This window comes from Vibrio sp. 1-2 (7-a), from assembly GCF_013048515.1.
Taxonomy (GTDB): Bacteria; Pseudomonadota; Gammaproteobacteria; order Enterobacterales; family Vibrionaceae; genus Vibrio; species Vibrio diabolicus.
Window position 1 is genome coordinate 461,373 of record NZ_VHSQ01000002.1, and the last position, 57,671, is coordinate 519,043.

Genomic DNA, 57,671 nt, shown 5'->3' on the forward strand with positions numbered 1-57,671 from the left:
TCGAGCCATCAGCTTTCGCAATCATAAAGCGACGATCGAAGCTCAATCCTTGCTTCTCAACCCATACGGACGACAGCGATAATCCGCCAACTGACTTAACCGGAAAAACATTAATTTGGGATAAAACGGGTTGCGACATGGCCTTCTTCCTACAGGGTGTTTTTTATTTGTTGCAGTATTGTATACCCAAATCACATTAAGTTGCAGAGTCTACTGCCGCTTCATCCAACTCAACTTTTCTGAATGTTATTCTTATAAATTTGGTTTGAACGACAAGTATTTACTACACTCAACATTCGCGTTTTTTAACACCGTTCTGACCAAATACCGTTTGATAAAGTGTGATACGGCACACATAATTCATCTGAGTTATCACTGCCCCCATTTATTGATTTGGAGCTTAATTATGGATACAAGAAAACTGGTTCTGATTTTGTTATGTATCTTTCTTCCACCCGTCGCGGTGTTTATGGAGAAAGGTTTGAACAAAGACTTTTTGATCAACCTAATCTTGACGTGTTTCTTCTTTCTACCAGGTACGATCCACGCGCTTTGGTTAACAATGAAGTAACCACTTACACTCTCACTCTGTAGAAAAGTGAAAAATGGGATGAAATGTGAGGGCAATTCCTCTATCATCCTGTCGCCTAAGCGCAAGCGTTTGCTCAAAAGCAAATACGGCGCTTAGGCTCCAATCAGACAACTTTTCAATGGTGGGAGCAATTAATGACAACACTGACAATCACTCGTCCTGACGACTGGCACGTTCACTTACGCGATGGGGAAGTTCTTAAAGACACCGTTCGCGACATCAGCCGCTACAATGGCCGTGCGCTGATCATGCCAAATACCGTCCCACCAGTTACTACAACTGAGCTCGCCCTAGCCTACCGTGACCGAATTCTAAAAGAGCAACATGGCGAACAGTTTGAACCTTTGATGGCGCTTTACCTCACAGACAACACCACACCAGATGAAATACGTAAGGCTAAAGCCACCGGAAACATTGTTGCGGCCAAGCTTTATCCTGCAGGCGCTACCACAAACTCAGATTCCGGTGTGACCAATGCGAAGAACATTTACCACGTTCTCGAAGCGATGGAAGAAGTCGGAATGTTACTTCTGGTTCATGGCGAAGTAACACATCACGATGTTGATATCTTCGACCGAGAGAAAGAATTCCTTGATACTGTCCTCGCTCCTATCGTCAATGACTTCCCTAATCTTAAAATCGTTCTAGAACACATCACCACTGCCGACGCAGCAAACTTCGTTAATAACGCCTCAGATAACGTAGCGGCTACCATCACTGCTCACCATCTTCTTTTCAACCGTAACCATATGCTTGTGGGTGGTATTAAGCCTCATTTCTACTGTTTGCCAATTCTTAAGCGCAGCACCCACCAGCAAGCGCTGATCGAAGCTGCAACCAGTGGTAGCAAGAAGTTCTTCCTAGGTACCGACTCTGCGCCACATGCGAAAGGGGCAAAAGAGTCAGCTTGCGGTTGTGCTGGTTCTTACACCGCACACGCAGCACTAGAGCTTTATGCAGAAGTATTCGAGAATGAAGGTAAGCTGGAAAACTTGGAAGCGTTTGCAAGCTTCAATGGTCCTGATTTTTACGGCATTGCGCGCAACACAGATACGGTAACGTTAGAAAAATCCGCTTGGGATGTGCCGGAAACGATGCCATTTGGCAATGATATCGTTGTGCCTATTCGAGCAAATGAACAAGTTGAGTGGAAAGTGAAGTAAGTACTTTACTGACGTTCCATCCATAAAAGAGGGTCATGCCTTTCTGTGAAAAGAAGTCATGACCCTTGTTGTTCTTTTCTTGTTTTGAGCTGTGATTATTAGTGGCCGCGAATTTTTTCTACAGCTGTCCACACAGCAACCACAATCAAACCCGCCACAAAACCGATAATACCGTTAAGCAAAATAGGCAGAATCGCTGTAGCAACCGAATGACCACTAAAGTTCATAATAATCGGCTCTACAAAGTGATGAATGGCAGGCACGTTGTGCACTACAATCCCCCCGCCGACTAAAAACATCGCGGCAGTTCCCACAATCGTTAACAACTTCATCAGCTTTGGTGCAAAAGCAACTAAAGCACTGCCGACTTTCGCCATCCAGCCCTTACCTTTTGAGCGAATTTCAAGGTAGAAGCCCAAGTCATCCAATTTCACGATGCCTGCTACTAAGCCATAAACACCAATGGTCATGATGACTGCAATTAAGCTCACCACTAAGATTTGCGTCACAAGGCTCGCCCCAGTCACGGTACCCAACGCAATCACAATGATTTCCGCTGAAAGAATAAAGTCCGTTCGAATCGCACCAGCAACTTTGCGTTTTTCATACTCTTCTATCGACTCGCCAGTATTAACTAACTCTTCTTTTTCTTCGTGCGGATGGGAGTGAGGGAACACTTTCTCAAGCACCTTTTCTGCCCCTTCAAAGCAGAGAAACAAGCCGCCAATTAGCAATAGTGGCATGATAAGCCATGGAATAATCGCGCTAATTAGCAATGCTGAAGGAACTAAAATCAATTTGTTTTTGAACGAGCCTTTCGCAACCGCCCAAACCACTGGAATTTCTCGCTCAGATGCAACACCAGACACTTGTTGAGCGTTTAACGCTAGGTCATCACCCAACACACCTGCGGTTTTCTTTGCCGCCATTTTCGACATTAAGGCGACATCGTCGAGTACCGTGGCAATATCATCCAACAGTGTGAGTAAACTTGCTCCAGCCATTTTTTGTCTCTTATATGAAATTGAGTAAGCAACAAAATGTAACACTAATAAATCACTCATCAAAGTGATGATTTTGCAAAGAATACTATCCCAAATGGTGTTTTATATTGCCGTTAAGATAAGACAGGTCTAGTCTTGTGGTACCTTTCAGCAGTCAAAAGAAAAAGTATAGATGAAAAGTGGATACATTTACCCAATCGGTACCCCTGGCCAACCTTGGAGCGAAGAAGAACGTAAAGCTTGGTTAGCAACGCAAGAAGTAAAACGTAGCTACCAAGATGAAGTTGTCAGTAAAATCGATGCTCTACGCGAGCGTTTTGATATTGAACAATACGGTGCACTCTCATACAACGAGGCACGTTTCCCTCTGTTTTGTATCAAAACTCGCAACTGGGATTCAACGAAGCCTGTTGTTTTGGTCACAGGTGGCGTGCACGGTTACGAGACGAGTGGTGTACATGGCGCTTTAAAGTTTGTAGAAACAGAAGCAGAGCGCTACGCAGAGCATTTCAATATTGTCGTTGCACCTTGCGTGAGCCCTTGGGGTTACGAGGTGATCAACCGCTGGAACCCAAACGCGATTGATCCAAACCGCTCTTTCTATAAGGATAGCCCTGCCGAAGAATCTGCCAACCTCATGAAGCTCGTTGCGACATTAGGCGATGTATTAATGCACATTGATTTGCACGAGACGACAGACTCCGATGAAACAGAGTTCCGTCCTGCGCTTGCCGCTCGTGATGGCATTGAGTACATCGAGGGCATGATCCCAGACGGTTTTTACACAGTTGGAGATAGTGAAAACCCTCAACCCGAGTTTCAAAAAGCGGTGATTGAATCGGTTGCGAAAGTGACTCACATTGCACCTGCAGATGAAAATGGCGAAATCATTGGTTCACCAGTCGTACAGTTTGGCGTTATCAACTACCCAATGGTGAAGCTGGGTCTGTGTGGCGGCGTAACAAATTGCGTTTACGGCACGACAACGGAAGTGTACCCAGACAGCCCAACGGTGACCGACGAAGAGTGCAACGATGCGCAAGTTGCAGCCGTGGTCGGTGGTCTGAATTACGTTCTGGCTCAGTTATAATAAGCGGTTCTTATATTGCTCCGGTGTCATGCCGGAGTATTTCTTGAACATCGCGATAAAAGGGCTGGCTTGGTTATAACCTAACGTTAGCGCGACTTCTTTCACGGTCTGCCCTTTACGCAGCAACTCCATAGAATGCAAATAGCGTACACGTAAACGCCACTCAGTGAAGCTCATGCCCAACTCACTCTGACAGTGTCTCGCCAACGTGCGTTCTGTGGTATGCACTTTTTCCGCCCACTCCGCCAAACTGATCTCATCCGTCGGCGATTCTTCTACTGCTTTTAAGATCGGTTCAAGATACTTGTTATCGGTCGTTGGTAAAAAGTGGTGTTCCACTTCTTGCTTTGCGAGCTGGTCCAATAACACCTGTACCAAGCGCTTGTCTTCATCACTTTGCGCCACGTTAACATCTCGTTGACGAAAGTCCTCAATAATGGACGACACGATTGGAGTCACTTTGATCAGACTCGTTTTGGTAGGAAAGTGCGCCGTCAATTCAGGGGCAATGTTCAAAGAACAATATTCGATAGGTTTACGGTTGTAACTAGTATGACGGATACCAGCGGGAACCCAAATTGCAAGATGCGGAGGCGCTAGAAATCTTGTATCTTCTGCATCCATCTCTAGGATCCCACCGCTGATCAGCTGCACTTGCCCCCAAGGATGGCTATGAATTCGTGTTTCTGTATTAGAGAGAAAGGCTTCAAAATTCATAAATACATCCGATGGTGCGCGGTCGATTGATAATGAGGGATGAAGATTTCTGGCGCTCTTTTTCAAAATTGTCTTCCTATCGCTTACGATGTCTTTTAAGAGATACTTTTTATTATAAAGACCTGCCAGACTAGCGCCATCAATAATTGTGCTATAGGGTTCTCATGATTTATTTACTTCCGTTTTTCACCGTTATGATTTGGGGTGGTAACTCAATTGTGAATAAGATGGCAGCAAGCGCCATTGAACCAAGTGCGATGAGTTTCTATCGTTGGTTTGTCGCAATGGTACTTCTAACTCCATTTTGTCTGCCTGCGATCATCAAACAACGACACATTATTCGACCTTACTTAACTAAGCTGGCATTTCTTGCGTTACTTGGCATGGTGCTCAACCAATCACTTGGCTACTACGCTGGTTTAACGACAACGGCTTCCAACATGGCACTGATTACCTCTTTGGTTCCTTTGATCAGTGTATTTTTAAGTGTTCCTCTGTTAGGCAAGTCTGTATCAATGTTAAGTATCGTCGGTGGTGTGATTTCGCTCGGCGGCTTGGCGTTTATGCTTGGTCATGGTGATATCACCTACTTTTTACATCAAGACATGACCCAAGGTGATAGCCTTATGCTGATTGCAGCCATGGTATACGCGGCTTATTGCGTGCTGCTAAAACGCTGGAAGATGCCTTTCAGTAGTTTGACTCTGGTTTACATGCAAGGCTTCTTCTCGGTTGTGATGCTTACACCACTTTGGCTCTCTAGTGAGCAACTGTTACCAAGCCAAGGCGCGCTACCATTAATCGCCTATGCTGGCATTGCGGCTTCCATTTTTGCGCCGTTAATGTGGGTGAAAGCGATTGATTCAATTGGCGCTGATTCAAGTGCCATGTTCATGAACTTAATGCCCGTGGTTTCTGTCGTACTTGCTTCAACGTTGATTGGTGAGAAAATTTACGCTTACCACATTATTGGTGGGCTGTTAGTCATCTCTGGCGTTATCCTGTCGCAAATAAAAATACGACACAGAAAGCCATTGCCCAATTCTGAGATTGCCTCCACCGCCAATTAATCCCAGTTCCCCAAGCCACAGAACTACGCTGTGGCTTTTTGTTTTCAGCGTTCGAATAAAAGTTAATATTTTGTTTCATTCGCTATTCCCGAAAATTCATCTTGCTGCTAAATTGGGAAAACAATAACCCATCAAGGAAAGATAGATGAGCAGTGGTCAAAGAGACATTACCCTTCGCTTTTTAGCAGAACCCAGTGACGTCAATTTCGGCGGAAAAGTGCACGGCGGCGCCGTAATGAAATGGATCGACTTAGCAGCCTACGCCTGCTCTGCAGCGTGGAGTGGCAAATATTGCATTACTGCATACGCAGGTGGTATTCGTTTTGTTGCGCCGATTCATGTCGGCAACTTAGTCGAAGTTAGCGCGAAAGTCATTTATACCGGACGAAGCTCAATGCACATCGCGATTGATGTGCAAGCCAGTGACCCAAAGCAAATGAAAAACAGACTCACCACCCACTGTATCGTTATTATGGTTGCTGTAGATGAGAACGGGAAACCAACCGACGTGCCGAAATGGGTTCCAGAATCTGATGAAGATAAAGCCTTGGAGCAATCCGCGATCCGCCTTATGAACATGCGCAAAGAAATCGGGGAAGAGATGGAAGCGCACGTAAAGTATCTCAAGTAACCTACATCCGTTAAGAACGCTATTGACTACCTCAACGTTACTTATAACCAGAGTGTGGAGCAACATCATGGTTTTGCCATTTGCTTCACACTCGACCTCCTCTGTCATAAATCCTTCACCTAGCTTTGCTTAAATCCTTCCACTATTTTGGAGTTGGATAGAGTTTGGATCTTGAGACTAAAAGAAACGACCTTAAGTGAAGAGACGTTGACCAATTTAAAAGCGGTCGAGTACCAGTGGGTAAGAACCATGTACGTCGAGGGGTATAACGAAACAGAAATTAACCATTACATTCAAACCTGCTTTGGCGGTGATGTCACCTTTGCAAATTTATTTCGTCGCGTCGCACTACAGCAAGAAAGCTTATACACGCTGCTTCAATACGTTGGATGTGCCCCCTCCAGTCGAGAGTTTTAATCCTTACCTACATCAATTTTACTGATACCTGAACTCAGGTTATTTATGTGAAGTGCTACGCAGGGCATTATTCAAGCCCTGTGTAATCCATGGCAAAGCCGCTAATCTTTATCCGCTTATTGAACAACTGTATTTAACAGGTATAAAAAAACCTGAGTCTAAACTCAGGTTATGGTTACAAAAACTGTTAGTGATTGAATCGTAAGGAACTAAGCTAACAGCCAGCTATGCGTAACGCCAATAAAAGCCAAGATATTACTGATCGGCGGCCAAACCAAAATTGTAATATCCGTGCTACGTATAAGGGCGACCATGTGGTCGCCCTTTTCTAGTTATTCTTATCAATCTCAGACCACAAGAGATTATCCTTTCACACCACCAGCGGTTAGACCACCAACCAACCAGCGTTGAGCAAGTAAGAATACGGCAGTGATTGGCACTGCTGAAAGTACAGCAGCTGCAGCAAAGTCACCCCACAAATAGTTTTGTGGATATAGGTATTGCTGCATACCCACTGCAAGTGTGTACGAGTCTACATCAGAAAGTAGTAGTGATGCTACAGGAACTTCACCAATTACCATGATGAACGACAAGATGAATACTACCGCTAGGATTGGCACAGACAATGGAAGCAATACCAAACGGAATGCTTGCCATGGTGTCGCACCATCCAGTGCCGCCGCTTCTTCTAACGAAGAGTCAATACTTTCGAAGTAGCCTTTAATCGTCCAAACGTGCAGTGCGATACCCCCTAAGTAAGCGAATATCAGACCGCCGTGCGTGTTCAAACCAAGGAAAGGAATGTACTGACCCAATTTGTCGAACAACGCGTATAGAGCAACCAATGCCAATACCGCAGGGAACATTTGGAAGATCATCATCGCTTTTAGGATGGTGTTCTTACCTTTGAACTTCATACGAGCAAACGCATAAGCTGATGTGGTTGATAGCGCCACGATTAGGATTGCAGAAATACCACCCACTTTTACTGAGTTCCACAGCCATGTCATGACTGGGAATGGTGGCGGTGTAACTGTACCGTCTGGGTTAGTCACCGAGAAACCTAATGCCAATTTCCAGTGATCAAGCGTTGGGTTGTCTGGGATCAGGCTACCCGTTGCAAAGTTACCTTCACGGAATGAAATCGCGATGATCATCAGTAAAGGGAAAATAATCAGTGCCAAGAATGCCCACATCGCAATATGAGTAGCCCAAACACGATACTTTAATGACTTACCTTGTACCATTGCCATTGTAATCTCTCCTTAGTCCTGAGCTACTTTAGTTACGCGTAGGTTGATAAGTGCCAATGCGCCAACCAATAGGAAGATAAGTGTTGCTACTGCACTTGCTAGACCGAAGTCTTGACCGCCCGCACCTTCGAATGCGATTCGGTAGGTGTAACTTACCAATAGGTCTGTATAACCCGCAGGTTCTGACGTACCAATCATGTTTGGACCACCGCCTGTCAACAACTGGATAAGCACGAAGTTGTTGAAGTTAAAGGCAAAGCTCGCAATCAACAATGGTGTTAACGGCTTCAACATCATTGGTAGCGTGATACGAGTAAAGTTAGTAATAAAGTTCGCACCATCAATTGCTGACGCTTCATATAAATCATCAGGAATCGCTTTTAGTAGACCCATACATAGAATCATCATGTAAGGGAAACCAAGCCACGTGTTCACAATCAGGATCATGGTTTTCGCCATGAACGGGTCTGAGAACCAAGCTGGGCTAATACCGAACAAACCTTCCAGAAGCATGTTGATCTCACCAAAGCTTTGGTTAAACAAACCTTTAAAGATCAAGATAGAGATAAACGCCGGTACCGCATAAGGCAGAATCAGTAAGAGTCGGTAAACCGAACGGCCTTTTAATGCATCCCACTGAACAACACTTGCTAGAACAAGACCAATTACAAGCGTAAATAGTACGGTGAGTGCCGAGAACACAATCGTCCAGATAAAGATACTGATAAACGGCTCTTTGATGCCATCATCTTTCCACACACGCTCAAAGTTGTGGGTACCAATGTTCACAACAAAGCCAGGAGACACTGTGCTACCAACAAACTGACCGTTTTCATCGACAGGTTGGTAGTAACCTACTTCCATATTTGGACGTAACGTCTCTTCAGTACGATTATTGTAAAGCGTTTCGCCGTCTTCTTGCAGCGTGTACAAAGGCACAACTGCCGCAAACTTACGTAACCCGCTCATGCGGATGTCTTCACCGCTCGGCAGATGCAAATCAACACTGCTCAACGTATTACGGCTCTTAACAATCGTCTTGATTGATTCTTTCTCGCCCGTAGCTTCTTCAATTGGCGACAGGTCAAGATCCGATGCTGAAAGGCTATCTAGTTGAAAAGTGGGCGTAGCAAGTAGCTCACCATCTTTTTCAACCACAAGCTGATGTCCTTGATCCGTTTTATATAAAGTGAACGGGTAGCTATCACCACTTTGATAAGTTCTGTCCAAAAGTACGCTCTGCGCACGATCAAAAGAGAGTTGGTTTTTCGCGCTGTAGTTGGTAAACGCCAAACCTATGGTGTACGCCAGAGGGAAAAGAATGAAAAGGATCATCCCTGCGATACCAGGGTAGATGTAACGGTGTGCGTACGTCTTTTTACTACCAAAGATGAACAACGCTAAAGCGGTAAGAATGATCGTAAGTAGTGCAAACGCAATCTCACCGCGTGAATACATAAGGATTGTTGCGTAGCCATTGATAATGCCGACTGTGCCTAAAAGTGACCATTTAATGAACACTTTTTTGCTGCTCGGAAGGCTGGCTTCTGGTGCTGTCATAGCATTTGTACCTTGAACTGACTGCATAGGGAACCTGCTAGCGAATATAGAATAAATATAGAAAAGTAAGGAGGAGTTGCCCCCTCCTTAAAAAGGTCTTACTTAATTATTTAGTCATTTGTTTTTCTGCGTCTGCCAATGCTGCATCGACAGTTTGACGACCATCAACTACGTTGATGATTGCGTTCTTAGCCGCGCCCCAGAATGCGTTCATTTGAGGAATGTTTGGCATAATTTCGCCGTTCATCGCGTTGTCCATTGTCGCAGCGATACGAGTATCTGAATCTAGTTCACGTTGGAACGAGTTAAGCGCTACCGCACCTAGAGGCTTATCGTTGTTAACCATACGTAGGCCGTCGTTTGTTAGTAGGTAGTTCTCAATGAACTCAACCGCTAGGTCTTTGTTTGGAGACGCAGTGCTGATACCAGCCGTTAGAACACCAACGAATGGTTTAGAAGATTGACCTTGGAACTTAGGTAGCGTAGTCACGCCGTAGTTAACGCCAGACTTCTCGATGTTGCCCCAAGACCATGGACCGTTGATCGTCATCGCTGTCTTGCCTTGGTTGAATGCAGACTCAGATACGGAGTAGTCCATATCTGCAGAGATTACGCCTTTGTCTACCAAGCCTTTTACGAAGCTCATTGCGTCTTTAACGCCTTCTTTCGCGATACCAGCGTCTTTAACATCGTAACCTTCAGAAGTGTATTTGAACGCATAGCCGCCATCAGCAGCCATTAGTGGCCAAGTGAAGTACGGTTCTTTTAGGTTCCACATGATTGCAGACTTGCCATCTTTTTTAAGTTTTGCATCTAGCGCTGCAACTTCTTCCCAAGACTTCGGTGGGTTTGGAACTAGGTCTTTGTTGTAGATTAGAGATAAAGACTCAACCGCAACTGGGTAGCCGATCAATTTGCCGTCGTAACGTACAGCATCCCAAGCGAAATCAACAATACCTTCTTGAATGTTCTTAGAAGGTTTAATTTCTGCTAGCAGGCCAGCTTCTGCGTAACCACCGAAACGGTCGTGAGCCCAGAATACGATGTCAGGACCGTCACCAGTCGCTGCAGTTTGAGGGAATTTGTCTTGAAGGCCATCGGGGTGAGCCACTGTCACTTTAATGCCAGTGTCTTCTTCGAATTTTTTACCAACTTCAGCAAGGCCGTTGTAACCTTTGTCGCCGTTGATCCAGATAGTAAGTTGTCCTTCTTCGATGGCAGCATTAGCACCAAAAGAACCCAAAGCAACAAGAGTACCTAGTGCTACAGCGCTTAACTTTTTCATGTTCGTATCCTTTTTATATTTTTGATGTAGGGCTAGTCCATTGAGGTTCAGCCGTATTTCGACATATATCATCTGAAATAATCCAATATGTCTCATCCTCCTAATCCCTACGCCCTTACAATTATGACGTATTTTCGTGATCTAAATCGCCAAGGGTAAGAGACTCAAATCACAAAACGGATACTTCCTGTGATCGGTTTCAACTTTAGGTGGTGCAATAATGTGATTTCCGACCAACTGCTTTATTCCTCCTCCTTTTTTACTCCTCCCTACCTACTCCCCCTACAATTATTTCTATTAGGAGGATGTCGCACCTCGCACAATCTTACAAACTTCAGTCATCCAAGAGTGGATGGTAAGAACCCTTTCCCAGCAGTGCCTACGTATTAGGAAAAAGATTTGCTGGTTTTGCATTGCCAGACGAGTGGAATGTCATTATTGGTGTTGTTTGTGGTAATTATTTCACGGGGGAGACAACACGAATAATGTGGGGGAGAGAAACTCGTACTTGGCTATGATGGGTAGCACTTCTATTCAGGACATTTTATTGAAGTGCTACCCTACTTTTCTTACCAACCGCAATAACTTACCGATTCCTACTGTTACTGCTCGCTAGATAATTCATATAATGATGAGCGGTGAATAATAAAAAATTGATCGAGGACGAGCTACATGGCGAGTGTCACGTTAAAAAATGTTTGTAAAGCGTATGGCGACGTACTGATTTCTAAGAACGTAGACCTAACAATCAACGAAGGTGAATTTGTTGTTTTCGTAGGTCCATCAGGTTGTGGTAAATCTACCCTTTTACGTTGTATTGCCGGTCTTGAAGACATTACTTCAGGTGATTTGTATATTGGTGACCAGCGCATGAATGACGTCGAACCATCCAAACGTGGTGTTGGTATGGTATTCCAATCTTACGCTCTTTACCCACACCTTAACTTATATGACAACATGTCATTTGGCTTAAAATTAGCAAAAGCAGACAAAGCAGAAATCGACAAACGTGTTGAACAGGCTGCAGAAATCCTACAACTAGGCCACTTGCTTGAGCGCCAACCAAAAGCACTTTCTGGTGGACAGCGTCAACGTGTGGCGATTGGCCGAACACTGGTATCGCAGCCAAATGTATTCCTTCTAGATGAGCCTCTATCAAACTTGGATGCGGCACTGCGTGTAAACATGCGTGCGCAAATCACTAAGCTACAACGTCAACTTGGTTGTACCATGATCTACGTAACGCACGATCAGGTAGAAGCAATGACAATGGCAGATAAAATCGTTGTACTAGACGGCGGTTATGTATCGCAAGTTGGTAAGCCGCTTGAGCTTTACCATTACCCACAAAACCGCTTTGTAGCAGGCTTTATCGGTTCTCCGAAAATGAACTTCATGAGCGTATTCATTGATGAAGTAGAAGCAGAGCGCGTCAAAGTTCAACTATCTAATGGCGTATCTTTCTGGATTCCAGTGGATGGCACGACGGTTAACCGTGGCGACCGCATGTCTTTAGGCATTCGCCCTGAGCACCTATTATCCGCTTCTGAAGCTGATGCAAGCATTCACGGTGAAGTGATGATTGTTGAGAAGCTAGGTAACGAAACTCAAGTATACCTAAACCTAGAAGGTGCGGACGCGGACGTTATTTTCCGTCAGCCTGACACGCTCGCAGTCGATACCGGCGATAAAATCGAGATTGGTATTCCAGCACACCGTTGTCACCTGTTCCACAGTGATGGTCGTGCATGCCGCCGCCTATACAAAGAAAACGGCGTAGAAGTCGAATAATTCATTCGTCCTGATTCACAATAAATCCCTCTCACTTGAGAGGGATTTTTTTATCCTAATAAATATAAGTAATTCGATACTAAATCATTAATCGTTAACGAATAAGATCACCCGTTTCTTCTACCTTTACATAAACCATTGTCTTTGTACTGATACTTCATTTTTAATACTTTTCCTCATCCCTCATGAGTAAGTACCAGCTTTTTCCTAACCCGCCAAACTTAGCCAAAGGTCTAAATTTCATTCTTATTTCCACTTACCTCAACAACGCAAATTTTTACACTTATCAACGAAATTACACGTGACAAAAAACTTAGAAGCATTCAACAGAATGCTCTGTTCACCAACTACTAATAACGCTCACGACACGGCAATTGGGGGAGACACCCAAGGGCGGTAGCGTGTAAGAAGGGAAACTGAGTCATGAAACAAAAAGGACTTATCCGCTCTCACGAGATGGAGTTCGCTTTTTTATATCGCATCTCAGATCTTGCTGTCATCGTCTCTTTTATGCTGCTTTTAGTGTTCAAAGACATGAATACTGCGATGGGGAAAGATTACGTCATACTGGCTTTTGTTGGAGGCATCTCCTTTCTATTTATGGCAGAAAGCGGCAATCTGTACCGCTCTTGGCGAACCAGTTCGTTTAAAGAGCAGATGATTATTGTCTGTGTGGCCTGGGCAGTAACTTCCGCGCTTATCTTTATTGTTCTGTATTTTTCGGAAGTCTATGACTTATTTGATAACACTATTCTGGCATTGTGGTTTGCGATTACGCCCGCTCTGCTTTTGGCATGGCGAGTGACATTCCGTACCGGATTAGCCTATTTAAGAAAAAAAGGATTCAACACTCGTACTGCAATAATCATCGGCCAAACTCCTCACGGCATTACCCTTGCTAACGAAATTCAAAACCACACTGAACACGGTGTACTTTTTGATGGCTTTTACGATGAGCGTTCTTCCGACAGATTGCCAAATTCTGCTTACCCTATTAAAGGGGCAGTTGACCACGCTCTTGAGCGAGCCAAGAAAGGAGAAGTGGATTACGTCTATATCGCAATGCCAATGCACGCAAAAGAACGTATTGCATCGCTTCTTAACCAATTCTCAGACACCACCGCAAATACGTATCTGATTCCTGACTTCTTTACCTATAACCTTTTGCATTCTCGTTGGGCGCAAATCGGCCAAGTTCAAACGCTCAGCGTATTTGATACGCCATTTGCTGGAATTTCTTCCTGGGTAAAACGGTTTGAAGACATCTTGTTTTCGAGCATTATTTTAGCCTTGATCTCTCCAGTCCTGCTCACCATTGCGATTGGCATTAAGCTGACCTCTAAAGGTCCGGTCATTTTTAAACAGCATCGTTACGGCCTCGATGGACGCAAGATTGAAGTATGGAAATTCCGTTCAATGACCACTATGGATCAAGGCCCTCACGTGAAACAGGCGACAAAGAACGACCCACGCATTACGCCTTTTGGTGGTTTTCTGCGTCGCACCTCTTTGGACGAACTGCCTCAATTTATCAATGTACTGCAAGGGACCATGTCTATTGTTGGTCCACGTCCTCATGCCGTGGCACACAATGAAGAGTATCGCCAGATTGTTGACCGCTACATGCTACGTCACAAAGTAAAACCGGGCATTACTGGCTGGGCGCAAATTAATGGCTATCGCGGCGAAACAGACACCTTAGAAAAAATGGAAAAGAGAGTCGAGTTTGATTTGGATTACATCCACCACTGGTCGGTTTGGATGGACATCAAAATCATCTTCATGACCGTTTTCAAAGGGTTCACTGGTGCTAACGCTTACTAAGGTTGAGATTATGAAGAAACTGACAATGGCAATAGCATTGAGTCTGTTTTCAACTGGCTTACTCGCAGAACCGATGGCTTACCAAACCGAGTCTGGCATTGAGTTTATTCCCCTCGTAAGAACTTTCTACGAGGGCGATGACAACATCAACAAAGCGGAAGAATCCGGCAATGTAGAATCGGTCAATATTTGGGGTATAGAGCCAAGCTTATTAGCACGTATAGAAAGGAATCGCTATCGCGCAGATATTTTATACAAGTTGAAAGCAGGTTTTTCATCCGATGACCGCAACGACTTCGACGATCATACCTTTCAGTTTTCCAACTTTTTTGAGTTCAATCATCGTCATCGTTTAGTGGTTGATTATCGTTTTCGCGCCCAGCATGAAATTAGAGGGGAAGACATTACCGAAGGTAATGGTAGCGCAATAGACTCACCAATTGAGTTCAACCGTAACGATATCAAAACCAATTATGTCTTTGGCTCTAACGGTGCAAAAGGCAGACTCGAATTCGGTTTAGGCTACAGTGATAAAACCTATCAAAATTACCGTGACGGCTTGCCTGGGCACACAAACGCTAAAACAAAATACAACGATTTTCGAGCCCCCAATGCGCACTTGGAATTCTATTTAAGGGCGACGCCAAGAACCTATTGGTTGGTTGGGACAAAACAAATAGTAACCGACTATCAGCACCGAAATTCTGCGCAACCATCCAAAGATAACAACACCAGTTTCTATTACACCGGTGCCGAATGGGAAGTCACAGGAAAAACCAAAGGCATCGCTCGACTCGGTTATCAAATCAAAGATTTTGACAGCGCTCAACGAGAGACATTTAAAGGCTTCAGTTGGGATATCGGCTTTGAATGGCTGCCTCAAGAACAAACTCTAGTCAGCGTGAAAACCACTCAAGCGGCAGTTAACCCAGATCAAGATGGCGATTACAACCTACAAACTCGTTATCGACTGAACCTCAAGCACGATTGGAATAGTTACCTTGCAACTCGCTTAGGTGCTATTTATCAACAAGATGACTATACGGGGATCACCAGAAACGACGATCGCTACACCCTATCTTTTGGTATCGATTATCAAATTAAACGCTGGATACAGCTGCAAGCCGACTGGCAATACCAAGATAAAACCTCTAACCGACCAGGTTATAGCTTCGAACAGAACATTTGGACTTTAAGCGCACAGTTTTCTCTGTAACAAGGATTATTAATGAAGTCATTCATCACATTCATGAGCGTCGCGTTATTGCTATTTAGCACCTTGGTCAACGCTGACTCAAACGAGGAAGATTACTTACTCGATACTGGCGATACCATTTCCGTGCAGGTCTATGGTGAAGAAGATCTTACGATTAAAAATATTCTAATAACGTCAGATGGCTATTTTGATTACCCCTACCTTGGCCGAATCAAAGCAATAAAAAAAACACCGAAACAACTCAAGTACGAAATAGAAACGGGCTTAAAAGGCGATTATCTCATCAACCCAAAAGTGATGGTCACTATCAATAACTTTCGTCTGTTTTACGTTAATGGCGAAGTCAGGAAACCAGGTGGATTTGAGTACCGTCCAGGGTTAACCATAGAGAAGGCCATCGCTTTAGCGGGTGGCTTGACCGACCGAGCCTCACGCAAAGGCATTAACCTCACCAAACATAAAACGGGTCAAACGATAGAGGGTGTCAGTATGCACCGCAACGTTGAACCTGGTGACATTGTATTTATTGACCAGAGCTTCTTTTAAGTGACAGGGAATCAAATGAACGGGACTCATCCAAATAATCTCCAGATGAACAAAGTAGAACTGATTCGTTTTGGTCATCACTTTAAAGCGATTAAAAAGAATTGGCTAAGCATCGCAGCTTTCACGCTTCTGTTTTCATTAACTTGTACTTGGTATATCTACTCCAAAGCATCGATATACCAAGCTACAGCAACGCTACTCATCCAAGAAGAGCAAAAAAGTGCCCTTTCAATCGAGGAAGTATATGGTGTCGACACAACAAAAAAAGAGTACTTTCAAACGCAAATCGCTATTTTAAAATCGAATCATATCGCAGATAAGGTCATTAGAGAGCTGAACCTAACTCAACTACCGGAGTTCACACGCTCAGGTGGATTAAATCAAAAGATCGACCAAATAAAGTCGATCCCTTTTGTTCAAGACCTACTGAATGTGGCACCAAGCCCAAAAGAAACTGCCCAGTTTTCAGAGTCCTATTATCAAGCGCTTCAAGCTTTCAGAAGTAAACTCGATATTGAGCCAGTACGTAACACCCAATTAGTCAGAATTCGCTTTCGTTCTACCGATCCTAAGCTTGCAACGACAATCGCTAACGCGGTCGGCCAAGCCTACATTGACGCAAATTTTGAAGCCAAATTGGTCGTTACACAAAATGCGGCCACTTGGTTGACAAATAACTCACAAAAATTGGAGGAGCGATTACGTAACTCTGAGCAAGCGCTGCAAGAGTTCTTGTTAAAAGAAGGGTTGATCGATATAAACGGTATTGATGAAATTTACGCCAATGAGCTAGAAGAACTCACTCGCAAGCTAAATATCGCTGTTAATAAGCGCATTGAAGCGCAGACGTTAATCCAACTGTTAAGACGTAAATCTTCACAAAGTTTAGACAGCTTGCTGTCAATTGATGAATTCGCTAATCAAGCGCAGATCCGCGACCTAAAATTATCGGAAGCCCAAGCAGCCAAAAATCTCTCTGAGCTGGCACAGCGCTACGGCCCCAAGCATGACCGAATGATTCAGGCGAAAGCGCAGCTTGCTGAAATTCAAGCAAGAACCCAGCAACTCATTCGTGACATTTCCTTTAGCAAACAACAAGACCTTCTTGCTGCAAAAGCGCAAGAGGACATGCTTAGAGCAGAACTCGATAACAAAAAGGCCGATTTCCAATCGTTAGGGTCACAAAAAGCGCGTTACGAACAGTTAAAACGCGAGGTTGAATCCAATAAGGCACTCTATGAAGCGTTCTTAAATCGTGAGAAAGAGACCAACGCCACCAGCGACTACAAAAATGTCACTGCACGTTTTACTGACAAAGCCATCATCCCTCTATTTCCGGTAGCACCGCAACGAATCAAACTGGTACTGATTGCCACCTTTTTTGGCTTTGCCATTGCTTGCGCTCTGGTCATCATCTTAGAAACGATGCGAGAAGTTATCCGAAGCACAGCCGATGTGCAGGAAAAACTTGGTGTTACGTGTTTAGGTGTGATTCCTATGGTCAAAAAACGCAATTTGCGTAAAAACGGCGTCAGTTATACCGCGTATTTAGATGATGAAGAAAAGCTATTTAGTGAAGCTTGCCGCTCGGTCAGAACCTCGCTTCTGCTCAGATTAACCAACACGAAGCAAAAGATATTGCCCTTTACTTCTGCCATTCCAGAAGAAGGAAAAACATCGACCAGTATCAATATGGCGGTGTCGTTTTCAAAAATGGAAAAGGTATTGATCATCGACTGCGATTTGCGCCGACCTTCCATCGCAAAACGGTTTGGCATTGCTGAATCAAGCCCAGGCTTAACGCATATCCTGACTATGGATACGCCAATCAAAGATTGTGTTACACATATAAAAGAAGCCAACTTAGATGTATTACCGGCAGGCCTAATTCCGCCAAACCCACAGGAACTGCTAGCTTCTGATCGCTTTAAAAAGTTGCTCGAACATTTTCAAAATAAGTATGACCGGATCATTATCGATACACCGCCCCTACTGTCAGTGAGTGATGCACTGATTCTTGGTCAGTATGCCAATGGTCTGATTACCGTCATTCGCTCAGAGTCGACAAAATCATCACTGGTTAACCTTGCGTTATCTAAACAAATACAACACTCAGTTCCATCTCTTGGCGTCTTAATCACACAAGCCAAGACTAAGGAAGGAGAAACGCTTTATGTCCAGAAATACGCCTACTAACTCAAACGCATCTTGGTACCAAACGTTGAAAAGTCAAGAACAACCAGTATTGATCTATCAAATGGGCAAAGTAGGTTCGAGTGCATTAGAACATTCCATTCCTAACTCGATTCACTTGCACGATCTTATGACTGTCGATGCGCAAAAACAGATATCCCCTGTAAGAGCGCAATTGCATAAACCTCAGATCAATGCGTTAAAGCGACGACTCAAGCGCATAGCGATGAGCCGTATGTTAAAGCGCAAGAAAAAAGTTCGAATTATCTCGCTGGTACGTGAACCGATCGGACGAAATGTCTCAATGTTCTTTCAAGCACTTCCGTTTTGGATGGCGGATAAATATCTAAAAGATGACAGCGCAATACGTACCGAACGACCGCAATTACTCCAAGAGGCATTTGATAAGCACATGAATCATCAATATGCGCTGCAGTGGTTTGACAACGAAATCAAACAACTAACAGGGATTGATGTGTTTAACGAACCTTTTAATCACGAAGTAGGCTATCAAACATACCACAACAACAACTTCTCACTGTTGGTCATTCGAAGTGACAAGCTAAAGCAGGCTAACTCCGCAGTTGAAGACTTTTTAGGTTACCCCGTGGATGTTGTTTATGAAAATCAATCAGACAACAAATGGTACTCGCCACTAATGAAAGAATTCAAAACGCAATTTCAACCTGCACCCGAGTACGTTGAAGAAATGCTGAATTCTAAATTGACGAAGCACTTTTTCTCAAATGCAGAAATCACCGACCTTAAACAGCAATACCTGACCAATTAAGCATGAAAACCAAGATTCTACATATTATTAATGATCTTTCTCAGAACGGCGGTGCTCAGAAGTTCTTAGTCGACCTTGTTTTGGAACATAAGCCTGAATACGAAATCAAAATTTTGGTCTTGTGTGATGAAAATGATTACTTACCAATGCTATCCGCCCAAGGGATAGAGTGTTTTAACTGGCGCACTTTGTCATTGAGTGAGAAATACTGTTTACTGCGTTGGCCACATGTCGTTCACGGACACCTCTACCCTTCCATTTACCTAGCGCTATTGGCGGTAGGTAAAAAACGAATCCAGACTGAGCACTGTCCTTACAACCGTCGACGTGACTATCCGCTGTTTAAGTTCATGGAGTACGTCTTATATTGGGGCCACGACTTGACGGTCAGTATTAGTGAAAAAGTACAAGATGAACTGGTGAAGTTCATGCCTCGCTACCAGCATAAATATCACGTGGTGCACAATGGCGTTGATTTAAAAAGGTTTCCTATGATGCCGAAGTGCGCCAGCCACCTAATCGACAAACCAGTCATCAAGATTGGCATGGTAGGCCGACTTCACCAACATAAAGATCATGAAACGCTTATCCAAGCACTTGTCCATTTACCGAGACGATACGAGCTCCATCTTGCTGGAGATGGCGAAAAAAAATCGTCACTGCAAGCGTTGGCAACAAAGCTCAACGTCACGCAACGTGTTCACTTTCATGGGGTAGTTTCTGATGTTCCAGCGTTTTTGAACGACATGGACATTTACGTGCAATCATCGCATGTCGAAGGCTTTGGCTTGGCGGCGGTTGAGGCCATGGCAGCAGGCTTACCCGTATTATCATCGGACGTACCCGGTTTGGATGACGTCACCGGACGTGCCGAATATTTATTTCAGGTTGGTAACTCAAATGAGCTGAGCCAGAAAGTGCTCCAGCTGTGTGAAAGTGTTGAGCGGTATGACGCTGCAAGTCAATACTCAGTCAATAGGGCCTCTCTCTACACCATCGATAAATTTCGTGAAGGTTACTATGGAATCTACCAGCAGCTTTGCACCAACAAATAGCTCCGCGCCATCGAGCCATCGAGCCTCATGGTTTGCAGCATGCCTATTAGCATTGTTCTTTATTCCTATGAAGTTTCGTGCTGGAGGAATAGCACTAGCACCATCAGACATCGTAAGTCTTTTGTCCATTGGTTTTACAGCGTTAGTGGTATTGGAAGGAAAAGCTGAAAAACTCATGCATCCCTGCATGGGGTTCCTCGTATTGTTCACTGGGTATGTGTTCTTAAATGGCCTGCTAAATCGCGTCCCCCTAATGCCGCTAGTTATAGAAACCGTGCAATGGCTGGCGATTCTCTGCTTGCTTAGCCTAATGTACGCCTATGGCGTGTTTGATGATGAATGGGTAATGGTTTATTTCACTTATCTGCTGTTTTTCATCTGTACGCTCGTTGCCTTATGGCACTTTGCTCAAGGCTATCAAAGCGGGTTTAAGTTACTCGGGGTAAGTAAATACGGGTTCGGTGTACTTTGCTCACTACTGTACCTTTATCGGGATAAAATTCGCGCTTTCCACCTTTTGATGCTCGTTGCTTTGGTATTACTGGTGTTGTCGCAAGAAAGAAAAGCACTACTTGGTTTTTGTCTGCTTTTCTTCTTTGACCAGCTGCTCGTAAAAAACCTGATGAGAAAATCGCTTAATGAAACGTATACGTGGACCATTTTATTGGCCTTAAGCTTTATGGTGTTCACTGCCGTCGCAACTACACTCTATGTTGGGTTTGAAACGTTAGCAGACACATTGGAAATAACCCAAGAAGACGTCTTATTTGCCAACCAAAGTGAAGCTCGCTGGGTGTCGAACCTTCATAGAAAACTCTTACTTGCCAATGGGCTAGATATTTTACTTCAACACCCGGTGTTAGGTGTCGGCGCGAAAATGTTACCCAACTTTATGATCAGTTACTTTAACTATGATGAGCTGGCGATCTACACCCACAACTTTGTGTTAGATACCGCAATTGAATACGGGTTGCTCGGTATCGCCCTATTATTTGGTGGTTATTTTCTTTTTATTCGCTTTTGCTTCCGTAGTCTCAATGACAACAGGAAAAGCCTCTTACTCGCGATATACGCCCTCATCATGGTGTTCTTCGTTGCGGTAAATACCACCATCATTTTAATACTCTTATTACCCGTCATGATAAGCATGAGCCGCGAGTCAAAGGTCAACACCATTGCTCATACTTTTCCGGTAAACCATCACCACGAATTTGAATAATCAAGGATAGGATAGATGAAGTATTCAATCTCTCGACAATTTGAAAAGAACCGAGAACTCCAAGCTGACAATTTTGTTTTAGTTTACCAAATGGGCAAAGTTGGCTCATCGTCAATTGAGCACACGCTGGGAGAAAGAAATATCCCAAGCTATCACATCCACACCTTTGATGATCACGAAGAATTTCACATGTATCACAATAAAAAAGACGTGAGTAAATTTTTCGATTTCAAAAACCGTGCGCTCTACCGCTTAGTGCTCAAGCAACGAAAACGTATCTTACAAAAACGCGAACAAATCAAAATCGTCACACTGGTCCGCGATCCAATCGCAACAGTCTTTTCTCGTTTCTTTCAAGACCTCCATTTGCAATTTATCGAAGGCAAAAAGAATGACGCAATTCACCGAGATATGGCAGTCACGTATCAGCACCTCGAACATTGTTTCGATAACTATATCAATCTCAACTATTTTGCGGACTGGTTCGACAACGAGTTAAAACGTAACTTCAATATCGATGTGATGCGTCAAGAACTGGACAACACTCAACCTTTCTTCACATTCAAGAACGAGCAAGCCAACGTCATGCTAATCAAATGCGAAAAGCTCAGTTCTCTCGATAAAGAAATTGGTGAGTTTCTCGGGCTGCAAGACTTCGTGCTGAAAAACAGCAATGAAGCGAAAAACAAGTGGTACTCCAATATCCACCAGCACTTTAAGCATCACTACGACTTTTCAAAACTGTTCTATATGTACGATCTTCCCTTATATCGCCACGTTTATTCAGAACAAGAACGTGATGCTTTCAAGCATAAATGGATACAGACACCAGGAACAAAATCATCATGAAAAAAGTGCTCCATATTACAGAAGCCTTCGGAGGTGGCGTTCAAACAGCCCTCTATAGTTATGCTCACTCCTCTCGAGACGAACCCTATCAACATTTCTTGCTAGCCAGAGCTCGAGAAAACGACTTAACCAATGAGAACAACCATCATATTTTCACACAGACCAAATGGGTGGAAGGCGGCTTACTTCAATTTGTTCGCGATGCAAACCACATGATTGCATCTCTTGCGCCTGACGTTGTGCATTTGCACTCGAGTAAAGCGGGCTTTATCGGGCGATTTCTAAAACTTGGCAAGGCGCGCTTGGTTTATACGCCGCACTGTTATGCTTTCGAACGTGAAGATATCTCCGAATTCGCGCGCCAGCTCTATAGAGCGCTAGAGAAAGTAAAACTAAGCAAAATTGATGTGGTGGCAGGCTGTAGCCAACGAGAATGTGACTTGGCGATTAGCATTGGCGTGAAACGTGCTGAACTGCTCAACAACTACGTGTCCTATCAAAGTGAAGAGCGTTTGTTGCGAAACAGACAAGAAGCGCTGCGACTTGTTGTGCTTGGTCGTGTCGCGCCCCAAAAGGATCCGCAATTTCTCATCGACACATTGCAACACCTTAATCGATATGCGCTTAACCGCCCATTAGATATCACTTGGATAGGTGGCGGTGACAACACACTCGAACAAAAATTGCGTACAGAAAATGTGGATGTGACTGGCATGTTGCCTCGTGATGAGGTGGTTAAAAAGCTCAAGGGCTCAGACCTTTACTTACATACTGCAGCATGGGAAGGGATGCCGTTAACTATTCTAGAGGCAGCCAAGTTACATCTTCCTATGGTGATTCGAACTATCGGCGCGACCCAAGATCTCAACTACCCATTTTTAGCGCTAACACCTGAAGAAATGGCCAAGCAGATCGCGCACTGTGTCAATCATTATGATGAAATTGATTTTTGCCAATATACAACAGCGTTAAACGACGCCTTCAGTGAAGAAAAACAGCGCCTCGCACTCAATAATATTTACGGTTAAATGCCTCTATGTTTCACACTATTCAACAAAAATTACTGTTGATGCCCAGCGGTAAAAAAAGCTTGCTATCTACTGGATTGAAAACCGCAATCACGCGTGTGTTGAGTGCGCTATTTGCTTTTTTACTGACACTGATTGTATCGAAGGCCAGTGACGCTTCGACTTCCGGTCAATTTTTCTTTTTATTCAACCTAGTCTCACTACTCGCGATCGTTTCTCAGCTAGGTTTTGATGTCTCATTAGTTCGCTACAATGCGATCGCCTTTAACAACAAAGAGACACTTCAACAAAGCCATAACTATAAAACGGCACTTTATCGAAGTATGGCGTTTTGCTTGCTAGCCATTGCCGTTTTGTTGGTAGGATTTAATCTGTTTCCTGAACAGCTAAACCAGACCCAATCGCCAATGCATGCGATTACTTTAGGCTTGTTCTGCATACCGTTTTTGGTGCTTGCACAGACTAACAGTCGTGTGCTTCAAGCATGTAGAAAGGTCGTGTCATCACTGTTTGCTTTACAGCTTGGCGTGAGTATGTTGATGGTCTTTTTTGTCTTTGGCTTGGACTATATCGGTCAGCAAAATATCAACAATCTGATGACCGCACTGCTTCTGGCGAGTATGAGCGTCGCGGTAATATCCAGTGTTAATTGGCTAGGTTCAGGTCAGTATCAGACATCGGCTTTCGTACCAAACAAAAAAATGATCGCTTCTGCCAAGCAAGTCTGGATTGGCAGTATCTTCACGAACGTTCTTCAATGGGGAAGCCTTGTCATTGCGGGCTTTTTTATCTCAACAGCGGAACTCGGTCTATTAGCTGCAGCTCAACGTACATCACTACTGATTGGCTTTGTGCTGATTACCATTAACTTTGTGGTCGCCCCTATGTTTGCCTCTCTCTACAAAGAACGCCAAATGATCAAACTGCAAAGCCTGAGCCGTTTAGCTTGCCGAGCCAACGTTGGTTTGGCCATTGTGCCCGTGATTATTTGCACTCTATTCCCAGAGTTTGTGATGCGGTTTTTTGGTGAAGAGTTTCTTGCTGCTGCGCCACTGTTAGTCGTCCTGTCTTTAGGGCAGTTAGTCAATGTTGCGACTGGCTCTGTAGGGTTTTTATTACTCATGAGCGGTCACGAAAGAACCATGAAATACATTACAATTTCCTCCGGCACAATCTCTATCTGCTTGCTCATTGCGCTTTGCCAAACGTTCGGTGTTATTGGTGCAGCATGGGCGATGGCAATTGGCATGGCAATTCAGAATCTAGCGGCGTTGTACTTTGTAAAACGTTACTTAGGCTTCTTTCCAATAGGTTAATTATGGTTTCAATACTGACACGGATAAGTTTTGTTTTCGTTCTGACGCTTACGGCTTCACTCTCTTTGTGGAAAAGCTCTGACTTACACCATGCCACTTACCTGCAAATGGAAACCTACTTAGGTGGATCGAGTACGCTTCACTTTACTTTCAGTTTATTGATCGGCTTTTTATCGGTCTTCACCTTCCCCTCTTTAGTAAGTTCAAGTAAAGCCGACGTCTTTGGGATCCGCCTTTTGCTACTACTGTTGGCTATCGTTTCAATGGAAGAAATAAGTCAACTTTTTATTCCAAGTCGCTCATTTAGTTTTGATGATCTCAGTACCAACTGGATAGGCATTATCTCGGGTTACTTTAGTGCCAAGTTGATTCGCGTCCTACGCACTCGCTCGTTCTCTTGAAATAAGCACCTCAAGGTTATTTGGGTATATAATTACGCCAAACAATCAGACTAACGAGTACATCATGTCATCCCACCCAACCAAGATTACCTTTTTTGAATTCTTAACCCCGTTGATCACATCAGGCAAAAAAACGATTACGATTCGAGATGAATCAGAAAGTCACTACGTTCCAAATACAGAGGTCGAAGTTTTTACCCTAGAGACGGATCGTAAAGTCTGCAACATCAAAATACGCTCTGTAGAACCACTCAACTTTGAAGATATCAATGAGTTTCATGCTGAACAAGAAGCCATCGAACTACCAAAACTCAAGCAGTTAATTCGAGAAATCTACCCAAATACCGACACGCTATTTGTGATTGAGTACGAGCTAATCAAATAACCCACAACAAAAACTAGACGACTGGTCTAATTCATTCTATAGTACGCTTCATGAACGCAAAGACGAACGACACACGCCAACATATTCTCGACGTCGGATACGAGTTAATCGTAAACCGAGGGTTTACGAGTGTTGGCCTTTCAGAGCTTTTAAAAAAGGCCGCGGTGCCGAAAGGCTCGTTTTATCATTACTTCAAATCCAAAGAACAATTTGGTGAAGCGATGATTCAAGACTACTTTACTAAGTATTTTGAGCGTTTAAACGCACGCTTTACCAATACCGATCTGAATGGCTACCAACGCCTAATGAGCTACTTTGAAGAAATGGTCAAAGTAGAAGACGACGTATGTAATGCGAACAAATGTTTGTTGGTCAAGTTAAGTGCGGAAGTCTCCGATCTCTCAGAGCCCATGCGCCTAGCGTTACGCCAAGGTGCAGACAAAACTATTCAATCAATGGCGTATTGCATTGACGTAGGCATTCAAGATGGCTCTATCCCAAATGGTGACAGTGCTTTATTGGCAAGGCAGATATACTACCTTTGGAACGGCGCAAGCTTGCTGAACAAACTGTATCAAGATCAGGCAGCATTAACGCAAAGTCTGACCTATACTCAACATCTACTGCAAAACACGCGAACTTGCCCATAGTAGGTAGCGTAAAAGTAAGATGAACACCCTACATGTGTTTCACAGTTGGTAATAACTCCTGTGATAGCACAATACACTTTCCCGCTCTATGAGCGGGATATTTTGAAATCAAAACTAGACGACCGGTCTAATCAATAAGTGAGATAAATATGACTAACGCAACAAATCGCAGAATCGTACTCGCGTCACGTCCCCATGGTGCACCAACAAAAGAAAACTTTCGTCTAGAAGAAGTGGCGAAACCGACTCCTCAAGATGGTGAGATGCTACTGAGAACCGTTTATTTATCTCTCGACCCATACATGCGCGGTCGCATGAGCGATGCCGAGTCATACGCCGATCCTGTTGCGGTTGATGACGTAATGATCGCTGGCACAGTTTGTCAGGTAGAAGCATCGAACCACCCAGATTATGAAGCGGGTGAATGGGTTCTTGCATACACTGTTGGCTGGCAAGACTACGCCATCTCAACTGGTGAGATGGTGATTAAACTTGGCAAAGAACCACAAAACCCATCATACGCTCTAGGTGTTGCTGGCATGCCAGGTTTTACCGCGTATATGGGCTTGCTCGATATCGGTCAGCCAAAACCAGGTGAAACCATTGTGGTAGCAGCCGCGACGGGCCCTGTGGGCGCGACCGTTGGTCAAATTGGCAAAATCAAAGGTTGCCGTGTTGTTGGTATTGCAGGCGGAGAAGAAAAGTGCCGTTACGCCAAAGAAGTCCTTGGCTTCGATGAATGTATCGATCACAAAGCTGACGACTTTGCAGAACAGTTGAAAAACGCCTGTGATCAAGGTATCGATGTTTACTTCGAAAACGTAGGTGGCAAAGTATTCGAAGCTGTAATGCCACTTCTGAATACCAGCGCACGTATCCCACTTTGTGGTTTGATTTCTCAGTACAACGCAACAGAACTGCCTGAAGGTACCGACCATCTTCCATTATTAATGGGTAAGCTGCTGACTAAACGAATCAAGGTGCAAGGCTTCATCATTTTTGATGACTACGGACATCGTTACGGTGAATTTGCGCAAGATATTAATCAATGGTTGGCAGAAGGAAAGATCCAATACCGTGAACATCTAGTACAAGGACTGGAGAATGCACCAGAAGCATTTATCGGTCTGTTGGAAGGTAAGAACTTCGGCAAGCTTGTAGTACAGATTAACGACCCATTATAAGGAAGGGATAAATAAATGATTAAACTTCACCATCTCAATCAGTCTCGCTCAAAGCGCATCATTTGGTTACTGGAAGAGCTAAATGTGGATTACGAAATCGTGCCTTATGTTCGTGACAAAGTGACTTTCATGGCACCGCCTGAGCTAAAGAGCGTTCATCCGCTCGGTAAATCGCCCCTGCTTGAAGATGATGGCGAGTTCATCATTGAATCTGGCGCGATGACCGAATATTTGATTGAGAAGTACAGTGATGGTGCGTTTGCTCCTGAGCGTGGGACGAAGGCGCACACTGAGTACCTGCAATGGATGCACTTTGCTGAAAGTTCCGCAATCTTACCAATGTTGTTAAAAATCTTTATTAGTAAAGAGCCAAACGAAACTCAATTTCTATCAGGCTATGCTGACAAAGAAGCGATGAACGTTCTGGGTTACTTCGAGCAATCGCTAGAAGGCAAAACTTACCTAGTAGAAGAACGTTTAACTGGCGCAGACATCATGATGTCATTTATTGTCGAGCTCGTGCATAAGTTCGGTTTGGCTGGTCACTTCCCGAATATTGAGCGTTATGGAAAACAACTCGCAACGCATCCAGCGTTTGAAAAAGCTGAGCAAATTGAAGTGAAGTACTCCTAATCATTCCGCCCCTTTGATGCTCAATAAAGCGATATCAAAGGGGCGATTTCCGACGTTAGCCTTGTCAACAAAGCGCAATTCATGCAAATGCCTGCGTGCTCTTTTTACCCTTTTCGCCAATACGTTAATAAACCAATCATAAAAATCAGCTAAGAATCTGATTCTAAGTTACTTTTCATCATCGTTCCCACCTATTGAATTGATAAGCAGTATCAGTTTTTGCTTCCAGCTTTTCCGTAATAATCTTCTCTTCAGTTGCTAAGGTATTGATCCCTGGAGGGGAAGAAAAATGACAAATAAGAAATTAACCACCGCCGCAGGCTGTCCTGTCGCCCATAATCAAAATGTGATGACTGCAGGTCCTCGTGGTCCCCAACTACTGCAAGACGTTTGGTTCCTTGAAAAACTGGCACACTTTGATCGTGAAGTGATTCCTGAGCGTCGTATGCACGCCAAAGGCTCAGGCGCTTACGGCACCTTTACTGTGACTCATGACATCACAAAATACACTCGCGCGAAGATCTTCTCGGAGATTGGTAAAGAGACCGAGCTATTTGCTCGCTTTACAACCGTTGCGGGTGAGCGCGGTGCCGCCGATGCAGAGCGCGACATCCGTGGTTTTGCGCTAAAGTTTTACACCGAAGAAGGCAACTGGGACTTGGTTGGTAATAACACGCCAGTGTTCTTCCTGCGTGATCCACTAAAATTTCCAGATCTAAACCACGCAGTAAAACGCGATCCACGCACCAACATGCGCAGCTCGACAAACAACTGGGATTTTTGGACATCACTACCAGAAGCATTCCACCAAGTTACGATCGTTATGAGTGATCGTGGTATTCCAGCGTCTTACCGTCATATGCACGGCTTCGGTAGCCACACATTCAGCTTTATCAACGCAGAAAACGAGCGTTACTGGGTGAAATTCCACTTTAAAACTCAACAAGGCATCAAAAACCTGACTGACCAAGAAGCAGAAGCGATCGTAGGTAAAGACCGCGAAAGCCATCACCGCGACCTTTACGAAGCGATTGAGCGTCAAGACTTCCCTAAATGGAAGATGTACGTACAGATCATGCCAGAGCTAGAGGCGGATGAGGTCAACTTCAACCCATTCGACCTAACACGTGTATGGTCTCAAAAAGACTACCCACTGATCCCAGTTGGTGAGTTTGAACTGAACCGTAACCCAGAAAACTTCTATGCGGAAGTTGAGCAATCCGCGTTTAACCCGGCAGCTATCGTTCCTGGAATTGGCTTCTCGCCAGACAAAATGCTGCAAGGCCGTCTGTTTGCATACGGAGACGCGCAGCGTTACCGCCTAGGTGTAAACCATCACCAAATTCCAGTTAACGCGCCTCGTTGTCCGGTACACAGCTACCACCGCGATGGCGCAATGCGCGTTGATGGCAACTTTGGTTCAACACTAGGTTACGAGCCAAACTACAAACAAGAATGGGCAGAGCAACCAGATTACTCTGAGCCACCTCTACGCATCAACGGCAATGCTGATCATTACGATCACCGTGTAGACGAAGACTACTTCAGCCAAGCGGGTGACCTATTCCGTCTTATGAGCGAAGAACAGCGTCAAACTCTATTCGACAACACCGCTCGTGCAATGGATGGTGTGCCAGACTTCATCAAAGAACGTCACGTTAACCACGCCTACCAAGCGGACGAAGCTTACGGCAAAGGCCTTGAGATTGCGCTAGGCTTAAACAAGTAAACGGACACTGCACCAGCAAATGCTGTGATAAGAAGACATAAAAAAGGAGGTGCCCCAAAGCACCTCCTCATTCAAGTTCGTTAATCACACACTAATGTTCAAGGGGAACGATCATGATCAACTTAAATTTCTTCAAGCTCTTTGATACTAAAGAACTGTTTATCTACTACTGATTCTTAGCGACGGCTTTAATCAGAACAGATGTATCCATGCGACCTAAACCATCGCGTTGAAGGTCTGCGTATTGCTCATCCACTTTCTTAGTCAGTGGGAGCTCTAGACCCACTCGCTCTGCTTCTTGCAGACAGAAGCCTAAGTCTTTGCGCATCCAATCAATCGCGAAGCCAAAATCAAACTTATCTTGCGCCATCGTCTTGGCGCGGTTTTCCATTTGCCATGACCCTGCAGCACCGTGCTTGAGTGTTTCAACTACTTGTTCAATATCCAAACCGGATTTCTGCGCGAGTAACAACGCTTCGCTCAAGCCTTGAAGCACACCACCAATACAGATTTGGTTTACCATTTTACAACGTTGACCTTGGCCATTTTCACCCAGAAGTGTCATTTGCTTCGCATATACGTCCATCACTGGAGCAACACGATCAAAAATGCTTTGTTCACCACCACACATGATGGTTAGAACACCATTTTCTGCGCCTGCTTGACCACCAGATACCGGAGCATCAATGAAGTGTTTGCCATATTTGGTACAAGCATCGGCCAATTCAACGGCTAAATCAGCGGAAGTCGTGGTGTGATCAACCAGTACCGCGCCTGCTTTTAGACCGACTAGAATGCCTTCTTCACCGTATACAACGCTGCGCACGTCATCGTCATTACCGACACAAGTAAATACGATATCGCAACCTTCTGCCGCTTCTCGCGGTGTCTCACACGCAATGCCGTTGTATTCTGCAGCCCATTTATCAGCTTTGGCTTTAGTGCGGTTGTATACTTTGGTTTCATACCCCGCTTTGCTCAAATAGCCCGCCATTGGGTAACCCATAACACCCAAACCAATAAATGCTACTCGTTGTTTTTCCATTGCACGCTTCCCTTAGTTCACCTGACTGAAATGTTTTGTAACATGCTACTAAAGAATTGAAAACATTACTCGTAATTTATCCTTAACTCGCGGCACAAACAAAAGTGAACCGCGATGTTGGAGTAAATACCAAAAGCATTCATCAGGGTCATCGAGAAGACATTTATCAGAAGTAAAATGCTAAGACACTCTGCGCGATTGCAACAAAGCCGTGGCGTTCAACATGGCATCCTTGGTACTGACATCCAAGACTTGGATTTTTCGAAAACGTTCCGGTTCTTTAATCGCCACATCGTGAGCAAAAATCACAAACTTGGCTTTCTCGACGTCTTTCTCGGTAATTCGGTTGATGACGCCATTCGCGCCTTGGGTTTCGACTTTAATCTTAATGCCGAGTGCACACGCTGCTTTTTCCAATGACTTAGCCGCTAAGAACGTATGCGCCACACCTGATGGACAAGATGTGACCGCCAAAACATCCGCCTCACCTTCGCCTTGAACGGAACCATATACTTGAGAATGACCTGTGTAGCTTTCATCTTCGGTGACGGTTTTCTTTAGTGCAATCACGATCAACGCCGTGGTAACAGAGCCCGCAATCGTGCCGATGATGTAACCAATTTTTCCATCCACAACAGGGAGAACAATCCAACCGCCCCACGGTGCATGGTTCATTACGTGGAACATAAAGCCAATCACGTTACCAACGATGCCACCCGCCACAATAGCGGGTAACACTCGTGCAGGGTCGCCAGCGGCAAAAGGAATCGCACCTTCGCTAATACCGATCATCCCCATAATACCTGCGGCTTTCCCTGCTTCGCGTTCATCTCGCTTGAATTTACTCGGCGCCAAAAACGTGGCTAGTGCCATACCCAATGGCGGCGTACAAATCGCAATACCGACCCCGCCCATCAACCATGGTTGCGTGTTCACTTGAGTTTGAGCAAACAACGTCGCCACTTTGTTAATTGGGCCGCCCATATCAAACGCGGTCATTGCCCCAAGCACGGTACCGAGCATCACCTTGCCCGAGCCCGCCATGCCCGTCAGCACCTCGTTCATGCTGGTCATTGCGCTGGCAATAGGAGCACCTATCACCCACATCACCGCGCCGCAAGTAACAAACGTCCCCACTAGCGGATAAATAAAAATCGAGCCAAGCGAACTCATGCTGTCTGGTAGCTGAATTTTCTTTAATAGCCAAACGACAAAGCCAGCAAAAAAGCCGACCACAATCGCACCTAAAAAACCCGTATTGTAATGACTGACAGCAATCCAAGATCCAATCATACCCGGCGCAAGGCCCGGCTTGTCGGCAATAGAATAAGCAATGTAACCACCAAGAACGGCAGTAAACAATGTCAGGCCAGCAATCCCCATTTGAGCAATATCGGCCAAAATGCCCTCTTGTGGTACACCACCGTGACCAGAGATCATCACCGACAACGACAACAACACACCGCCCGCAACGATAAACGGGATCATGTGGGATGTGCCAAACAGCAGGTGCTCTTTAATGCGACCAAGTTTTTGCGCCCAAGGGCTCAGGGGTTCTGATGTAAATTCTAAAGAAGTTGGGAGAAATTCATTGGATTGGGTTTGAATATCAGTCAACATCTCAAGCGCTTCTTCTCGCGATTGAGCCTGTTTGAGCTTTTCAACAAAGCCGTCTTCGATAATTTTGGTGGAAATTTGTGCCAATACTTCAATGTGATGGTGATCATCACCATCTGGAGACGCCAGCATGAAAAACACATCGGACAGCTCGCCATCTTCGGCGCCATAATCAATCCCATTACGGCTGATCCCGACCGCGACAGCCGGTTTCGCTACAGCATCACTTTTGGCATGAGGGATCGCAATACCATCATCAAATCCTGTGTTACCGATCTCTTCTCGTTTCCAGATATCTGCCAAGAACTGGCTTTGACTATTGAGCTTGCCGGCGGCCTCTAGCATCTCGACCAGCTCTTTGAGCGCTTCATCTTTGGTTTGAGCTTTTAGATCTAAACATATCGTTTCCAGCTCAATTAGGTTTGTGATGTCCATTGTTTTACCTTCCAATATTCACGCTCGAATATATACCCAAGTGAGTTTGAGATACAGGATCCCCTGGCTCGTATGCGTTCCTACTCATTTTATTTGGGCATAGATTAACCAGTGCCTACCCTTTGATATATAGGACTAAAAGTGCATTAACTGGATCAATGTAACATGAGATTCAAACTGTGATAGAGCTCTTGCGTTAATCCAGCTCAAATCAATTCAATCTGCGGTGGCTGTGCTAATATCCACAAAAAATAAAATGGATAGAACATGAAAATCGTAGCGGTGACAGCATGCCCTACAGGCATCGCTCATACTTATATGGCGGCAGATGCACTAATGAAAGCTGCGCCAAAACATAACGTGCAAATTAAAGTAGAAACGCAAGGTGCGATGGGGATAGAAAATCAGCTCACTCCTCACGATATCGCTCAAGCGGATCGGGTTTTGATCGTGTCGGATATTGAGATAGAACAACCAGGCCGATTCGAAGGGACGCGCAAAATTCAAATCCCCATTGAAGAGGTTTTGCTGAACGTCGACAAAGTATTCCTCGTCCACTGCCGCGACTAAATTTGCAGATGAACGAATACCAAATCACCTTTTTCGTCGATAATGCAAATGCCAGTGCGCACCTTGCTCAGCCACTCAATCGAGTGGCAAAGAAGTTCAAAAGTACCTTACATATCATTAATGTAACGCAAAATCGTGTTGCGGAACTCACCAAGTCCGTGGCGATTTTGCAAGCAGGTCTACAACAAGGTGATTTGTGTCAAATCACAGCGATTGGCATTGACGCAGAGTTGGCCTGCTTCGTCATCAAAGACATGATTGCTGAACACTTTACGGTGGTGGGATCTCATATCAACTATGAGTTTTCTAGCCAACTGGCCGAGCGTTTACCGCAAATTTGCCCACCTTGTGAAATCAAATGGCACTACGCCAAAGCGCATACCGCGCTCACCAAGTTTGAATGCCTTAAAGGATTAGCTCAGCTCATCCACCCCATTCATCCCGACGAACTGATTCTTGCTTTTATTAAACGTGAAGAACGTTCATCAACTTGCGTGACTCCGGGGATCGCTCTCCCACATGTGATGTTTTCAGGTGTTGACCATATTTCCATTGCCGTTATTGCGAATGAAAAGTCGATGGATTGGGCTTCGAAGATGGGTGATGTTCATCTGGCTATAGCACTGGTGATTCCAGAAAAGCCGACCCGAGAACAGATCATTGCGGCCACTAACCTCACACGAAATCTGCTTACCGATCAAATGGCGGAACGCCTACTACTAACAAAAAGCAGCGTCGACTTACAAGCGCTGCTGATGTACGCCATGTCGAGGCTGCTTGCCTAAACTTCTCTATGATTTACGCTCTCTGACTGAAGGCTTAAATCGAACCACGATATTCCGTCGGCGTTCTGCCTGTACGGTTCTTAAATACTCGGCAGAAATAGTTCACGTCTTTAAATCCACAGCGCACTGACACGTCATTGAGTTTGAAGTTGTATTTCTTGAGCATAAACTTCGCGCGATCCACGCGTACCCAAGTAATGTAGTCTGCCAAGGTCATGTGCCCCTGCTGACGGAACAAGCGCGACAAATGGTTCGAGGAAATACTGAATCTCGACGCAATGCTGTCACGCGTGATTGGGCGATGGAAGTTCTCTTGAATGTAGATGCAGATCCCTTGATAGAGATCTTGCACACGGCTATGTGACTGCTGCTCGACTGGTGCATCCAACATCGTCTTCGCGTATTGCAATAATGCTTGTAGTAAAAGCTCATCCATTGGTTTTTTAGTGTTCTCACGAGCCAGTGAGCTCAACGCTTCTAAGATGTTATCTATCGCAAATCCTGAGCGTGTTTGGATGCTATGCTTTTGAATATCGTAAAAGTTTGCCTCACCTTTGCGTTTGCTCACCAAACTTAACCCAAGTTGTCGACGCCCAAACAAAATACTTAACACTGAGCAATTGGTATCCCAGTCTGGTTTATTCCAGCAGTTAGGTGCAATAAATATCGCGTCGCCTTTTTTAGCAACGATGTGCGTTACTTTTCGATCATGACTTTCCATTTCATTAATATATTCCCCATCCAGAACTAACTCTAGGCGAGGGAAATTAACTTGATAGCTAAATTCAGGCGGCGTATGAAAATCTCCTGCAAACCAAATATTATGAAATGGCTCTCTTTCATTTAATACCGCTGAAATTAAATCATGAAAAATCATTGTCTCACACTCTATATATGCATCAATGATGCTATTTACTATAGATATACACCGGACTGAACTTTTGTGCTATTGAGCAAAATCACACTTCCATTTTAATGTTACAAAAATCCAGTTAACGCATCAAATTTCCAGTGATAAAAACTCTATCAACAACACTCAATCCCTTTTAATATGGGAGCAAAGCCACATTTCACTTATCGTTTAGCTTCTTATCCATCATGTCACAGATATGCAGCTAGATTTGTCCAGTGAACGATCTAAATCACACTATAGTGAGTCGGTTACAATCCTCCAGTAAATGCATTTTTTCTTCACTACAGTCTTTTTCTCAGTAATTTAAAAATACCCCTGAAATAAAAATTATATTTATAGGGGTTCGACAATGATCACCAAACTAATAAATGAAGACTTAATTAAGCTTGATCTTAAAGCGTCTTCAAAAGAAGACGTATTTAAAGAACTGGTTGCCGTTCTTCATGCCCAAGGTCGTATTTCTGACCAAACACAATTTCTTGCAGATATAAAAGCACGTGAAGAATTAGGAAATACCGGATTTGAAGATGGCGTGGCAATTCCACACGCGAAAAGCGCCGCTGTGATTGAACCGGCGGTTGTGATCGGCGTAAGCAAATCAGGTATCGAGTACGGCGCGGAAGACGGTTTACCTTCAAAGCTGTTCTTCATGATCGCTTCTCCAGACGGTGGCGATAACCACCATATCGAAGTACTTGCAGAACTATCTTCAAAATTGATTGAAGATGGTTTCATCGATGCGTTCTTAGGCGCAACAAACAGCCACGACGCACTGGCACTCCTTCTTGCTAAAGAAGAACCGCAACCAGTGACAGATGCTCCAGCAAACCAAGGTTTCATCATTGGTGTTACTGGTTGTCCTGCGGGCGTTGCGCACACTTACCTAGCAGCAGAAGCGCTAGAGAAAGGTGCAGCGGCGATGGGCTACGAAATCAAGGTTGAAACGAACGGTTCAATCGGTGTGAAAAACAGCCCAACCGCAGAAGAAATCGAGCGTGCAGACGCAATCATCGTGGCATGTGACAAGCAAGTCGACATGAACCGCTTCGCGGGCAAACGCGTGGTTAAAACCAACGTAAAAGCCCCAATCCGCGATGCTCAAGGACTGATTAATGAAGCGTTAAACGCACCGACGTACCAAGCTGAGTCCAATGGCAATACGCAAGCGTCAGTTGCAAACAAAGCTTCTCAAGCCCGTTCTGACTTATATCGCTACTTGATGAACGGCGTATCACACATGATCCCATTCGTTGTAACGGGTGGTCTGTTGATTGCACTTGCTCTTGCAGTCGGTGGTCAGCCAAGTGAAGCGGGCATGGCAATTCCTGAAGGCAGCATGTGGAACCAAATCCTCAACGTTGGTGTGGTTGCCTTTACGCTGATGATCCCAATCCTAGCCGGTTACATTGCTTACGCGATTGCTGACCGTCCTGCTCTGGCTCCTGGCTTGATCGGTGGTTGGATTGCAAACAACGGTTCTTTCTACGGCGCAGACGCAGGTACAGGCTTTATCGGTGCCATCATCGCTGGTCTGCTTGTGGGTTACTTCGTGAAGTGGATTACGTCGATTAACTACCACAAATTCATTCAACCTTTGGTGCCAATCATGATTGCGCCAATCACAGGTTCGTTGTTCATCGCAGGTCTTTTCATCTTCGTTATCGGCGCGCCAATCGCAAGCCTAATGGACGGTCTGACTGCGCTACTAACGAGCATGAGTACAGGTAACGTCGTTCTATTGGGTATCGTACTTGGTGGTATGGCTGGCTTCGATATGGGTGGCCCATTCAACAAGGTCGCATTCCTATTCTCTGTTGGCATGATTGCGAGCGGTCAAACTCAATTTATGGGTGCGATGGCGTGTGCAATTCCAGTTGCGCCTCTAGGTATGGCACTGGCAACGGCGCTTGGCCGTAAGTTCGACCTGTTCGAAGAATCAGAAACCGAAGCGGGCAAAGCCGCAGGCGCAATGGGTCTGGTGGGAATCTCTGAGGGTGCGATTCCATTCGCAGCACAAGATCCAATGTCAGTAATTCCAGCAAACGTACTTGGCTCAATGGTGGCGGCAGTAATGGCGTTCTCATTCGGCATTACCAACAGCGTTGCTCACGGCGGTCCAGTTGTCGCTCTACTTGGTGCGATGAACCACCCAGTCCTTGCTCTGATTTGTATGGCAGCTGGCGCAACGGTTACCGCAGTAACGTGTGTAACGTTGAAGAAAGTGCGTAAAGCAAAAATGATGCAAGCAGCGGCTTAATCCCCTCTCCCCCAAATGACTCCTATGGCTTGGGCAATGTCGCCTAAGCCATGATTTTCTCGCATGGTGACACTCTATGTCTGATTTAACGATGTCCGATACACAAACGATTCAAACTCAAGCTAAGCATCCGATGTTTTTCCTGATGAACAACGTGATTCAAAACTACGCTTGGGGCAGTACTACTTCTGTTAACCAACTGTTTGGCATTGAAAACCCAACGGGCGAACCACAAGCCGAAGTATGGATGGGCGCGCATCCAAACGGTTGCTCAGTGGTGATGGTAAACGGCGAGGAGACCAAACTCTCTTCACTGATTGCTCAAGACATGAATGCTTTTCTGAGTGAAGAAGTCGCAAACCGTTTTGGTGAACTTCCATACCTGTTTAAAGTGCTTGCTGCTGAGAAAGCACTGTCGATTCAGGTGCACCCAAACAAGCAACAAGCAGAACTGGGTTTTGCACTGGAAGAAAAACAAGGCATTCCCCTAACCGCTGCAAACCGTAACTACAAAGATCCAAACCACAAACCAGAATTGGTTTACGCGCTAACCGAATACCAAGCGATGAATGGCTTCCGCCCAACAAGTGAAATCATCAGCTTCTTCTCTGAGCTGGCGATTCCTGAGCTGCAAGGCTTGGTGAATGACCTTATCGCAAACCAAACGCCAACGGGCTTAGCGACCTTCTTCTCCGGTCTACTGTCACTAGAAGGCGAACAGAAAGAGATGGCGTTGACGGTGCTATTGGCACAAGCTCGCATCACCGACTTACCTCTGTTCAACCTGATCTTGGAGTTAGAAACGCAATACCCGGGCGACATTGGTTTGTTTGCGCCCTTGCTACTCAACGTCATCACGCTGAAACCAGGCGAAGCGATGTTCTTGGATGCAGAAACGCCACACGCGTACTTGAAAGGGACGGGGCTTGAGATCATGGCGAACTCAGACAATGTGCTACGCGCAGGTTTAACACCGAAGTATATGGACGTAAAAGAACTCGTTGCATGCACACGCTTCGAAGAAAAGCCATTCGACACCCTACTGCTTGCGCCAATCGAAAACGACGACATGTTGGAATACCCAATTCCCGTCGACGATTTCAAATTCGCGATTGTAAAACAAGCCAACCAACGAACGCTTGATGTAAGAACCGCAGAAATCCTGTTGCCGCTAGATTCCCCGCTCGCGATTACACACGTAAATGGTGAAATGTGTGTAGTAGATAAAGGCCAATCTGTTTTCATCCCTGCTTACGCCAAACAATACAGTTTGAATTGCGAAGGTCGTGTGGCGCGGGCTTACAGTTAATATCGCTGATTAAGTTTGCATGTCGTTACTGCCAATAAGCAAAAAAGAGCAGAGAAACGTCTCTGCTCTTTTACTTAATATGCGCTTTTCCCGATAAATTCACGCAATAATCAAATTGTCTAGAAAGGTTTACTGCTTAGCGTGCAACATCGCTTGTCCACTTTTATCTTTATTCGACCAAAAGTTAATATTGAACTGTGCATCATCGCTCATTTCAATACGATGCCAATGCTGTGGCGGGCTTGTCGCGAACTGACCTGCGTTGATCACGATGACCATTTCAGGCTCTGTCGCGAATTCATCTGCAAAACCATAATAGGTGACTTGCCCCTCCATTACACATAACTGCCCAAACACGCCTTCGGCTGTGTTGTGATGAGTTAGAAGAGCTGGAGGCACACTGCCTTTGGTAAAAAATGGCGTCGAACGTTGAACCGTCCAGTCTTTCGGAATACGAAGATGTGACATGGTTATACCCTCTTTGAATATAAAATTGTGCCGCTTGAAGCGAGTTACGATTTCGCCACTTGAGACAGTTCACGCAGTAACAGAAAAGCCTGAGCCACTTGCTCACCCGTCACAACAAACCCTGTCAATATGCTTTGTTCATTTTCAGCTTTTGCTACGATGCCAGATTGAGAAATCTGCACATTCCAATTCGCGACAGCACTGAAGTCCCCGGCAAGCTGAATTGGGTAACTCGGCGTTTTGACTTTTACCATCATTGGCGGCAACTTCAATTGCGCTTCCTGCCCAAGCAACTGCTTACCTAAAACATTAGCGCTCAACACGATTGGCTGAAGGTATGGAAGCATACGCCCTTGTATCTCGGCGCAATCGCCCAGAGCGAATACATTGTTCGCAGAAGTCTGCAGCTTAGCGTCAACAGCAATGCCTTTCCCAACCTCTAATCCACAAGCATTCGCTAATTGAGTGTTTGAACGTAAGCCAGCGGCAGAAATCACTACATCAGTATCGATCACTTCACCGCTGTTCAAAGTCGCCACCAACGAATCGGCGGTACGATTCACCTCAACAACCCCATTTCCCAACGCCAGTTGAATGCCTTGCTGCTTAAGTTGGCTTTCCAGAGGCAACGCCACAAACTCAGGAATAAGATTGGCAAGCAAGCGTTGGTTTGATTCAACCACCGTAACGGCTTTGCCGCTGCTCGCAATATCCATTGCAATCTCAACGCCAATCAAACCACCACCGATAACCATTACGCGCTTTGCTTGACTGATTCGCTCTTCTGCGAGCTGATACTCTTGTAACGAATTGAGCGTTAGGACATCGCCAGAAGCATCACCTCGCATTGGAGGAACAAAGGCTTTCGCGCCCGTTGCAAAAATCAGTTTGGAGTACGCATAAACTTGTCCATCTGCTACCACTTGTTGGGCTTGCGTATCCACAGTCTCAATTTTAGTGTGGGTTAATAACTCGATATGGTGCTCTTGGGCAAACGCTTCTCCCGTTTTTACCACCAGATCCCTCGCGGTCTGTTTTCTACTGAACACATGGCTCAAATCGGGCTTGTTATACTCCGCACCGTCATCAGCGGTGAATACTTGAATTGACACCTGTGCATCCATTCGACGCACAGTTTTAACCAGTTGATAGGCAGCAAAGCCACTGCCTATGATTACAATTGGTGCTTGCATCACAGCTCCTTAACCCTTGAACTCAACAAATACATCTTTACCCAAGTGACACTCAGGGCAAAGGAAGTAATCCGGAACGTCTGACCACACGGTACCCGGTTCTATTCCTTGATTAGGCTCACCCTGAGCAGGGTCATACACCCAGTTGCAAACGGTGCAAATCATGCATTGGCAATCTGATGGATGTGCCTCTGAGCTTGGATTAATAAGCTCCCTTTCGACCACGGCTTGCGTTTCTACTTGTACAACGGGCTGTGATTGAACTTGCGGTGCAGACGCAGCCATCATCTGAGCCGTAACAGGACTTGTTAGTGGATGTTTCGCCCACAGTTTCGCGATGCTCTTACCATGTTCACGACACTCACGCATCGCTTTACCATCTGGTCGCCATTTGGTTTTCAGGCTGACTGCCGTTTCAAAACCCGCGTCGGTCAATCGTGCGTGGATACGGTCTACCGCACCACCATTCCAGCCATAACTACCAAAGGCAGCGGCTTTCTTGGCTTTAAAACGAAGACCTGTGATCTCCTCCAGCATGCCAGCAATCTTCGGCATCATGACGTTGTTCATGGTAGACGAGCCAACCAAGATGCCTTTAGAGCGGAACACATTGGCGAGAATTTCATTCTTATCGTGCTTAGACACATTGAAGACTTTAACCGCGACACCCGGGTCGACATCGTGAATGCCCTGTGCAATCGCGTCTGCCATCATTCGGGTATTGTTCGACATAGAATCGTAGAAGATGGTAATACGATCTTCTTGGTAGTTATCCGCCCACTCTAGATACTGTTCGATGATTTGGACTGGGTTATCGCGCCACACAATACCGTGTGAAGTTGCAATCATGTCGACAGGCAAGTTGAAGCTCAGTACTTCTTTGATTTTGGCTGTTACCAAGCTGCTGAACGGCGTTAGAATGTTTGAGTAGTAACGCAAACACTGTTCCATCAGCTCATTTTGATCCACTTCATCATTGAATAAGCGTTCATCGCAGTAGTGCTGACCAAATGCGTCGTTACTGAATAACACTGCATCGCCAGTTAGGTATGTCATCATGCTGTCTGGCCAATGCAGCATTGGCGCTTCCACAAACACCAATTGCTTACCGTTACCAATATCGATGCTGTCACCCGTTTTTACCGTTTTAAAGTTCCATTCGGGATGATGGTGATGGCCAACAATCGAATCAATCGCCGCTTCTGTACAGTAAATCGGCGTGTTCGGAATCTTCTCCATCAATGCAGACAATGCGCCCGAGTGATCTTCCTCTGCATGGTTCACGACGATAAAATCGATCGTCTTAAGATCGATTTCCATTTCTAGGTTCTGGATAAATTGTTGGCTGAATCGATGATCAACCGTATCGATCAGCACCGTTTTTCCTTCACGAATAAGATAGCTGTTGTAACTGGTGCCTTTTGTCATTTTGTATTCTGTACCATGGAAATCTTGAACTTCCCAATCGCGTTGACCTACCCAGTGGATGTTGTTTTTTACGTGAATTGTCATAATTACTACCTTGAATGACGGGATAAACAAAAATAATTTCTTCTTGTATTGCACTGGGCATGCCAACTTTTAATTGCTATATATTTCAATAATTTAATTAAAATACAACTTTAATAACTGTCATTTAGACACAGTTGAAAATTGTCATTAAGACACTACAATAGTCATATTGACACAATTGGTATTGGCTATGACTTCTTTAATCGCGCAATGGCTACACATCACGCAAGACCTAAATTCAGCGCTCACTCGGCAAGCTCGATTTGATACCTTATTAACAACGATTCGCGAGATATTAAAATGTGATGCTTCTGCTCTTCTTTTGTATGAAGATCAGCACTTTAAGCCGCTGGCTATCAATGGCTTAGCAAAGGAAGTATTGGGACGCCGTTTTTCTATAAACCAACACCCGAGATTGGAAGCCATTGCACGCGCTGGCGATATCGTACGGTTTCCATCGAATAGCGACTTACCCGATCCCTATGACGGGTTAATTCCGAACCACGACGACAAGCTGCACGTCCATTCATGTATTGGTCTCCCTTTGTTGATCGACGATCAATTGATTGGCGCGATCACTATTGATGCCTTCGATCCGAATCAGTTCGATGGTTTACTCAATCAAGAACTACGCTTTGTAAGTGCGTTAGCCGCGGGTGGCTTGCACACTGCTCTACTACTGGAGCAGTTAGAAACACAAGCCAGCTTGCCACGTGATTCTTACACTGAGAAACGCACCTTGAGCAACGAAATCATTGGCAAATCGGCTGGGATGAAAGCACTTCAAGAGCAAATCGATGCGGTGGCAGATACCGAGCTATCTGTGTTGATAATGGGTGAAACAGGGGTTGGTAAAGAGTTGGTTGCCAGCGCTATTCACCATCGCTCTAGCCGCTCTAGCAATACCTTGGTTTACCTTAACTGTGCGGCGCTGCCAGAATCGGTCGCAGAAAGCGAGTTGTTCGGCCATATCAAAGGCGCATTTACAGGTGCAATCAGCAATCGCAAGGGTAAGTTCGAACAAGCAGATGGTGGCACACTGTTTTTGGATGAAGTTGGCGAACTGTCGTTAGAACTGCAAGCTAAGTTACTTCGAGCTCTCCAATACGGCGACATCCAACGTGTGGGTGATGACCGCCATATTCGAGTCAATACACGCATTGTGGCGGCAACGAACCGTGTTCTGCATGAAGAAGTAAAAGCTGGCCGTTTCAGAGCAGATTTGTACCACCGTTTGAGTGTATTCCCTCTTCATGTCCCTCCACTTCGTGAACGTGAAGACGATGTCGTGCTACTGGCTGGTTTCTTTGCAGAGCAACTACGCAGCAAGTTGGGGCTGAACAGTGTTCGACTCTCTCCCACTCTAGTTCAAGCACTTAAAGATTACTCTTGGCCGGGCAACGTGCGTGAACTGGAACACGTAATCAAACGAGCGGGCGTGCTTGCCAAAGCTAGAACTCAATCGATGGATATCGAATTGGTGGAACAAGATTTCGATATCAAAGCGTCGAACAATCAGCCCATCACTGAAGAGCCAGGTATACCTAGCTCTTCATTTGAACTGTCAGACGCTGGTTTAAAGCAAGCCACTGACACCTTCCAAAAAGCCATGATTCTAAAAGCACTAGAGCAGAATCAAGGAAACTGGGCAGCAACAGCACGTCAGTTAGAACTCGATAATGGTAATTTACACCGCTTAGCCAAACGGTTAGGTATAAAGTAAAAAAAGGATACGGACGGTTTGAATTCCGCAAGAAAATCTATCTCGCTTATGTCAAAATGCACCATCACAATCGAAAAGTCTGTAATGTAATGAACTACCAAGCTGCTATTTTTGATATGGATGGTTTGCTCCTTGATACTGAGCGCGTCTGTATGCGTATTTTCCAAGAAGCATGTGAAGTCCAAAACCTTCCGTTTTATGAAGATGTTTATCTGTCGATCATTGGTCGCAATGCGGCAGGTATTGAAGCAATTTTCCGCAAAGCCTACGGTGAGAACCTAGACCGCCTGCATCATGAATGGCGTACTCGTTACAATGCTGTCGTCAAACACCAAGCCATCCCAGTGAAAAATGGTGTTGTTGAGCTGCTAGAATGGCTGAAAGCACAAGGCTTACCAATCGCAGTAGCAACTTCTACGGCAAAGGAGGTAGCGAAAATCAAACTGGAATTAGCGGGTTTGAGTAAGTACTTCGACAACCTCACCACAGGCTGCGAGGTAAACCACGGTAAACCCGATCCAGAAATCTATTTGCTGGCAGCGAATCGTCTGGATGTAGAACCAAACCAATGTTTGGCCTTTGAAGATTCCAATAACGGTGTTCGCGCAGCCGTGGCAGCGAATATGGTTACTTATCAGATTCCGGATTTAGTTGAACCTTGCGAAGAGGTAAAACAATTTGGTCATTCCATCGTGCCGTCATTACATGAAGCGTTAGATGCGTTGAAGCAAAATCGCTAAACGTCAACTGCCGCTCTAACTGTTAAAGCTCAGCAATTTGGCTGAGCTTTTTTATGCTTGAGCCTCTCCTCTCACCTTCTCTAATCTACTTCTAATAAATGCCAAGATACTGCTCCAAAGGCTTAATAAGATAGACCTTATCTCTGTACGGGGCGTGTTCCTTTCTTTTTTGATTTACCTCACGCCATCGCATGAAATAGGGCCTATGAGTGATCAAATAGTGGAACTAACCAGTACAACTTTGCAACAAAACGTCAATATACCGCTTGAAGCACGTTTTTCGAGTGAAAATTGGCTGATAATGAGAACTATTGGATGAGATTAATCCAAGTCAGCCCAAAATATAAAATGGAGAGTGTTATATGTCTTTACGTTTATTAGCAGCAACCTTCGCATTAGTAGGAATGAGCTTTGGTGCCCAAGCCAGTGCCGAGTGTGAAGTGTCCCTAGATGCTAACGATATGATGCAGTTTTCTACTAAAACACTGAGCGTTCCAGCCACTTGTAAAGAAGTAAAACTGACGCTAAACCACACAGGTAAAATGCCTGCACAATCAATGGGTCACAACGTCGTTATCGCAGATACCGCTAATCTACAAGCAGTAGGTACGGACGGCATGGCAGCAGGTGCAGAAAACAATTACGTGAAGCCAAATGACGACCGTGTATACGCTCACACAAAAGTGATTGGCGGCGGTGAAAGCACCAGCATTACTTTCAGCACTGAAAAAATGAAAGCAGGCGGCGACTACTCATTCTTCTGCTCGTTCCCTGGTCACTGGGCGATCATGCAGGGTAAATTTGAGTTCAAATAAGAGCTAACAAAGTCAAAACAAGACTCACTATAGGGAAGCCATCGCTTCCCTTTTTATTGCACCTTAGTTAAGCACGTCGATGGATAATCTCATCCAAAGGTACAGGCCTTGCTAAGTAAAACCCTTGAACTTTATCAACCCCACTTGACCGCACAAAGTCATAGTCAGACTGCGTTTCCACCCCTTCCGCTACGACCTCGCAATTTGCAATATGTCCTAACTTAGCAACCAATCGATACAGTTGCCGTCCACGATGATCGTTAGCGTCCAATAGCAGCGATCTGTCTAGCTTAATCTTGTTAAATGGATACTTGAACAAATGAGGAAACGATGCGTAGCCCGTACCAAAATCATCCATTGTGATACGAACTCCCATACTCTGTAGAGCGTTCATGGTGTTAGTTAAAGAAACTTCATTGTCTAATACGGCTTCTTCAGTAATTTCAATTTCAAGCCATTCAGCCGGGATTCCAAAATAGACCAACCGGCCTTGTAAATGCTGAACAAAATCCACTTGTTGAATGGTAGCAACAGAAACATTAATGGCCACTCTTCGCTGCTCAGATAATCCCATTTCCTTCATATCCGACAACACCTTTTCGAGTACTAATTTATCGAGCAGTGGCATGGCATCTAACCGGTGAAAATCTTCAATAAACGTTGGTGAAAGTAAGTTTCCATCTTCATCTTTATATCGAATAAGCGCTTCGTAAGAATACTGTTCCACATCCTTTGTTGAGTGCTGCTTTTGATAAAACATCACCAACTCGCCTTCACGAAGAATGGAAGTTAAACGCTTCTGCGCGGATGACTTGCTGATACTCGATGTGTTCGCATCTTTCACACTACTGAGTAGTGATTTAAATAGGGATTGTTCTAAACCATTGTAAGTATTACTTACACCAAATTGCCCCACATATTTGCCTGCATAGGCTAGATAAAAAGGTCGATAAATTAGTACACCAATCGCAATCACCACCAGTTGAAGTATCGCCCCCTGTACCTGATGCCCCATTGCAACATAACCACTCAACAGAGGCGGTGTCATCCAGTTCACAATATTTTCAACAGGCGCAATTAAGCCGGAAGCAATCGCACAGTAGGTGATGATAAAACTGACCAGCGGTACTAATACAAATGGGACGACTAGAATAGGGTTAAAGATGATAGGCAAGCCAAATAGCAGCACTTCATTGATGTTGAACATCACCAATGGGGCTGCCGCTAACGCCAGTAAAATATGATTGCGCTCTTTAGCGAACAATAACAGACACAGGAGTAAACTGATGCTATTCCCTGACCCGCCCATGGATAAAAATGCGTCGTAAAAACCTTGGCTAATAACGTTAAGCGACGCTTCGCCTGTTTGCCAAGCAGCCATGTTGGCTTCGGTCGCAGCGTATATTTGCTGCTTGATGGCAAACAACATGTTGTGACCATTAATGCCCGCCGCTCCTAATAAGCTCAAGATGGATTGATAAAATAATCCTCCTGTGAACGTCAGCGGATCAAAGTTAAGTCCAGCCACTGTTGTAGTAAAAGCATCCATCACCGCTGCGGTGACATGAGATAAGCTAACCGCAAATAAAACGAATACGAAAAAATGTAAGACATCTTTAAAAAGACGAGAAGAGAAGTCCATTGCTTGAGGATCAAGCAGCTCAATTCGGAAACTTTTACAATAAACGTATGACACCGTTGCACTAAAGAGTGCTAATAACGGGTTATTCGGCAACATGTAATTACTAGAAAGGCTGTCATTCTCTATTGAAATTAAATAGAACATGACCAACGAATAAATGATGATAATCGCGCTCGACACGTTCACTTTATGCGATAAATAGTAACCAGCCACAATGCAAAACGCTGTGGGATACAAGTTGATTAAAATATCAGAAAGATGGAACAATAACTGAGAAACCTCTGACACCCCTAGGATTCTAGAAGCGTGACCAAGAAAGATGGCAAGTGCGTTAGATAGCGTCAGCGGTAACAGCAATAAGGCAATAGAAGCGAGATCAGTAAGATAAGATTTAGATCCAAGTCGCCATTTATCTGTAAATACCGTTAGACGATGAAAGGGATCAAGTACGCGTTCACGACGAGTGTGCATGGTGAGTTCTTATATTAAGTAATAATCATCGGCTGCGAAATAGGCAGCCGTAAATGCAACGGCCAGACTCAGTAACGTATTATTTGGTGGATAATTTTTAGTGTTTCTATTGGCTAAAACAATAGTTTGAATTGCCAGTCACAGCGCAAAGATGTCGCAAGTGCAATTTAACGATTATATACCCCTTGATCCAATGAGATTATTATCCTTAACGATAAAAGCCATACCAAGCATCTCGATATGGCTATCGTTAAAACTGATGTATATACCCTAATGACTTCAAGAAGGAGGCTTCGGTGACATGCCCTTGACGGGCGAGTTGATTTGGCTCACATACACTGTGAACGATTTTTGATTTAACACGAGTAGAACTTCAAGTCGTTGTCTCGTCTGTAAAACAAATCATTCAATCCCATGTAGCTCTTTCCAGTTTCCTGGATGAACCACGTAGCCGAATAGAGCATGCCCACCATAAACTAGCTCGGTTCCTTCCGGGATCCACAGCATTTGACCTGGGTGCACAAAATGTGTCTCACCATTTGCGGTCAGCTCGAAACAGCCTTCAATCACAAAAATAACCTCATCATAAAGCACCGTCCAAGCCACTTGAGCGCCTTCCCATTTAGCAAAGCCTACGCCAATGTTTGGTGAGATTTCTGGGCTTAACGCTCGGGCTACGTACGCCATTCCCGGCGTATCACCACGAACATTAAAATCTAGGTTTTTACTATCAACGAGTTTGACTTGCTTCATAACTCACTCCGGCTTTGCCATTTTGCTAATTGGATACGCGTTTTTACTCCCATGCCTAAAAAAGGCTCTGGCGGATTCAAACAAGGCATTCCTGTCACTTGCTGTATGTCATCCAATGATTTAGATGTCGCACCAACGACATAGTCAGCTAACAGCGTTCCAGAAATGGTTCCCCACGCAGCACCAACACCATTGTCACAAGCGCTGGCATAAACACCTTCATCTAATTGACCAAAAAAGTTAGTAAAGTTACGAGAGATGGCATATACCCCACCCCATGTGTGAGTAAATGGTACGTCGGCCAGCTCTGGGTAACGCGCCAAAAAGACTTGACGATGATCGTCTCGGATTTGATCTCTGACTTTATCGTTCATGCTTGAGCCATACTTCGGCACGTGTTTGTAAGTATTTCGGATCAAAATACGTCGATCGGCGGTCATACGTAACGTCGTTCCCGCATGATCTGCTGGAGTTAAACCCCAATTCAGCTCACCTCCGTATCGTTGCATTTCTGCGTCGGTCAATGGACGCGTCCAGCTTGCAAACGTCATCACTGGCAGTAATCTGTTTTTAAGGTAACCAAACTCACGAGTAAAAATGCTGGTGCCAAGTAACAGTTCAGTGGTTTCAACAGAACCACTATCTCCATGTAATACCCAGTAACCGTTTTCTTTACTGAGTTTGCGGATTGGCGAGTTTTCTAACACCTCGACATTCTCTGGAAGGCTTTCCCCTAGCCCACGCACCAGAGCAGCAGGTTGCATTAAATAACCACCTGGCGTGTAAATTGCGCGGCTGTAGTAATTTGTCCCTAAGACTTTCGCCAGCTCACTGCTATTAACATGGAAGTATGGTTCGCCAAGGTCTTTCATTAGGTGCTCAAAGTGATCGAGATACGCTTCACCGCGCGCCCCTACGGCTCCTTGATATTTGCCCTTTGCTGACCACTGACAAGAAATACTGTGCTTCGACACTAAAGTGTCCAGCTGAGCAATCGCAGAACGGTTGAGCGATAATAACTTTTGTTTGTGCTCAGGATCGGGATGCTCAAGTGAAAACTTATGAGGCAAATCGATCACAAAGCCCGAATTTCTCCCTGACGCCCCTTGGCCGATACGTTGCGCATCAATCAGTATAATTCGTGCGTTAGGCTGAAGCTCAGCTAAACGTCTTGCCATAGCTAGTCCAGCGAAACCGGCACCTAGCACGGCATAGTCAGCAGTTTTTTTACCTTTTAACGCTGGTTTTTCTGCAATACTTGGCAACGCATGGTACCAACCACATGTTGCATCATCATTGGGTAAATGAATCATCTTCTTTCTCCGTTACGCTGCTGAAAGTTTCAATGACAATTGATCTAACCAAGGACCACGTAATGACTGTACTTTTCTTCCTAGCAACGCAAAGCCAAGCATCGTTCCCTCAGGAGAATAAAACGCAGCGGTCAATTCATTTGCTTGGTTCTCGATGTACCATTGTCCCTGCTCTTCAGCGGCTGCCGGGAAAATAGTGAGTGGAAGAATCGGCGTTTTCACAATCACTGGTGTTGGCGTTAAAGAGATAGGCGTAATATCACCTAGCAAGCTTTTCGCCACGGAAGGAATCATTTGATTAATTGGCGCAATATACGGTTGCCAACCTTGCTCCGTTTCAACACAGTCGCCTAGCGAGTAAATATTCTCATCACTCGTCTGGCCGAATTGATTCACTTTAATGCCGCGGCCCACTTCTAGCCCTGCTTGCTCAGCCAGCGATACATTTGGCTTGAGTCCAACCGCGCTTAGCACTAGGTCTGCTTCAATTTTCTTGCCACTGTTTAGATGCAAAACCGCGCTTGATTCGGACCTTGGCTCGATTCTGGCGATACTGTCTTGTAGAGCCCATTGCACGCCTCGATCTGCAAGTGCGCTTTGTAATGATTCACCCAACTGTTGCGGGATCAAACGCTCCATTGGCCATTGACCCAACCCGATGACTGTCACTTCATAACCACTTTCGATCAGGTCATTCGCGAACTCACAGCCAATTAAGCCATCACCGAGGATCGCGATGCGCTTTTTGTTCTGTAGCTGGGTTCTGAAACGGCGGTAATCAACTAAGTCGTTCACACTCATAACACAAGAGCGATCACCCTCAATTGGGATTTCAATCGGTGATGCACCTGTTGCCAGTACCAAGCGGCTGTAGGCGTATTTGCCGATAGAGGTGTGTAGCGTTGAATTGGCACGATCGATATGTTCAACGCGGGTATGCGGGTAAACGCGGACATTGAGACGGCTTTCCCACTCCAACGCGCTCTCACTTTGTAGCACGTCGCCATCTTTCTTCATGGCCAGTGCATTAGACAAGGCAGGCTTGCTGTACAGTGCGCCATCATCAGCGGTAAAGACAGTGATCGGAACCGTCTCAGATTGTGCTCTAAGTGCCGCTGCCAACTGGTAACCACTGTGGCCACTACCGATGATAACGATAGGGTCATTTGAGAATACAGGTTGAGTAACTTCAGATGGAAGAGGCTGAGCCGCATTTGGCTGAACAGACGATCCTACCGATACCGAAGACACTGCCGCGACCTCTTCTACTGGCGCATCATCGGTAATTTCGATCATTTCAAAATCGGCCTTACCCACTAAACAGTCGGGGCATAACCAGTCATCCGGTACATCTTCCCATGCTGTTCCTGGTGCAATGCCATCGGATGGCCAACCTTGTGCTTCATCATAGATTAAGCCGCAAATAATACAGAGCCACTTTCTCATCACTTTTACTCCAACTACCTTGTTCAGAATTTCCGTGTTTACAAACCACTGTCAGATTTGTTGTGATTCCATCAACCTCGCCCTAGCTTGTGGTCTGAAATCCAAGCCGGTGCGAGGTGATGAAAATCAAGTTACACAGTAGCTATACGTTGCTGTCTTGCTGCAAACGAATGGCAATATTGCGTGTCTGGACATAGCTATAAATCGCTTCTTGTCCTTTTTCTCGCCCAAACCCGGACAAGCCCACGCCACCGAATGGTGTTTCGATGCCACCAGCAAACCATTCATTGATGAACACTTGCCCACCACGCAGTTGCTGTGCCACACGCAATGTTTGGTTTAGGCTTTCACCAAAGACACCAGCGACCAGGCCAAAATCAGTCCCATTCGCGATATCGATCGCTTCGTGTTCAGTTTCAAACGGTGTAATTACCAGTACAGGGCCAAACACTTCTTCTTGAGCAATACGCATATCTGGTGAGGCTTCAATCACCGTTGGTGCCACAAAGTAACCCGATAAATCAGGTGCGTAGCCACCCATTAGGATATTCGCGCCGTCGGCTTTTGCTTGCTCTATCATTTCAAGCACGCGTGCTTGTTGATCAGCAGATACCAACGGTGTGATGTCCGGCTGGCTTTCGCCTTGACCAATAGTTAGGCTTTTTGCCATTTCCACTACCGCCGCTTTTACTTCTTCATAACGCTCTTTTTGAATCAGCAAACGAGACATTGCCGAACACACTTGACCAGCGTTAAAGAAAATACCGACTTGAACGCTTTGTAAAAGCGTTTCGAGACTCACATCTTTCAGCGCGATAGCAGCAGATTTACCACCCAGCTCCATCACCGATGGTGTAGCGCGTTGCGCTGAATCTTGCAGGATGCGTTGGCCGGTCGGTACCGAACCCGTAAAGACAATTTGATCAACGTCTTGATGCTGCACCAAGTGGCTGCCAACGACGGAGCCTTTCCCACATAGCAAGTTAATCGTGCCTTTTGGGAAGCCCGCTTTTTCAATCGCTTTAATCAACAACGTCATGGCAAGTGGAGAAATCTCTGGCGATTTGATCACCACTGCGTTACCTGCGGCTAATGCAGGTGCCAATGAGCGTGCACAAATAGAGACAGGGAAATTCCACGGCACAATCTGCACCGACACGCCAAACGGCACATATTGAGTGAAGTCGACATAGTCTTTACCCAACGGAATTGACGTGCCTTCCAGCTTGTCGGCCATGCCTGCGTAGTATTCAAAGTAACGTGCCGACTCTAAAAACTCATCTTTGGCATCTTGCAAAGATTTCCCATTTTCACGACAGGCAACTAACCCACCTTCATCAACCATTTCACGAATAGCTGCGGCGGCTTTTAACATCCACTCGGTTCTGACGGCTGGACGAACGTCCGAAAGAAGGCCTTGATTGACCACTCGGCGTGCCGCTGCCATTGCGCGATCGGCATCGGTGATAGTGGCTTCTGCAATCGTCGCATACGCTTCGGCTGTGCCAGGATTCATGACGGTCAGCGCTTGCTCTGAATCGCACCACTCTCCATCAATATAATTAAGGTAATGCATCATCTTACTGCTCCAGTGCCGCTTTCACTTGCTTTGCCAACCAGGTTTGGAAGAAATGCGTCGGAACATCCATTTCTGGTGAGAACACGCCACCACTAAAGCCAGGTGAGTAACGACCTTCCTGCATACCTTCGACCGCTCCAATATCTTCGCCGAACACGACTCGCCACGACTCAACGGTAGCGGTACGACACGCAGCAAACTCATCTTTCGTTGCTTCATCACCCACATAGAAAACACGTAGGTGCTCAACACTCTTATTCGCAGTGATTGGTTCAATCATCATTGCAAAGGCATGATCGGCTTGAATACCAAGCAACACGTTTGGAAAGAGTGCAACGTATTCTGCATGACGCAGTTTATCTTCTGGCCAGCTTGGAAATTTAGGTAAGTGTGTTCCTGCTGTATCTGAAAGGTTGTACGCGAGACTACCTTGACCAGCAAAGCGCTCTGCAAACATGATGTTGTAGTGATCCTCTAGGCGAGAATAACTGTTCAAACTCGGATGCACCCAAGGTAAGTGGTAAGCCTCACAGTAGTTTTCTACGGCCAGCTTCCAGTTACTTTTCACTTCGATCTCTAAGTTGCCACCCATGTTCACTCGGCGAAGAAGACCTAACCCATCTTCACCTAAGAACTGCTGCCAACGTTGCTCTAGCGGCGCGATATGATTTTCAAAGCTTTCTGCATTGCCCGATAAGTTAACGAATACCATGTCCATCCAAACGGCTGAACGAAGTGGCTTAAGGCCGTGTTTTTCACACTTAAATCGATCATCTTTGTGTTTTGCGATACCACCGATGTGTGGTGTGCCTTTTAGATTACCGTCAAGATCGTACGTCCATGAATGGTAAGGACAGCGAATCATGCCTTGAACTTCGCCTGCCTCATGCACCAGCTTCATACCACGATGACTACATACGTTGTGGAAGACTTGGACTTCACCTTGACGATTTCTCATCATGAGTAGTGGAAGATTCATGAAATCAAGTGGCATCACATAGCCATTTTTAAGCAGGTCTGATGCAAAACCAATGCATACCCAAGTGTTACCAAACACCTGATCACGCTCAAAAGTAAAATACTCTTCGCTGGTGTAGGCCTGATTCGGCATTCCTGTTGCTTCACTGATTGGGTTCAGTACATTATCAACAAGTTCAACAGGAATAATGGTTTGGTTGACATTGCTCATATTCTTATCTCCGAGAGTCGAGTTGCATCCAGTGCGTACAACATCGTGTTGTGTTAGTGGAGATGATTTTGATTAACAACCCAGCAACAAACAAACGACTTTTTCGCCGGGTTTGGATGAGTTTTTGTCATTCGTGCATTGATCTCAAACAACAAAATAACCTTTTAATTAACAAGGTTCTTCTTGTCATGATTAATACTCATTAACCGATGAGTATTAATCAGTTGAAACACAAAAGCCCTCTCTCTACTCTCTTTCAAAAATTAACAATAACGCAACAAACAATAACGCTAAAACAAAAGCACTGTGAGGGATGCCTATGAGAGCAACATCTGGGATATTGAAAGGACTCAATCCGACTGTGACTATCGCATCAAAGATCGTCGTTATCGGTTTTGTACTTTTCTGCGCCATTCTCGCCAACCAAGCGGGTCAATACTTCGAAACGATTTCCGGCATTTTGCTGCAGAATATGAAGTGGTTTTACATCGGACTTGTTTCACTCGTTGTCGGTTTTCTTCTTTATCTTATGGTTAGTCGATATGGACATATTCGTTTGAGTAAAGATGACGAAAAACCAGAGTTTAGTTATTTGTCTTGGGTATCCATGCTTTTTTCCGGAGGCATGGGGATAGGCTTAATTTTCTGGTCGGTCGCCGAACCGATGTGGCATTACGCTGACAACCCATTTACTCAAGGCCTGACCAATGAAGCCGCAACAACATCAATGAAGCTGACATTCTTTCATTGGGGTCTACATCCTTGGTCTGTCTTTATCATTGTTGCACTCGCATTAGCTTACTTTTCCTACCGTAAAGATCTGCCTTTTACCCTACGCTCTATCTTGTACCCTTTGATTGGCGATCGTATTTATGGGCCTATCGGGCACACGGTTGATATCCTAACAGTCGCGGTGACTGCTTTCGGTATCTCTCAAACCTTGGGGATGGGAGTTATCCAAATAAACTCTGGTTTGAATCAAGCCTTTGGTCTAGACATTAGTTTGGGGATTCAACTCTTTATTATCGTTTCCCTTTGTACTTGTGCGGTTGCGTCGGTGCTATCTGGTGTAGGGAAAGGTATTCGCCGTTTATCAGAATGGAACATGCTGCTTTCACTCGCACTCGTGCTGGTCGTACTTTATATTGGCCCAACTCGCTATATCTTAAATACGCTACTTGAAAGCACGGGGCTTTATGCACAAAACATTGTCGGTATGAGCTTATGGAGCGATGCACAGAATGACTCTGGCTGGCAAAACTGGTGGACGGCTTATTACTGGCCTTGGTGGATGACTTGGGCACCTTTCGTTGGCATGTTTGTAGCTCGTATCTCTAAAGGACGCACAATACGTGAACTTATCGGTGGCGCATTAATCGTACCTACGCTAATCACGTTTTTATGGATTTCAGTATTTGGTGGTGCAGCGTTGAAGGTAGAGCAAGACGCTCGTGTTGCTCATCAAGAGCAAGTCACTGCGGCACAAGAAGCCAAACAAACACCACCTGCGGATTTTTCTGGCGGCCCGATTCTTGAAGCGACTAAAGCTGATACGACACGCGCTTTGTTTACGCTATTCGACAATCTAGATACAGGTATGTTTGGTAAACTACTTAGCGTACTTGCGTGTTTATTACTCGGTACTTATTTCATTACCTCCGCTGACTCAGGTACCTTAGTTCTATGTACCCTCGATGCCGCTGGACACAGTGAGCCTCCTACGTCTATACGGGTACTATGGGGGATCATGATCGCTGCCATTGCGGGAGTACTTCTATACGCAGGAGGGTTAAAAGCAATGCAAACGGCCTCCATTATTGCCGGTTTCCCTATCGCCATTTTTATCGCGGTGATGAGCTTAACGCTGTTCCATAGTATTCGACGCGAACCTAAGCCATGGGCAATGCTGCCTGAGCATGTTCACCCAGAGCAAGAGAAACTTGATGGTCCTGTTGAACCGCTTGTTGAAAGCAAAACAGTGGTTTCCGAGCCTATCGCTTCAACATCCTCACTAAAAGATGATTCCACACTTAATCAGGGACCAGTACTAAGTTAGTGCGTCGTTTCATCAATCAATTAAAAAAGCGGGAACTGATATTCCCGCTTTTTTAACATTACCAAACTCTGTTATTTTCTCTGCTTATTGATTTAAGCTAAGCCTCGATCACCTACTTCATCTGGCAACTGATGCAAAAGCCATTCTCTAAAACGTTTGACGCTTGCTGGGATTAAACCTCTATTTTTAGGTTCAAGCATAGAAAAATTGGAATGTGTTGAAAGAACATGCTCGACTGGCCTAACCAAAGCGCCGCTTTGTAAATAGTCGTCCACTAATGAGCCCCAGGCTAACGCGATGCCCTGACCATTAATTGCCGCTTGTAACAGCATTGGATAGTTATTGATGTTCATGCGATTACGAGGCGAAATATTTGGCAACCCCACACTCGCAAACCACTGCTCCCAATTCACCCAATCTCTTTGAGACTCTTCCAGATAGAGTAACGTTTTATTGAAGATTTCTTCTGGCTCACTAGGCTGGCCGATTTTCTCTAAATAAAGCGGGCTACACACAGGGAATACTTCTTCCGAAAATAGCGTTGTCACATCCATTTCCGCAGGTGGAGTGCGACAATAAAACAAGGCGATATCGCAATCTAATCGGCGTAAGTCCAACACATTATCTGAGGCCAATATCCTTATATCGATGTCATCATGTTCATTTTGAAATTGAGCAACCTTAGGCAACAACCACAAGGCTGCCATTGCATTTGTCGTCGCAACCGTGATCTTTTGTTCGCCCTGCCATTTCTTCACTTCACCCGTGATTTGAGCAATATCGAGCAAAGATTGGCTGACAGCTTGATAATATTGAAGACCTGTAGGCGTTAAGTTAATGCTTCGATTGGCTCGCGTGAACATAGCCTTGCCCAAGTATTCTTCTAATTGTCTAATTTGGCGACTGATGGCACCTTGGGTCACGTTTAGCTCGTCAGCGGCTAACGTAAAACTCAAGTGCCGCGCCGACGCTTCAAACGCAACGAGGCTATTTAAAGGTGGGAGGGGTTTGATTTTCATGTATCTTCCAGTAAGGCAGTATTGTAATTATTTTTATTCCCGGCAATCTTATGTTGCACGTGGATAATGCCATTCTGGACAACACCCCAAAAACGACAATTTATAAATGATAAAAAATAGAGATGAATCATAAATTGTTGTGAGAGAGACTGCCGTATACAGTTTCGTGGCTACAACGAGCACAAAAAGAGGAGCAGTTACTCCTCTTGTACCCAGCCTTTGGGTCATTTTCTCCGAGTTAGCCCATTTACCCTATTGCCAGTTTAGTGCTCGCGTAACGCGCTTTTTTCTTTCTTGGACTGGCTAAGAAGTACGCTAAAGTAAGAGGCCCTAATCGTCCCATAAACATCATGAAGATGATCACTAACTCACCCGGTTCGGACAAACTGCCCGTTAAGCCTCGCGATAACCCAACCGTACCTAGCGCCGAGACCGCTTCGAACATAATGTCTAACATAGACGCTTTCTCTGTCAGTAACAGCGTGAATATGGCAAACCAAGTCACGCCCACCGAGATCAGAGTCAGCGCCAATGCCTTGCTGATGGTCTCTTTGGGAATCTCACGTTGAAACGCATAGGTTGCTTCATCGCGACGCAAATAGCTGTAAGTTGCCAAGACTAACACCATAAATGTCACAACTTTAATGCCACTTGCCGTGCTCAATGATCCACCGCCGATAAACATCAACACCAGAATGATCGCCGTTGTGGCATCTTCCAACTGATCGATAGCTAAAGTATTGAACCCTGCCGTTCTTGGCGTCACCGCTTGAAACCACGATGCCCACCATTTCCCCGCTTCGCTCAACGGAGCAAGCGTGTTGGGGTTGTCATATTCAATCAGGTAAATCGCAATAAGTGCCACCACGTTAATGATCACCGTGCCTAAGATCATCATTCGACTGTAAACGGTGAGTCGGTGCCAACGGCGATTGCGTTTTAAGTCAATCCAAACCGAGAAGCCTAAACCACCAATAATGAACAAACTGGTAATGGTGAAGTTAACGACCGGGTCGTCGACGTAAGGCATTAAGCTATCGGCACTCAACGCAAAACCTGCATTGTTAAACGCACTGATGGTGTAGAAGAAACCATGGAACAAACTGGTTTTCCAGCCCAGCTCTTCACTCCAATAAACGCTCAAAATGGTAAAACCAATAAGTTCAACGAGCAGAGCGAACATCAATACAGATTTAGCAGTGGCAATGAGTGTCGATGAGTCAGTTTGGT

General features: G+C 45.1%; 51 protein-coding genes and 1 pseudogene (2 of these 52 cut by a window edge). 31 read left to right on the forward strand and 21 right to left on the reverse strand.

From position 1 onward, the window contains the following. Positions 1-139, reverse strand: the 5' portion of a protein-coding gene (locus tag FKN08_RS09725; RefSeq protein ID WP_170891989.1) for a hybrid-cluster NAD(P)-dependent oxidoreductase. Its footprint begins 1,679 nt before the window's first position; only the first 139 of its 1,818 coding nucleotides appear in the window; it begins with the start codon at positions 137-139; the stop codon falls past the left edge of the window. Positions 140-406: 267 nt separating this feature from the next. Here FKN08_RS09725 and FKN08_RS09730 point away from each other — a divergent pair, with 267 nt between their 5' ends. Further along, entirely contained in the window at positions 407-571 is a 165-nt protein-coding gene (locus tag FKN08_RS09730; protein ID WP_005375297.1) for a YqaE/Pmp3 family membrane protein, read from the forward strand. A gap of 155 nt (positions 572-726) precedes the next feature. After that, positions 727-1,755, forward strand: a complete 1,029-nt coding sequence (gene pyrC / locus FKN08_RS09735) for a dihydroorotase (protein WP_170891990.1) — start codon at positions 727-729, stop codon at positions 1,753-1,755. 98 nt (positions 1,756-1,853) lie between these two features. On the opposite strand, the gene FKN08_RS09740 is transcribed toward pyrC, so the two are convergent. After that, positions 1,854-2,759 (reverse strand): DUF808 domain-containing protein, encoded by a 906-nt coding sequence (locus FKN08_RS09740; protein ID WP_046873771.1) that lies wholly within the window; start codon positions 2,757-2,759, stop codon positions 1,854-1,856. A 172-nt stretch (positions 2,760-2,931) separates the two neighbouring features. On the opposite strand from FKN08_RS09740, the gene FKN08_RS09745 reads away from it, so the two are divergent. Continuing rightward, positions 2,932-3,849, forward strand: coding sequence for a M14 family metallocarboxypeptidase (locus tag FKN08_RS09745; RefSeq protein ID WP_170891991.1), 918 nt, complete (start codon positions 2,932-2,934; stop codon positions 3,847-3,849). Here FKN08_RS09745 and FKN08_RS09750 read toward each other — a convergent pair. Further along, positions 3,844-4,632, reverse strand: coding sequence for a helix-turn-helix transcriptional regulator (locus FKN08_RS09750; protein ID WP_170891992.1), 789 nt, complete (start codon positions 4,630-4,632; stop codon positions 3,844-3,846). The two genes, FKN08_RS09745 and FKN08_RS09750, sit on opposite strands and share 6 nt — an antisense overlap. A gap of 98 nt (positions 4,633-4,730) precedes the next feature. On the opposite strand from FKN08_RS09750, the gene FKN08_RS09755 reads away from it, so the two are divergent. From FKN08_RS09755 to FKN08_RS09765, 3 genes are all read left to right on the forward strand, one after another. Continuing rightward, positions 4,731-5,636, forward strand: a complete 906-nt coding sequence (locus FKN08_RS09755; RefSeq protein WP_005392491.1) for a DMT family transporter — start codon at positions 4,731-4,733, stop codon at positions 5,634-5,636. A gap of 145 nt (positions 5,637-5,781) precedes the next feature. Further along, entirely contained in the window at positions 5,782-6,267 is a 486-nt protein-coding gene (locus FKN08_RS09760; protein WP_005392490.1) for an acyl-CoA thioesterase, read from the forward strand. Between the two features lie 171 nt (positions 6,268-6,438). Continuing rightward, positions 6,439-6,684 carry a hypothetical protein gene (locus FKN08_RS09765; RefSeq protein ID WP_005375277.1) on the forward strand — a complete coding sequence of 82 codons (246 nt, stop codon included), beginning with the start codon at positions 6,439-6,441 and terminating at the stop codon, positions 6,682-6,684. A 362-nt stretch (positions 6,685-7,046) separates the two neighbouring features. Here the strand turns inward: FKN08_RS09765 and malG are convergent, their stop codons facing one another. The 3 genes from malG to malE all read right to left on the reverse strand — a co-directional run bounded on the left by malG (position 7,047) and on the right by malE (position 10,782). Continuing rightward, positions 7,047-7,937: a maltose ABC transporter permease MalG gene (malG, locus tag FKN08_RS09770; RefSeq protein WP_005375275.1), complete on the reverse strand. Its 891-nt coding sequence runs from the start codon at positions 7,935-7,937 to the stop codon at positions 7,047-7,049. Between the two features lie 12 nt (positions 7,938-7,949). After that, positions 7,950-9,524, reverse strand: coding sequence for a maltose ABC transporter permease MalF (gene malF, locus FKN08_RS09775; protein WP_170891993.1), 1,575 nt, complete (start codon positions 9,522-9,524; stop codon positions 7,950-7,952). A 79-nt stretch (positions 9,525-9,603) separates the two neighbouring features. Then, positions 9,604-10,782 carry a maltose/maltodextrin ABC transporter substrate-binding protein MalE gene (gene malE, locus FKN08_RS09780; RefSeq protein ID WP_005375272.1) on the reverse strand — a complete coding sequence of 393 codons (1,179 nt, stop codon included), beginning with the start codon at positions 10,780-10,782 and terminating at the stop codon, positions 9,604-9,606. Between the two features lie 672 nt (positions 10,783-11,454). Between malE and malK the strand changes: the two genes are divergently transcribed. The 17 genes from malK (at position 11,455) to FKN08_RS09865 (ending at position 29,591) form a co-directional block, all read left to right on the forward strand. Further along, positions 11,455-12,573, forward strand: a complete 1,119-nt coding sequence (gene malK, locus FKN08_RS09785) for a maltose/maltodextrin ABC transporter ATP-binding protein MalK (RefSeq protein ID WP_005375271.1) — start codon at positions 11,455-11,457, stop codon at positions 12,571-12,573. Positions 12,574-12,996: 423 nt separating this feature from the next. Next, a complete protein-coding gene (locus tag FKN08_RS09790) occupies positions 12,997-14,397 on the forward strand; it encodes an undecaprenyl-phosphate glucose phosphotransferase (RefSeq protein ID WP_005392488.1) in 1,401 nt (466 codons plus the stop codon). A gap of 10 nt (positions 14,398-14,407) precedes the next feature. After that, positions 14,408-15,613: an outer membrane beta-barrel protein gene (locus FKN08_RS09795; RefSeq protein WP_170891994.1), complete on the forward strand. Its 1,206-nt coding sequence runs from the start codon at positions 14,408-14,410 to the stop codon at positions 15,611-15,613. Positions 15,614-15,646: 33 nt separating this feature from the next. Next, positions 15,647-16,159, forward strand: coding sequence for a polysaccharide biosynthesis/export family protein (locus FKN08_RS09800; RefSeq protein WP_031780257.1), 513 nt, complete (start codon positions 15,647-15,649; stop codon positions 16,157-16,159). A 15-nt stretch (positions 16,160-16,174) separates the two neighbouring features. After that, entirely contained in the window at positions 16,175-18,355 is a 2,181-nt protein-coding gene (locus FKN08_RS09805) for a polysaccharide biosynthesis tyrosine autokinase (RefSeq protein ID WP_170891995.1), read from the forward strand. Next, positions 18,333-19,142, forward strand: coding sequence for a putative capsular polysaccharide synthesis family protein (locus tag FKN08_RS09810; protein ID WP_170891996.1), 810 nt, complete (start codon positions 18,333-18,335; stop codon positions 19,140-19,142). Before FKN08_RS09805 ends, FKN08_RS09810 begins: the two co-directional genes overlap by 23 nt. A 2-nt stretch (positions 19,143-19,144) precedes the next feature. Then, positions 19,145-20,197, forward strand: a complete 1,053-nt coding sequence (locus FKN08_RS09815; protein ID WP_170891997.1) for a glycosyltransferase — start codon at positions 19,145-19,147, stop codon at positions 20,195-20,197. After that, a complete protein-coding gene (locus tag FKN08_RS09820; protein WP_124007534.1) occupies positions 20,163-21,416 on the forward strand; it encodes an O-antigen ligase family protein in 1,254 nt (417 codons plus the stop codon). Before FKN08_RS09815 ends, FKN08_RS09820 begins: the two co-directional genes overlap by 35 nt. Positions 21,417-21,431: 15 nt before the next feature. Next, positions 21,432-22,265 (forward strand): putative capsular polysaccharide synthesis family protein, encoded by an 834-nt coding sequence (locus FKN08_RS09825; protein WP_150917749.1) that lies wholly within the window; start codon positions 21,432-21,434, stop codon positions 22,263-22,265. Beyond that, entirely contained in the window at positions 22,262-23,293 is a 1,032-nt protein-coding gene (locus FKN08_RS09830; RefSeq protein ID WP_170891998.1) for a glycosyltransferase family 4 protein, read from the forward strand. Before FKN08_RS09825 ends, FKN08_RS09830 begins: the two co-directional genes overlap by 4 nt. 8 nt (positions 23,294-23,301) lie before the next feature. Continuing rightward, entirely contained in the window at positions 23,302-24,609 is a 1,308-nt protein-coding gene (locus FKN08_RS09835; protein ID WP_134645982.1) for an oligosaccharide flippase family protein, read from the forward strand. A gap of 2 nt (positions 24,610-24,611) precedes the next feature. Then, entirely contained in the window at positions 24,612-25,010 is a 399-nt protein-coding gene (locus FKN08_RS09840; RefSeq protein ID WP_005392476.1) for a VanZ family protein, read from the forward strand. A gap of 64 nt (positions 25,011-25,074) precedes the next feature. Beyond that, positions 25,075-25,395, forward strand: coding sequence for a N(4)-acetylcytidine aminohydrolase (gene yqfB, locus FKN08_RS09845; protein ID WP_005392475.1), 321 nt, complete (start codon positions 25,075-25,077; stop codon positions 25,393-25,395). Between the two features lie 50 nt (positions 25,396-25,445). Further along, entirely contained in the window at positions 25,446-26,045 is a 600-nt protein-coding gene (locus tag FKN08_RS09850) for a TetR/AcrR family transcriptional regulator (protein ID WP_005392474.1), read from the forward strand. 149 nt (positions 26,046-26,194) lie between these two features. Beyond that, entirely contained in the window at positions 26,195-27,229 is a 1,035-nt protein-coding gene (locus FKN08_RS09855) for an NADP-dependent oxidoreductase (protein ID WP_006742222.1), read from the forward strand. A gap of 15 nt (positions 27,230-27,244) precedes the next feature. After that, a complete protein-coding gene (locus FKN08_RS09860; RefSeq protein WP_047008454.1) occupies positions 27,245-27,862 on the forward strand; it encodes a glutathione S-transferase in 618 nt (205 codons plus the stop codon). Between the two features lie 289 nt (positions 27,863-28,151). Then, complete coding sequence (locus FKN08_RS09865; RefSeq protein ID WP_170891999.1) at positions 28,152-29,591, forward strand: catalase; 1,440 nt, start codon at positions 28,152-28,154, stop codon at positions 29,589-29,591. Between the two features lie 166 nt (positions 29,592-29,757). Here FKN08_RS09865 and FKN08_RS09870 read toward each other — a convergent pair whose 3' ends face one another. Both FKN08_RS09870 and FKN08_RS09875 read right to left on the reverse strand, forming a co-directional pair. After that, positions 29,758-30,636 carry an NAD(P)-dependent oxidoreductase gene (locus tag FKN08_RS09870; protein WP_170892000.1) on the reverse strand — a complete coding sequence of 293 codons (879 nt, stop codon included), beginning with the start codon at positions 30,634-30,636 and terminating at the stop codon, positions 29,758-29,760. A gap of 180 nt (positions 30,637-30,816) precedes the next feature. Further along, the gene (locus tag FKN08_RS09875; RefSeq protein WP_170892001.1) at positions 30,817-32,688 is read right to left on the reverse strand and encodes a fructose-specific PTS transporter subunit EIIC; all 1,872 of its coding nucleotides are present in this window, start codon (positions 32,686-32,688) and stop codon (positions 30,817-30,819) included. A gap of 267 nt (positions 32,689-32,955) precedes the next feature. Between FKN08_RS09875 and FKN08_RS09880 the strand changes: the two genes are divergently transcribed. Together FKN08_RS09880 and FKN08_RS09885 are read left to right on the forward strand one after the other, a co-directional pair. Continuing rightward, positions 32,956-33,258 (forward strand): PTS fructose transporter subunit IIB, encoded by a 303-nt coding sequence (locus tag FKN08_RS09880; RefSeq protein ID WP_005463048.1) that lies wholly within the window; start codon positions 32,956-32,958, stop codon positions 33,256-33,258. Positions 33,259-33,266: 8 nt separating this feature from the next. Beyond that, entirely contained in the window at positions 33,267-34,043 is a 777-nt protein-coding gene (locus tag FKN08_RS09885; protein WP_170892002.1) for a PTS sugar transporter subunit IIA, read from the forward strand. Positions 34,044-34,077: 34 nt separating this feature from the next. Here FKN08_RS09885 and FKN08_RS09890 read toward each other — a convergent pair whose 3' ends face one another. Beyond that, positions 34,078-34,920 carry an AraC family transcriptional regulator gene (locus FKN08_RS09890; protein ID WP_170892003.1) on the reverse strand — a complete coding sequence of 281 codons (843 nt, stop codon included), beginning with the start codon at positions 34,918-34,920 and terminating at the stop codon, positions 34,078-34,080. Between the two features lie 385 nt (positions 34,921-35,305). Between FKN08_RS09890 and FKN08_RS09895 the strand changes: the two genes are divergently transcribed. Both FKN08_RS09895 and manA read left to right on the forward strand, forming a co-directional pair. Continuing rightward, positions 35,306-37,213, forward strand: coding sequence for a fructose-specific PTS transporter subunit EIIC (locus tag FKN08_RS09895; protein WP_109169171.1), 1,908 nt, complete (start codon positions 35,306-35,308; stop codon positions 37,211-37,213). Positions 37,214-37,289: 76 nt separating this feature from the next. After that, on the forward strand, positions 37,290-38,522 hold the full coding sequence (manA, locus tag FKN08_RS09900) for a mannose-6-phosphate isomerase, class I (protein ID WP_170892004.1): 1,233 nt from the start codon (positions 37,290-37,292) through the stop codon (positions 38,520-38,522). Positions 38,523-38,651: 129 nt separating this feature from the next. Here the strand turns inward: manA and FKN08_RS09905 are convergent, their stop codons facing one another. From FKN08_RS09905 to norV, 3 genes are read right to left on the reverse strand one after another with little or no spacing between them, the layout of a single operon-like run. Further along, the gene (locus tag FKN08_RS09905) at positions 38,652-38,990 is read right to left on the reverse strand and encodes a DUF1971 domain-containing protein (protein WP_170892005.1); all 339 of its coding nucleotides are present in this window, start codon (positions 38,988-38,990) and stop codon (positions 38,652-38,654) included. Between the two features lie 44 nt (positions 38,991-39,034). Then, complete coding sequence (gene norW, locus FKN08_RS09910) at positions 39,035-40,183, reverse strand: NADH:flavorubredoxin reductase NorW (RefSeq protein ID WP_170892006.1); 1,149 nt, start codon at positions 40,181-40,183, stop codon at positions 39,035-39,037. 9 nt (positions 40,184-40,192) lie between these two features. Next, the gene (norV, locus tag FKN08_RS09915; RefSeq protein ID WP_065645705.1) at positions 40,193-41,695 is read right to left on the reverse strand and encodes an anaerobic nitric oxide reductase flavorubredoxin; all 1,503 of its coding nucleotides are present in this window, start codon (positions 41,693-41,695) and stop codon (positions 40,193-40,195) included. Positions 41,696-41,885: 190 nt separating this feature from the next. Between norV and norR the strand changes: the two genes are divergently transcribed. From norR to azu, 3 genes are all read left to right on the forward strand, one after another. Beyond that, on the forward strand, positions 41,886-43,418 hold the full coding sequence (norR, locus tag FKN08_RS09920) for a nitric oxide reductase transcriptional regulator NorR (protein WP_170892007.1): 1,533 nt from the start codon (positions 41,886-41,888) through the stop codon (positions 43,416-43,418). Between the two features lie 89 nt (positions 43,419-43,507). Then, positions 43,508-44,158 (forward strand): HAD family phosphatase, encoded by a 651-nt coding sequence (locus FKN08_RS09925; protein WP_170892008.1) that lies wholly within the window; start codon positions 43,508-43,510, stop codon positions 44,156-44,158. 362 nt (positions 44,159-44,520) lie between these two features. After that, a complete protein-coding gene (gene azu / locus FKN08_RS09930; protein ID WP_005392455.1) occupies positions 44,521-44,973 on the forward strand; it encodes an azurin in 453 nt (150 codons plus the stop codon). A gap of 67 nt (positions 44,974-45,040) precedes the next feature. Here azu and FKN08_RS09935 read toward each other — a convergent pair whose 3' ends face one another. The 7 genes and pseudogenes from FKN08_RS09935 to FKN08_RS09960 all read right to left on the reverse strand — a co-directional run bounded on the left by FKN08_RS09935 (position 45,041) and on the right by FKN08_RS09960 (position 53,366). Further along, complete coding sequence (locus tag FKN08_RS09935; protein ID WP_170892009.1) at positions 45,041-47,086, reverse strand: EAL domain-containing protein; 2,046 nt, start codon at positions 47,084-47,086, stop codon at positions 45,041-45,043. Positions 47,087-47,488: 402 nt separating this feature from the next. After that, the gene (locus tag FKN08_RS09940; RefSeq protein WP_025768531.1) at positions 47,489-47,839 is read right to left on the reverse strand and encodes an ethanolamine utilization protein EutQ; all 351 of its coding nucleotides are present in this window, start codon (positions 47,837-47,839) and stop codon (positions 47,489-47,491) included. After that, positions 47,836-49,152 carry an FAD-binding oxidoreductase gene (locus FKN08_RS09945; protein ID WP_170892010.1) on the reverse strand — a complete coding sequence of 439 codons (1,317 nt, stop codon included), beginning with the start codon at positions 49,150-49,152 and terminating at the stop codon, positions 47,836-47,838. Before FKN08_RS09945 ends, FKN08_RS09940 begins: the two co-directional genes overlap by 4 nt. A 12-nt stretch (positions 49,153-49,164) precedes the next feature. Further along, entirely contained in the window at positions 49,165-50,448 is a 1,284-nt protein-coding gene (locus FKN08_RS09950) for an FAD-dependent oxidoreductase (protein WP_249373410.1), read from the reverse strand. Beyond that, positions 50,437-50,598: pseudogene (locus FKN08_RS23815) on the reverse strand (rubredoxin); the annotation flags it as partial. The pseudogene FKN08_RS23815 and the gene FKN08_RS09950, both read right to left, overlap by 12 nt. Positions 50,599-50,740: 142 nt before the next feature. Continuing rightward, positions 50,741-52,177: an aldehyde dehydrogenase family protein gene (locus FKN08_RS09955; protein ID WP_170892012.1), complete on the reverse strand. Its 1,437-nt coding sequence runs from the start codon at positions 52,175-52,177 to the stop codon at positions 50,741-50,743. 1 nt (position 52,178) lies between these two features. Further along, positions 52,179-53,366 (reverse strand): aromatic ring-hydroxylating dioxygenase subunit alpha, encoded by a 1,188-nt coding sequence (locus tag FKN08_RS09960; RefSeq protein ID WP_104973070.1) that lies wholly within the window; start codon positions 53,364-53,366, stop codon positions 52,179-52,181. 319 nt (positions 53,367-53,685) lie between these two features. Between FKN08_RS09960 and FKN08_RS09965 the strand changes: the two genes are divergently transcribed. Then, the gene (locus tag FKN08_RS09965; RefSeq protein ID WP_044129598.1) at positions 53,686-55,422 is read left to right on the forward strand and encodes a BCCT family transporter; all 1,737 of its coding nucleotides are present in this window, start codon (positions 53,686-53,688) and stop codon (positions 55,420-55,422) included. Between the two features lie 92 nt (positions 55,423-55,514). Here the strand turns inward: FKN08_RS09965 and FKN08_RS09970 are convergent, their stop codons facing one another. After that, positions 55,515-56,441 carry a LysR substrate-binding domain-containing protein gene (locus FKN08_RS09970; RefSeq protein ID WP_006742241.1) on the reverse strand — a complete coding sequence of 309 codons (927 nt, stop codon included), beginning with the start codon at positions 56,439-56,441 and terminating at the stop codon, positions 55,515-55,517. Between the two features lie 247 nt (positions 56,442-56,688). Further along, positions 56,689-57,671, reverse strand: the 3' portion of a protein-coding gene (locus tag FKN08_RS09975) for a TrkH family potassium uptake protein (RefSeq protein WP_005499707.1). 382 nt of this gene lie beyond the right edge of the window; the window shows 983 of its 1,365 coding nt (coding positions 383-1,365); the start codon falls outside the window, past its right edge; the stop codon is at positions 56,689-56,691.

Excerpts from the sequence above, each read along its gene's own strand:
- azu (WP_005392455.1), top strand. The coding sequence starts at position 44,521 with ATGTCTTTACGTTTATTAGCAGCAACCTTCGCATTAGTAGGAATGAGC.
- FKN08_RS09755 (WP_005392491.1), top strand. The coding sequence starts at position 4,731 with ATGATTTATTTACTTCCGTTTTTCACCGTTATGATTTGGGGTGGTAAC.
- FKN08_RS09745 (WP_170891991.1), top strand. The coding sequence starts at position 2,932 with ATGAAAAGTGGATACATTTACCCAATCGGTACCCCTGGCCAACCTTGG.
- FKN08_RS09960 (WP_104973070.1), bottom strand. The coding sequence starts at position 53,366 with ATGAGCAATGTCAACCAAACCATTATTCCTGTTGAACTTGTTGATAAT.
- FKN08_RS09895 (WP_109169171.1), top strand. The coding sequence starts at position 35,306 with ATGATCACCAAACTAATAAATGAAGACTTAATTAAGCTTGATCTTAAA.
- FKN08_RS09955 (WP_170892012.1), bottom strand. The coding sequence starts at position 52,177 with ATGATGCATTACCTTAATTATATTGATGGAGAGTGGTGCGATTCAGAG.
- malE (WP_005375272.1), bottom strand. The coding sequence starts at position 10,782 with ATGAAAAAGTTAAGCGCTGTAGCACTAGGTACTCTTGTTGCTTTGGGT.
- FKN08_RS09760 (WP_005392490.1), top strand. The coding sequence starts at position 5,782 with ATGAGCAGTGGTCAAAGAGACATTACCCTTCGCTTTTTAGCAGAACCC.
- FKN08_RS09850 (WP_005392474.1), top strand. The coding sequence starts at position 25,446 with ATGAACGCAAAGACGAACGACACACGCCAACATATTCTCGACGTCGGA.
- FKN08_RS09970 (WP_006742241.1), bottom strand. The coding sequence starts at position 56,441 with ATGAAAATCAAACCCCTCCCACCTTTAAATAGCCTCGTTGCGTTTGAA.
- FKN08_RS09880 (WP_005463048.1), top strand. The coding sequence starts at position 32,956 with ATGAAAATCGTAGCGGTGACAGCATGCCCTACAGGCATCGCTCATACT.
- FKN08_RS09840 (WP_005392476.1), top strand. The coding sequence starts at position 24,612 with ATGGTTTCAATACTGACACGGATAAGTTTTGTTTTCGTTCTGACGCTT.
- manA (WP_170892004.1), top strand. The coding sequence starts at position 37,290 with ATGTCTGATTTAACGATGTCCGATACACAAACGATTCAAACTCAAGCT.
- FKN08_RS09855 (WP_006742222.1), top strand. The coding sequence starts at position 26,195 with ATGACTAACGCAACAAATCGCAGAATCGTACTCGCGTCACGTCCCCAT.
- FKN08_RS09740 (WP_046873771.1), bottom strand. The coding sequence starts at position 2,759 with ATGGCTGGAGCAAGTTTACTCACACTGTTGGATGATATTGCCACGGTA.
- norV (WP_065645705.1), bottom strand. The coding sequence starts at position 41,695 with ATGACAATTCACGTAAAAAACAACATCCACTGGGTAGGTCAACGCGAT.
- FKN08_RS09815 (WP_170891997.1), top strand. The coding sequence starts at position 19,145 with ATGAAAACCAAGATTCTACATATTATTAATGATCTTTCTCAGAACGGC.
- malF (WP_170891993.1), bottom strand. The coding sequence starts at position 9,524 with ATGCAGTCAGTTCAAGGTACAAATGCTATGACAGCACCAGAAGCCAGC.
- FKN08_RS09940 (WP_025768531.1), bottom strand. The coding sequence starts at position 47,839 with ATGAAGCAAGTCAAACTCGTTGATAGTAAAAACCTAGATTTTAATGTT.
- FKN08_RS09905 (WP_170892005.1), bottom strand. The coding sequence starts at position 38,990 with ATGTCACATCTTCGTATTCCGAAAGACTGGACGGTTCAACGTTCGACG.
- FKN08_RS09870 (WP_170892000.1), bottom strand. The coding sequence starts at position 30,636 with ATGGAAAAACAACGAGTAGCATTTATTGGTTTGGGTGTTATGGGTTAC.
- FKN08_RS09730 (WP_005375297.1), top strand. The coding sequence starts at position 407 with ATGGATACAAGAAAACTGGTTCTGATTTTGTTATGTATCTTTCTTCCA.
- FKN08_RS09945 (WP_170892010.1), bottom strand. The coding sequence starts at position 49,152 with ATGATTCATTTACCCAATGATGATGCAACATGTGGTTGGTACCATGCG.
- pyrC (WP_170891990.1), top strand. The coding sequence starts at position 727 with ATGACAACACTGACAATCACTCGTCCTGACGACTGGCACGTTCACTTA.
- FKN08_RS09795 (WP_170891994.1), top strand. The coding sequence starts at position 14,408 with ATGAAGAAACTGACAATGGCAATAGCATTGAGTCTGTTTTCAACTGGC.
- FKN08_RS09820 (WP_124007534.1), top strand. The coding sequence starts at position 20,163 with ATGGAATCTACCAGCAGCTTTGCACCAACAAATAGCTCCGCGCCATCG.
- FKN08_RS09885 (WP_170892002.1), top strand. The coding sequence starts at position 33,267 with ATGAACGAATACCAAATCACCTTTTTCGTCGATAATGCAAATGCCAGT.
- malG (WP_005375275.1), bottom strand. The coding sequence starts at position 7,937 with ATGGCAATGGTACAAGGTAAGTCATTAAAGTATCGTGTTTGGGCTACT.
- malK (WP_005375271.1), top strand. The coding sequence starts at position 11,455 with ATGGCGAGTGTCACGTTAAAAAATGTTTGTAAAGCGTATGGCGACGTA.
- FKN08_RS09950 (WP_249373410.1), bottom strand. The coding sequence starts at position 50,448 with ATGATCGAAATTACCGATGATGCGCCAGTAGAAGAGGTCGCGGCAGTG.
- FKN08_RS09860 (WP_047008454.1), top strand. The coding sequence starts at position 27,245 with ATGATTAAACTTCACCATCTCAATCAGTCTCGCTCAAAGCGCATCATT.
- FKN08_RS09790 (WP_005392488.1), top strand. The coding sequence starts at position 12,997 with ATGAAACAAAAAGGACTTATCCGCTCTCACGAGATGGAGTTCGCTTTT.
- FKN08_RS09810 (WP_170891996.1), top strand. The coding sequence starts at position 18,333 with ATGTCCAGAAATACGCCTACTAACTCAAACGCATCTTGGTACCAAACG.
- FKN08_RS09835 (WP_134645982.1), top strand. The coding sequence starts at position 23,302 with ATGTTTCACACTATTCAACAAAAATTACTGTTGATGCCCAGCGGTAAA.
- FKN08_RS09875 (WP_170892001.1), bottom strand. The coding sequence starts at position 32,688 with ATGGACATCACAAACCTAATTGAGCTGGAAACGATATGTTTAGATCTA.
- FKN08_RS09965 (WP_044129598.1), top strand. The coding sequence starts at position 53,686 with ATGAGAGCAACATCTGGGATATTGAAAGGACTCAATCCGACTGTGACT.
- FKN08_RS09865 (WP_170891999.1), top strand. The coding sequence starts at position 28,152 with ATGACAAATAAGAAATTAACCACCGCCGCAGGCTGTCCTGTCGCCCAT.
- FKN08_RS09825 (WP_150917749.1), top strand. The coding sequence starts at position 21,432 with ATGAAGTATTCAATCTCTCGACAATTTGAAAAGAACCGAGAACTCCAA.
- FKN08_RS09805 (WP_170891995.1), top strand. The coding sequence starts at position 16,175 with ATGAACGGGACTCATCCAAATAATCTCCAGATGAACAAAGTAGAACTG.
- FKN08_RS09935 (WP_170892009.1), bottom strand. The coding sequence starts at position 47,086 with ATGCACACTCGTCGTGAACGCGTACTTGATCCCTTTCATCGTCTAACG.
- FKN08_RS09830 (WP_170891998.1), top strand. The coding sequence starts at position 22,262 with ATGAAAAAAGTGCTCCATATTACAGAAGCCTTCGGAGGTGGCGTTCAA.
- FKN08_RS09925 (WP_170892008.1), top strand. The coding sequence starts at position 43,508 with ATGAACTACCAAGCTGCTATTTTTGATATGGATGGTTTGCTCCTTGAT.
- FKN08_RS09800 (WP_031780257.1), top strand. The coding sequence starts at position 15,647 with ATGAGCGTCGCGTTATTGCTATTTAGCACCTTGGTCAACGCTGACTCA.
- FKN08_RS09890 (WP_170892003.1), bottom strand. The coding sequence starts at position 34,920 with ATGATTTTTCATGATTTAATTTCAGCGGTATTAAATGAAAGAGAGCCA.
- norW (WP_170892006.1), bottom strand. The coding sequence starts at position 40,183 with ATGCAAGCACCAATTGTAATCATAGGCAGTGGCTTTGCTGCCTATCAA.
- yqfB (WP_005392475.1), top strand. The coding sequence starts at position 25,075 with ATGTCATCCCACCCAACCAAGATTACCTTTTTTGAATTCTTAACCCCG.
- norR (WP_170892007.1), top strand. The coding sequence starts at position 41,886 with ATGACTTCTTTAATCGCGCAATGGCTACACATCACGCAAGACCTAAAT.